Here is a 42293-nt window from a genome sequence, read left to right as displayed (position 1 = left end):
GTGGCGGCGGCCGTCCTCGTGTCGGCCCCGGTTCCCGCCACCGCCACCGCCTCCGCCACCGCCTCCGCCACCGCGTCCACCGCTCAGGAGCTCAAGTTCCGCGGTGCGACGCTCTACATCCCGATCGAATGGCGGGTCTACCGCATCAGCACCGACTGGGTGCGCGTCGTCACCGGCAAGTGCGCCAGGCCCAAGGGCTGGTACGGCGAATCCGAGTGCGACAGCTTCTGGCTGCTCGGCCCCAAGGCCATCAAGGAGGGCAACGAGCTGTTCAGCCCGTACACCGGCAGCCGGCCCTTCTACCCGGCCACCGACGTGCAGCCGTGCCCGCACAACCGCAAGTGGGGCCAGCTCGTCAGCACCAAGGGCGAGAAGGGCCTGCGCCAGTTCGGCGCCGGGCACAAGGCGAGCTACCGGGCCTGGAACGCCACCTGCATCTCCATGGACAACGGCACGGTGAAGTCCCGCTACGTGCAGCGCGAGTGGTTCCTGCCGACGAGCAAGATCCTGGTCGTCGACCAGTGGCGCACGCCCGGACTGGCCGACGCGGTCAAGTACGCCGACTGGAAGTGAGCAGCCCGCCGACGGCCAGGCACACGAGTACCGGGACCAGCACGAACGCGGTCCTGGTGCCGAAGCCGTCGGCGAGCGCGCCGAGCAGCAGCGGGCCCGCGGCCATGGCGGCGCCGCCCCAGATGGGCGAGGCGGCCGCGGCCCGGTCGGTCCTGGCTCCCGAGTGATCGATCAGCGCGGCCAGCGCCAGCGGGAAGTGCAGCGCCACGCCCAGCCCGCTGAGCACCAGCCCGGCGTACGACAACACGGGCTGGGCGCTGGCCCAGAACACCAGCCAGCCCGCGGCCGTCACGGCCAGCGCGCCGGCGAACAGCGGCACCGGCGGCAGGCGCAGCGCGAGTTGCGCGCCGCCGAACCTGCCGAGCGCCATCCCGGCCACGAACGCGGTCAGCGCGGTGGCCGCGGTCTCCGGGCTCAGCCCGGTACTGACCGAGAACAGCTCGGCCGCCCACAGGTTGAAGCAGAACTCCAGCGCCACGCAGCAGAACAGGACGAACCCGGCCACGTGGAAGCGCCAGCCGAGCGGCGCGACCGGCCGCTCGCCGGCCGCCCCGCCGTCCGTCGCGACGGTGTCGGGGGCCCACACCCGGCCCATGGTCAGCGCGAGCAGCACGCTCACGAGCGGCGTGATCAGCAGTGCGGCCCGCCAGCCGAGCGCGCTCTGGGCGACCTCGCTGAGCGCGAACGTCACCCCCATGCCGACCACCACGCCGACCGCGTTGGCCTCGCTGATCGCGGCAGGTCCTGCCGGGCCGTGGTGGTCGCTGAGCGCGGCCATGCCGGCGTAGAGCATCAGGCAGCCGAACGTGCTGCCGAGGAAGTACCCGAGCAGCGTGAGCGGCAGTGCGGAGGTGGCGGCGATCATGAGCACGCCCGCGTTGGTGCCGGCGACGCCGACCCAGCTCGCCGCGCGCCTGCCGAACCGCCTGGTGAGCAGGGGCAGCGAGAGCCCGGCCACGATGCTGCCCACGGCCATGGCACTGCCGTGCAGCCCGGCGACGGTGGCCGAGGTCTGCTGGTCGGCGCGCAGCAGTGGCAGCGCGGCGCTCAGGCCGTACAGGTAGGTGGCGAAGACGCCGAGTTGCAGGTAGATCAGCCAGGTGGGCCGGTCTCTGACCAGCCTGACGCGTGCTGCGACCGTGGACACCCGGCAACTCCCGCATAAAGGGTGAAAAGTATGCCTTTAATGCTAAACCAGGGCATCGAGCTGAGCCGCCAGCCACTTCTGCGGCGGCAGCGCGGTGGCCGCGGCGGCCAGCAGGTCGCGCCGGCGGCGGCGCTCGTCCTGCGGCATCATCAGCGCCCGGTGCAGGGCCGCGGCCGTGCCCGTCACGTCGTACGGGTTGACCATGAGCGCGTACGGCCCCAGCTCGGCCGCCGCTCCCGCCTCACGTGACAACACCAGCGCGCAGTGCTCCGACAGGATCGGGCCCTCCTTGGCCACCAGGTTCATGCCGTCGCGTATCGGGTTGACCAGCAGCACGTCGGCCAGCCGGTAGGCGGCCAGCGAGCGCGGGTAGTCGTCGTTGACGTTGAGAATCAGCGGGTCCCAGTCTTCCGTGGCGAATTCGTCCTCGATCGCCTTGGCGCAGCGCTGCACCGCTGCGGTGTACTCGCGGTATTCGGGCAGGTCGTGCCGGCTCGGGTAGGCGAAGGCCAGGTGCACCACGCGCCCGTGCCACTCCGGGTGCGCGGCCAGGAACTCGCGGTAGGCCAGCAGGCCGCGCACGATGTTCTTGGACAGCTCGGTGCGGTCGATGCGGACGATCAGCTTGCGGTCGCCGACCTGGTCCCTGAGCGCGGTCAGGTGCGAGATCACGTCGGGCTCGGCCGCGCGCTCCCACAGCGCGTCGCCGTCGACGCCGAGCGCGTGCACGCCGACGCGGGTCGTCTTGCCCTCGTGCGTCACGCTGCGCCCGTCGCGGTCGACCCGCGCGCCCAGCACCGCCTGGCAGCAGTCCATGAACGCCTGCGCCCACCGCTCGGTCAGGAACCCGGCGCGGTCGGCGCCCAGGATGCCTTCGAGCACCTCGCGGCCCACGTCGTCGGGCAGCAGCGAGTAGTACTCCGGCGGCGCCCACGGCGTGTGGCTGAAGTGCGCGATGCGCAGGTCGGGCCGCTCGGCGCGGAGCATGGCCGGGGTGAGCGTGAGATGGTAGTCCTGCACCATCACGCGCGCGCCGTGCCCGGCCTCCTCGGCCAGGGCCAGCGCGAACGCCCCGTTGTAGTCGCGGTACGACTCCCACTCGCGGCGGAACCTGGTGTCGAAGTTCGGCGCGTTCGGGATGTCGTAGAGCAGGTGGTTGACGAACCACAACGTCGAGTTGGCCACCGCGTTGTAGGCCCGGTGGAACGTCGCGGGCGGGATGTCCAGCATGCGCAGCGCGCCGGTGTCGTAGCCGGCCTGGTCGAGCCGGCCGCCGGGGGCCTGGCGCACGGCGCTGCGGTCGCCGTCGGACAACGCGGCGCACACCCACAGGACGCCCTCGTCCTTGGCCACGCCGGACAGCCCGGACACCAGGCCACCGCCGCCGCGCTTCATCGTCAGCACGCCGTCCTCGGGGACGGTGAAGGAGACCGGCCCGCGATTGGACGCCACCAGGACGCTGTTCATTGGAGCTCCTTTCGACCATAGGATCCCAGCTATGGCGCTTGATGAGCTAACCGAGGAACTGGCCCGCTCCGCCGCCGCCGGAGATCATCGCGCACTCGGCGAGCTCCTGCGGCGGATCGAGCCTGACGTGATGCGCCACTGCGCCCGGATCCTGCCGTATCACCAGGACGCGGAAGAAGCCTCTCAGGACACTTTGCTGGCCGTCGCGCGCAACATCGGGCGGTTCGAGGGCCGGGCCAGGTTCAGCACCTGGCTGCACATCGTGACGGCCAACTGCGCCCGTACGACGTACCGGTCGCTGAAGCGCAGGGCGGCCGAGCAGACCAGCGACGAGCTGCCGATGCAGAAGCCCGACGTGCGCCGGGTGAGCGTGATCGCGGGGTCGCGGCTCGACCTGCTCGACGCCATGGAGGCGCTGGAGGCCGACAAGCCCGACCTGGCGCAGGCGCTGGTGCTGCGCGACATCGTCCAGCTCGACTACAACGAGGTGGCCGAGCAGCTCGGCATCCCGCTCGGCACCGCGAAGTCCCGCATCCACCAGGCACGCAAGTACGTGCAGGGAGTGCTCGGCGAAGACTATCGCTGAGACTGTTTGTCTCGCCTGCTGAGACGGTTGGTCGTTTACGTCCCATTGGCGGGTAGCATCCTTCTCGACAACTACATATTGCTCATCCAGAGGGGTGGAGGGACCGGCCCTGCGAAGCCCCGGCAACCCTCCCGGCTTGTACTCGCGACCTGGCGAGGCCGACCGGGACAAGGTGCCAATTCCGGTCTGCGGTCAAGGTGGCCGCAGGCGAAGATGAGGGAAGGCCTCGCTTCATGTCGCTCGACTTTGGTCCTGCCGTCGCCCTGTCCTGCCGTGAGTGCGGCACGCGCTACCCCCTGGGTCCCAGCTTCGCCTGCCTCGAGTGTTTCGGGCCGCTTGAGGCGGCCTACTCCTTCGGCACGGTCACCAGGAAGGACATCGAGTCCGGTCCCGCCAACATCTGGCGCTACCGCTCGCTGCTGCCGGTTCCGGTCGACGTGGCGTCCAAGCCGAACATGAACCCGGGATGGACCAAGCTGGTCAAGGCCGGGAACCTCGGCCGGGCGCTCGGCATCAAGTCCCTGCATGTGAAGGACGACTCGGGCAACCCCACCCACTCCTTCAAGGACCGGGTGGTCGCCATCGCCGTCGAGGCGGCGCGCAACTTCGGCTTCCACACGCTGTCCTGCTCCTCCACCGGCAACCTGGCCGGCGCCGTCACGGCCGCGGCCGCCAGGGCCGGGCTCGACGCCTGCGTGTTCATCCCCGCCGGCCTGGAGCAGGCGAAGATCGCCATGGCCCGGGTCTTCGGCGGCAGCCTGATCGCGATCGACGGCAACTACGACGAGGTCAACCGGTTCTGCTCGGAGCTCATCGGCGACCCGCTGGGCGACAAGTGGGGCTTCGTCAACGTCAACCTGCGGCCGTACTACGCCGAGGGCTCCAAGACGCTGGCCTACGAGATCGCCGAGCAGCTCGGCTGGCGTCTGCCCGAGCAGATCATCATCCCGATCGCCTCCGGCTCGCAGCTCACCAAGATCGACAAGGGTTTCAAGGAACTGATCCAGCTGGGGCTGGTCGAGGACGCGCCGTACAAGATCTTCGGCGCGCAGGCGGCCGGCTGCTCGCCGGTCTCGTCGGCGTACAAGGCCGGGCACGACGTCGTCCAGCCGGTCAAGCCCGACACCATCGCCAAGTCGCTGGCCATCGGCAACCCCGCCGACGGGCCCTACGTGCTCGACATCGCCCGCCGCACCGGCGGGGCGGTCGAGGACGTCACCGACGCCGAGATCGTCGCCGCCATCAAGCTGCTGGCCTCGACGGAGGGCATCTTCGCCGAGACGGCGGGCGGCGTGACGGTCGGCGTGCTGAAGAAGCTCGTGGAGACCGGGCAGCTCGACCCGGAGGCGGAGACCGTCGTGCTCAACACCGGCGACGGGCTCAAGACGCTCGACGCGATCGCCGACGACGCCGTGCCCAGTGCGGTGATCCGGCCCTCTCTCGACGCGTTCCGCGAGTTCCACGCGGCTGTCTGACAATCAGGAAAGGCGAGGTAAATCATGAGCGTTTCTGTGCGGATTCCCACCATTCTGCGCACCTACACCGGCGGCAGTGCCGAAGTCAGTGGCGAGGGCGCGACGCTTCGCGACGTGCTCGCCAAGCTTGACTCCGACTACCCGGGGATCGGCGCGAGAATTCTGGATGAATCGGGCAAGATTCGTCGTTTTGTCAACGTTTACGTTGGGGAAGAGGACGTCCGTTTCGCCGAGGGTCTCGACACCGTGGCGCCGGAAGGCGTGCAGATCTCCATCATCCCGGCGGTCGCGGGCGGCTGATCCCGGCACCCCCTGACATGAAGGCGCCCCTAGTGGGCGCCTTCTTCTTTTCCCGGGGCAATTCAACGTTGAACGAGTTAGCTGCCAGTGAAATACGTAGTTTGTGGCTTGACTCTGTTGCCAAACGCCGTGCCACAGGTATGGTCGATGCGATCGTCTGACTGATTTCCCTATAAGTCATGACGATTACAGGTCTCGCGGAGGAATGGGCGAGATCTGAGAGCCCAGTAAGAGGAGTCGGAAGTGGCGCAGGGCACCGTCAAGTGGTTCAACGCGGACAAGGGCTACGGCTTCATCGCGGTAGACGGTGGTAAGGATGTATTCGTCCATTACTCAGCGATCATGATGGACGGGTACCGCTCTCTCGAACAGGGCCAGCGGGTCGAGTTCGAGATCACGCAGGGCCAGAAGGGACCGCAGGCGGAGGCTGTCCGCGCGGTCTGAATCATGTAGCTGGTATGCACCGGCCGGTTCGCGCGGCAGCGCAGTTCGCGCGAACCGGCCACACATCGTTCGCCGACTCGTGTGCGGCGAGCCGCTCGGTCGGCTCGCCGTATACGACGTTAACGGGACCTTCACCTACATACTGACCTGGGCAGGGACGCTCCGGGGTGACCGCTTCGCTTGCACTCGACCGGGTAGAGTGCTAAACAGTTCGTTGGCACTCTGTGTAGCAGAGTGCCAGCACTGGGATCGGGACGATGGGGTCTGCCGAAGGAGATGCGGACCCATGCCGTCGCGGGCGTCGGCTCGGTCCTCGACAAGCCACCCTGCAACTGGGAGGTCTAGCCTTATGGCAGCCAAGATGATCGCGTTTGACGAGGACGCCCGGCGCGGTCTCGAGCGCGGTATGAACCAGCTCGCCGACGCCGTCAAGGTGACCTTGGGTCCCAAGGGCCGCAACGTCGTGCTGGAGAAGAAGTGGGGCGCTCCCACGATCACCAACGACGGTGTCTCCATCGCCAAGGAGATCGAGCTCGAGGACCCGTGGGAGAAGATCGGCGCCGAGCTCGTCAAGGAAGTCGCGAAGAAGACTGACGACGTCGCGGGCGACGGCACCACCACCGCCACCGTGCTCGCCCAGGCGCTGGTGCGCGAGGGCCTGCGCAACGTGGCCGCCGGCGCCAACCCGATGGCTCTGAAGAAGGGCATCGAGGCCGCCGTCGAGCGCGTCAGCGAGGAGCTCTCCAAGCTGGCCAAGGACGTGGAGACCAAGGAGCAGATCGCCTCCACCGCCTCCATCTCCGCCGCCGACGCCGAGATCGGCTCGCTCATCGCCGAGGCGATGGACAAGGTGGGCAAGGAAGGCGTCATCACCGTCGAGGAGAGCAACACCTTCGGTCTCGAGCTCGAGCTCACCGAGGGCATGCGCTTCGACAAGGGCATGACGTCGATGTACTTCGTGACCGACTCCGACCGCATGGAGGCCGTGCTCGAAGACCCGTACATCCTGATCGTCAACAGCAAGGTCTCGGCCAACAAGGACCTGCTGCCGCTGCTCGACAAGGTCGTTCAGTCCGGCAAGCCGCTGCTGATCATCGCCGAGGACGTCGAGGGCGAGGCCCTGGCCACCCTGGTCGTCAACAAGATCCGCGGCCTGTTCCGCTCCGTGGCCGTCAAGGCCCCGGGCTTCGGTGACCGTCGCAAGGCCATGCTGGGCGACATCGCGATCCTGACCGGCGGTCAGGTCATCGCCGAGGAGGTCGGCCTCAAGCTCGAGTCCGCCACCCTCGACCTGCTCGGCCGCGCCCGCAAGGTCGTCGTCTCCAAGGACGAGACCACCATCGTCGACGGCGCCGGTGACGCCGAGGCGATCGCGGGCCGCGTCAACGAGATCCGCGCCGAGATCGAGCGCACGGACTCCGACTACGACCGTGAGAAGCTCCAGGAGCGCCTGGCCAAGCTCGCCGGTGGTGTCGCCGTCATCAAGGCCGGCGCCGCGACCGAGGTCGAGCTCAAGGAGCGCAAGCACCGCATCGAGGACGCCGTGCGCAACGCGAAGGCGGCCGTCGAGGAGGGCATCGTCCCCGGCGGTGGCGTGGCTCTGCTGCAGGCCGGCGCCAAGGCGTTCGACAAGCTCGAGCTGACCGGCGACGAGGCCACCGGTGCCGCGATCGTCAAGAAGGCGCTCGAGGAGCCGCTGAAGCAGATCGCGGTCAACGCCGGTCTCGAGGGCGGCGTCGTGGTCGAGAAGGTGCGCAACCTCACCCCGGGTGAGGGCCTCAACGCGGCCTCCGGCGAGTACGTCAACATGTTCGAGTCGGGCATCATCGACCCGGCCAAGGTGACGCGCTCCGCGCTGCAGAACGCCGCCTCCATCGCGGCGCTCTTCCTCACCACCGAGGCCGTCATCGCCGAGAAGCCCGAGAAGACCCCGGCCGCTCCCGCCATGCCCGGCGGCGGCGACATGGACTTCTAAGCTCTCTCGAAGCTGACGCAAAAGGCGGCCGGGATCTTCCCCGGCCGCCTTTCGCATTGTTCGGTTGTTGCGTTTCCGGACGAATATTCCGTGCTTTTCAGACGCCGAAATGCGGAATGAGATGGCCGCGCGCCACCGTGTTCGCGGTGATGTTGAATCCCACCACGGCCGGGCTCATGTCACTCCCGACCCCCAGCTTCTCCACGCTCAGCGCGTGCACCGTGAAGACATAGCGGTGCGGGTCGCCGGGAGGGGGCGCGGAGCCGCCGTAGTCCTTGCTGCCGAAGTCGTTGCGCGCGTGGACCGCGCCCTGCGGCAGGCCCTTGAAGTCGGGCGCGGTGCCGGCGCCGGTGGGCAGCTCGGTCACGTCGGCGGGAATGTCGAAGACGACCCAGTGCCAGAAGCCGCTGCCGGTGGGGGCGTCGGGGTCGTAGCAGGTCACGGCGTAGCTGCGGGTCTCGGCCGGCGCGCCCGACCAGTGCAGCTCGGGCGACAGGTTCTGGCCCGTCATGCCCCAGTCGTTGTAGACGTGCAGGTCGTTGAGCCGCTCGCCGTCCTGGATGTCGTTACTCTCGACCACGAGCGCGGGGACCGACGGCAGGTGTTCGTGTGGGAGCGGTGCTGGCACGGCATCCTCCTAGGTTGAGAGCTCTGTTGCGCCCAATCCTAGAAGCGGCCCGCCGCGCCCCGAGGAGGACGCGGCGGGGGAGCGGCATCAGACGGTGGCGAGCTGGGCCGGCAGCGGCTTGGCGTGCAGGATCGTCAGGGACGTCACCGCACGCGTCAGCACCACGTAGAGCCGCGCCAGCCCGCGCGGCTCGGCCTCGACGATGTCGGTCGGCTCCACCACGATGACGTGGTCGTACTCCAGACCCTTGGCCAGCGTGGCGGGCACCACCAGCAGCCGGTGCTCCTCGGTGGACTCTGGTGACAACACCGCGTGGGGCAGCCCGGCCAGCGACTCGGAGACCGCGGCCACCTCGGCGTCGGGGACGATGACCGCGATCGACCCCTCCTTGGCCAGCGCCTCGGCGGCGGCAACGGCCACGGGCCCGCCAGGAGTGATCGACAGCGAGCCCCGGCCCGGGCGCAGCGACCGGGGCGCGGCCAGGTGCGGCGCGATCGACGGGAGCAGCCTGGCGGCGTAGTCGAGGATCTCCCTGGGCACGCGGAAGCCCAGCGTCAGCTCCGTCACCTCGCCCTCCTGGCCCAGGTGCCTGAGCAACTGCTCCCACGACGTGGTCGACCAGGGCGTGGTGCCCTGGGCCAGGTCGCCGAGCACGGTCGCCGAGCCGTTGCGGCAGCGCCGGCCGAGCGCGCGCAGCTGCATCTCGGACAGGTCCTGGGCCTCGTCCACGACCAGGTGGCCGAGCGACGGGGTGCGTTCCATGTGGTCGCCCAGCTCGTCGAGGAGCGCGGCGTCGGCGGCGCTCCACTTGGCCGACTTCCAGCTCCGGTACGGCTTGGCCCACAGCAGCGCCCGCTGCTCGTCGGGCGTCAGGTCGGACTTGGCGGCCCGGGCCAGGAACTCCGCGTCGGACAGCAGCCGGTGCAGCACCTGCTCGGGGGTCAGCTTGGGCCAGACCGCGTCGACGAGCTGCTTGACCGGCTTCGAGCGGGCCACGGCGTCCTGGACCCGGTCGTCGGGCGACTCGCCGCGCTGCTCCATGCGGACCAGCACCAGGTGCGCCAGCCGCTGGGCCAGCGCGGCGCGGCCGGGCGTGTAGCGGGTGGTGCCGCGCAGCGAGGCGACGATCTCGCGGACCTCGTGGTCGGCCACCCGGTAGCGGTAGGCGCCCTTGGTGAACACCAGGCCGTCTTCGGGCTTGACGATGTGCAGCCACAACGCGCGTTCGAGCACCGCGGCCATCCTGGCGTCGCCCTTCACGGTGGAGACCGCCGGGTCCTCCGGGGCGGCGTGCTCGCCGAGCAGCCCGGCCACCGTGGTCTGGTCGACCTTGACCTCGCCGAGCGCGGGCAGGACGGAGGAGATGTAGGACAGGAACGCCCGGTTCGGCCCGACGATCATCACGCCGGCGCGGGCCAGCCGCTCGCGGTGGGTGAAGAGCAGGTAGGCCGCCCGGTGCAGCCCGACGGCGGTCTTCCCGGTGCCCGGCGCGCCCTGCACGCAGACGGTCTGGGCCACCGTGGAGCGGACGATCTCGTCCTGGTCGGGCTGGATGGTGGCCACGATGTCGCGCATGGGGCCGGTGCGCGGCCGTTCGATCTCCTCGGTGAGGATCTTCGACGGGCCGATGTCGGCGCTCTCGTCGCCCAGCGGCTCGTCCTCGAAGGCGGTCAGCGTGCCGCCGTGGTAGCCGAAGCGCCGCCGCAGCACGATGTTCATCGGGTCGGCCGGACTGGCCTGGTAGAACGCCCGCGACACCGGGGCGCGCCAGTCGATCACCAGCGGCTTGCTGTGACCGTCGTGGACGTGCCTGCGCCCGACGTAGATGGTGGCGGGCAGGTCGTCGCCGCCGCCGCGGTCGAGTCGGCCGAAGAACAGCGGGGTGTCCGGATGGTCGGCCAGGGCGGCCACCCGCTGGTCGAGCAGCGACTGCAGGATCTGCTGCGAGACCCAGTCGCTCGCGGCGTCGGCCGACAGGGACTGCGCGTGCGCGCGCATGGCGGTCAGCGCGGCTCTGGACTGCGCCAGGTGGGCCTGCTCGGCGGCGAGCACCTCGGAGGGCGCGTCGGCGGGTATGTCGGGGGCCAGTTGACGTGCGGGCATGCGAAAACGCCTCCCAGGCGGATGACGGAGGTGGTAAAGGCAGCGAATCGGCCAGTTTAGTCGCCGCTCGGGCGGGCTTCCAAAGCATTTACGGGCGGCCGTACGGGTAGGGATAGGAGGTGGCGCCGGTGCGATTCGGTATCTCGCCGATCATCCCCACGATCGCGAGCTTCCTGCTCGCGGCGCTCTGGGGCCTGTCGGTGTTCGCGGGCTGGGGGCTGGAGGCGTTCTGCGCCGGCGGCGAGTCCGCGCCGACGTGCTCGCAGCGCCTCGACTCGGTCTCCACGGTGTCGGGCCTGTTCGCCGCGCCGGCCGCGTGCTGCACCGCGGCCGCCTGGCTGCTCCCGAGGTCGCGGCACGACCCCCGGACGTTCGGCAGGCTCATGGCCGCCGGCGTGGCCGCATGGATCGTCGCGGAAGGCGTGTTGTTCCTCGGCGGCATGCTGGCGAGGTAGGACATCCACCTGGAAAAACCGAAAAGCCCGGGCATATCAGGTGGAATTCGCGGATCATGGGGGTATGTCGCAGAAGTCTTGAATGCGACTCTGAGTACGCAGGTGAGGGGGGTGGTTCGATTGTCGACGGCCCGCGGAGTCTCGTGGACGTGACGTGACGGCGAGGCCTGGCCGCTCGGTGGGCGAGCAGCCAGGCCTCCGCGACGCGTGAACCCCCTACACCCCGCCGAGCACGTCGTCGGCGTCGATGATCTGGTAGGCGTAGCCCTGCTCGGCCAGGAAGCGCTGCCGGTGCGCGGCGAACTCCTGGTCGACCGTGTCTCTGCTGACCACCGTGTAGAAGCGGGCGCCACCGCCGTCGGCCTTGGGCCGCAGCACCCGGCCGAGCCGCTGGGCCTCCTCCTGACGCGAGCCGAACGTGCCCGACACCTGGATGGCGACCGCCGCCTCCGGCAGGTCGATGGAGAAGTTGGCCACCTTCGACACCACCAGCACCTGGATCTCCTTGTCGCGGAAGGCCTGGTAGAGGCGTTCGCGCTCCTTGACCCTGGTCTCGCCCTTGATGACCGGCGCGTTCAGGTGCTCACCCAGTTCGTCGAGCTGGTCGATGTACTGGCCGATGACCAGCACCTGCTCGCCCAGATGGCGGCGCACCAGCGCCTCGGTCACCCGCGTCTTGGACGGCGTGGTGGCGCAGAACCGGTAGCGCTCCTCGGCCTCGGCCATCGCGTACGCCAGCCGTTCCTCGTCGGTCAGCGTGACCCGGACCTCGACGCAGTCGGCCGGTGCGATCCAGCCCTGGTTCTCCATCTCCTTCCACGGCGCGTCGTAGCGCTTGGGACCGATCAGCGAGAACACGTCGCCCTCGCGGCCGTCTTCGCGCACCAGCGTCGCGGTCAGCCCGATCCGCCTGCGGGCCTGCAGGTCGGCGGTCATCCTGAAGATCGGCGCGGGCAGCAGGTGCACCTCGTCGTAGACGATCAGGCCCCAGTCACGCGCGTCGAACAGCTCCAGGTGGCTGTAGACGCCCTTCCGCCTGGTGGTCATCACCTGGTAGGTGGCGATGGTGACCGGGCGGATCTCCTTCCTGGTTCCGGAGTATTCGCCGATCTCGTCCTCGGTCAGCGAGGTGCGCTTGATCAGCTCGGTCTTCCACTGGTGCGCCGAGACCGTGTTCGTGACCAGGATCAGCGTGGTGGCCTGGGCGTGCGCCATCGCGGCCGCGCCGACGATGGTCTTGCCCGCGCCGCACGGCAGCACGACCACGCCGGAGCCGCCGTGCCAGAACGCGTCGGCCGCCTCCTGCTGGTACGGCCGCAGCGACCAGCCGTCCTCGGCCAGCGTGATCGGGTGGGCCTCGCCGTCGACGTAGCCCGCCAGGTCTTCGGCCGGCCAGCCCAGCTTGAGCAGCGCCTGCTTGACGTTGCCGCGATCGCTGGGATGCACGACGACCGAGTCGGCGCCGACGCGCTCGCCCAGCATCGGCTGGATCTTCTTCGAGCGCAGCACCTCTTCGAGCACCGCGCGGTCGGTCGAGGTCAGGATCAGGCCGTGGACCGGGTCCTTCTCCAGCCGCAGCCGGCCGTAGCGCGCCATGGTCTCGGCGACGTCGACGAGCAGCGCGTGCGGGACCGGGTAGCGGCTGTAGTTGATCAGTGCGTCGATGACCTGCTCGGCGTCGTGGCCGGCCGCCCTGGCGTTCCACAGCGCCAGCGGCGTGACGCGATAGGTGTGGACGTGTTCCGGAGCTCGCTCGAGCTCGGCGAAAGGCGCGATCGCCTTGCGGCACTCGCCGGCCTTGGCGTGGTCGACCTCGAGCAGCAGAGTCTTGTCCGACTGGACGATGAGCGGGCCGTCGTTCACGGACATCCCTTCCTACGGTTGACCCTTATCCAACACGCACGACGGCGGGAACAGTCCCTGAACAGGGAATCAGCCGGGAACTCCGGCGGAACCGAGGGTCAGTCGAACGCGCCGAGCACGGCCACGGCCACCACCAGCGCGGCCATGATCGCGAAACCGAGCCCGAACAGCACCCAGCTCCACGTCACCAGGCTACGGGCCCGCGCGGGCCTGGCCGACGCCGTGGCCAGCGCCCGGCCGGCGAGAATCGCCCCGGGGATGCCCAGCAGGTTGCAGCACGACAGCACCGCGATGCAGTTGAGCACCAGCGAGATGATCGCGCTCGCGTCGGGCCCGGTGGCGGGCGGCGGGGGCGGCGCGTGCCAGCGGGTGAGCTCGGGGCGGTAGCCCGGCGGCGGCCGCTGCCCGTAGGGCTCGCCGTACCGCTGGTACGGGTATTCCCGGTGGTCGTCCTGGTTCATGGTCACCCCCCAACGCGTCAACAGATATCACGAAATGGCCGAGGGGCCGGACGATCGACCATCCCGGACTAGATCAACCTGGCCCGCAGGGCCTTGCGGTCGAGCTTGAGCACGCTGGTCACCGGGATCGAGTCGACGAACGTCACCTCGCGCGGGTACTTCACCCGGCCGACCCGGTCGCGCGCCCACTCGATCAGCTCGTCCCCGGTGACCTCGGCGCCCTGCCTGAGCTGGACGAACGCGACCACCTCCTCGCCCACGCGCGGATCCGGACGGCCGACCACGCCGGACATGACCACGTCGGGATGCAGGTTGAGCGCGTCCTCGACGTCACGCGGGAACACGTTGAAGCCGCCCCGGATGATCAGGTCCTTCTTCCTGTCCACGATGTAGAGGTAGCCGTCGTCGTCCAGGCAGCCGATGTCGCCGGTGCGCAGCTCCCCGCCGACCAGCGCGGTGCCCTCGGGGTCGGGCTCGTGCTCGCCCCAGTAGCCGAGCATCAGCGAGTCGCCCGCGACGCAGATCTCGCCCACGTCCCCGGTCTCGGCCTCCTCGCCGGAGGAGTCGCGGATGGTGATCCGGTACCCGGACAGGGGGATCCCGACGCTGCCCGCCTTGCGCCGGCCCGGCGGGTTGAACGTGGTGACCGCGCTGGTCTCGGTCATGCCGTAGCCCTCGAGGATCCGCACGCCGGGCATCCGGCGCTCGAACTCCGCCAGCACGTCCTTGCCGAGCGGGGCGGCGCCGCAGGTGAGGTAGGCCAGCTCGGGCAGCGGGTGCGATTCGAGCGGCTCGGCCAGCAGCAGTTGCAGCATGGCGGGCACCACCGCGCCGTACTGGACGTGCTGCTCGGCGGCCAGGGACAGGAACGCCTTCGGGTCGAACCAGCGCATCAGCACGGTCTGCTGCGGCTCGGTGGCCTGCATCCCGCCCACCGTGAGGATCAGGCCGTAGGCGTGGGAGAGCGGCACGGGGATGATCGCCCGGTTCAGTCCCCGCTGGTGCGAGAGTTCGTAGCCGTCCTTGGCCACCTGCCACAGGCCGCGGTGGCTCAGCATCACGCCCTTGGCCTTGCCGGTGGTGCCGCCGGTGTACATGAGCGCGGCCAGGTCGCCCGGGTCCCGTTCGACGGGCCCGTGTTCGGCGCCGCGCGCCAGCTCCAGCGTGTCCACATGCACGGGGACGTCGACGGCGGTGGCCCGGACGGTCTCCACCAGCTCGGGCGAGGTGACGACGGCGACCGCGCCGCTGTCGTCCAGGATGTGCCGCAGCTCCTCGGCCCCGACCAGGAACACCACGGGCGTCACCACCGCGCCGGCCGCCCACAGGGCCTGGTAGGTGAGCCCCACGTCGGGAGAGTTCGCCGCCATGACGACGACCCGGTCGCCGGGACGCACCCCGGCCTCGATGAATCCGCCGCACATCCGGCGCGCCCGCGCGGCGAGCGCGTGGCTGCGATGCCAGACGCCTTCGTAGAACACCGCGTCGTGGTCGTCGAACCGGTTCCACGACTCCTCGGCCAACCGGCCCAGCGTTTGCTCGCTCACATGCTCACGCTGATCCGAAGCCGTGCCCGCCGTCAACCCTCGGCCGCCTTGACTAGTCACTGTGGAGCAGTCGGGCGGCTCCGTAAATAGGTATTAATCCGTACCTAGTGGCATTCAGGTTTCTTTGTGGCCTGAGATCGTGTATTGGTGGGTGGTCGAGCAAGGGAGGACATGATCGAAATGGGCGCGCCTGCGGCCGATACCCCGAGATCCGCGAGAACTTCCTGGTCGATCCTGCCGGAAGGGAGCAGCGTGAGACCGTCCCATTACGCGGAGAAAGCGGATTTCCGACAAGTTTCAACAAAAATATTTTCTGTAGAAAACTTTCTTGTCAAGGACGAGGTGACTTCGTGACCGACAGTCCCGAGCGGGGCGAGATCGATCTCGACGACTTAACGCTCATCGAGAGCGTCACCACCGTCAACGACTACGTCAGGGCCGTCGCCGTCCCCCTGACGAGAGAGCTGAACCGGCGCGAGGCCGACGCTCTCCTGCGCTCCTACCTGGAGCCGGGCTGCTTTCCGCAGGCGGTGCGCAGGCTCGCGGAACGCCACCTGCTCGTCCTCGTCGGCGCCGAGGAGATCGGCAAGCGCCTGGGCGCCCTGGCCCTGCTCTCACGCATGTCGCTGGCCGAAAGCACGATCACGGTGCTGTCCCCGGCGACCGGCGCCCCCGAGCTGATCTCCGGGACCGAGTACCATCCCGGCCGCGCCTACCTGCTGCACGACTGGATCACCGCGAGCACCGACCGCGTCGAGCTCGCCAACCTGGCGCGCAAGCTGGCCGAGCTGGGCTCGTACCTGGTCATCACCAGGAACGGCGAACCGTCGCCGGCGACCGAGGTGGAGCACGCCTGGACGGCGCCGCCCGCGGGCGAGCTGTTCGACTTCTGCCTGCGCACGCTCGGCGGCGCGCCGGACGCCGGCCAGGACGCGCTCGCCGCGGCCAGGCGGCGGGCCAGGGCGCTGCCCACCCCCGGCGAGGTCACCGGCCTGGTCACCCGTATGGTGATGGCCGGCGAGCCCGCCTGCGACGAGGTCGCGGCCTGGTTCGACACCAAGCCGCCCATGCACCAGGTACGCGCGGTGGCCGCGCTCGTGTTCGCCCACCGCCTGCCCGAGCCGGACTTCCGCGCGCAACTGGCCAGGCTGGAGGAGATACACCAGAGCCACGAGCTGGGCCCGCGGCCGCCCATGGGCCCGCTCCCGCTGATCGCACACCGCGCCGGCCAGGTCGTCTTCCGCGTGCCGCGCCACCGCGCCCAGGTGCTGGCCGAGCTCGTCGCCAGATACGGCTTCTGGCTGTGGCAGCCGCTGCGCGAATGGATCCGCACGCTCGCCCGCCAGGGCCTCGACCTCCAGATCAGGGCCGCGGAAGGCGTGGCGCTCCTGGCCGGGCTCTCGCCCAAGGAGGCGTACGACCTGCTCGACGCCTGGGCGTCAGGGCGGCCCACCGAGCGGCTGGCCGCGGCCCACGCCCTGTCCTTCATGAGCGCCGAGGACACGCTCGCGCCGGAAGCGCTGCGGCTGGCGCTGAGCTGGGCCGGCGACGCCGATCGGGGCTCGACCTCGGCGGTGGCGCTGGGCGGCGGGCTGGCGATCAGGTACCCGGCGGACGCCGTGCGCACGCTGCGCGGGCTGGCCTCGTGCGAGCGGGCCGGCGTGGTGGCGCGTCAGTCGCTGGCCCTGATGGTCCAGCAGGCCGCCGGGCACGACGACGCCCAGTCACGCGTCGTCCGCCGCCTGGCCGCCGCCGCGGAGGAGGACTGAGCGGCTCAGAGCCCGGCCACGCCGGTGATGCGGTGCAGCGCGAAGCGGTGCACGGCGGCGCGCGTCTCGTCGTAGGCGGTCAGGTAGCCGCCTTCCATCCTGGCCGGCTCCAGGATGCGTGAGGTGGCGTTGCCCTGGGAGTCGAGGTAGCCGATCCACACCCGCACGCCCTGCTTGATCGCCTCCTGCAACGCCGTGATCGTGGCGGTGGCCGGGCCGCGCGGCAGCGTGCCGCCAGGGGCGTCGACGGGCTCGCGGCGCGACAGGTGGGCGGCGTCGCCGGCGCGCAACGCCCGCACCGCCGCCGCGGCCACCTCCGGGTCGAGCCCGTTGGCCGGCGCCGACATCCTGGCCGGGACCGGCGCCTCGGTACGCCGGCTGTCGAGCTGGGAGATGATCACGTCGCCGTCGAGCGACTCGGCGACCGGGGCGTAGCCCATGGCGCGCAGCGAGTCGACCAGCACCGCCCTGGACGAACGCGAGGCGATCACTGTCGGCGCCAGCCTGCGCAGCCGCAGCGCCGCCGAACGCCGGTCCGCGACGATCTGGTCGAGCAGCGCCGGGTCGTCGCAGCGCACGTACGCGCTCGCGGTGCCGATCCGGATCCGGCCGTGCCGCCTGGCGACGTCCGTGACCAGGTACGACAGCGCCTGCGGCACCGGCGTGGCCGAGTGGCGGGCGAGCATCGCCAGCAGCTCCTCCGCGCCGTGCCCGGCGTCCAGCGCCCGCCGCACCGACGCCTCGCCGAAGCGGTAGACCGTCGCGCCGCCCTTGGACTCCACGTCGGCGGTGAGCGTCATCCAGCGGTTCAGCTCGCTGGTGAGCGGCCCGGGCGCGACGGCGGTGAGATCGGCCTGCAGCAGCACATGATCGACGGGCTCGGGCAGCAGTGGCGCCAGCTTCGCCGCCGGGTCGTCGCCGCCGAGCAGCGCGCGCCCGTGCCCCGACAGCGCGCCGAGACCGGTCACGCCGATCTGCTCGGCCTCGCGCAGCGTGAACTCGGTGAGCTGGTCGCGCAGCGGGCCGCGGCGGCGCGGCTGCTCCCACCCCAACCGGCCGAGCACGGACTCACGGGTGGGCGCGAGGCCCGGAGCGGCCGCCAGCACGCCCAGCACGGCCAGACGCACCCCGGGAGCGGACGAGCGGCGCAGATCGGTGTGAAGCGCGTTGAGCGGCCTGTCGCGGTCGTCACGCTCGCCCGCCAGCCCCGGCACCCGGTCGGTGTGCAGCCAGGTGCCCGCCAGCGTCACCCACCGGTCGGCGGTGCTCCTGACCCGCCACAGGTCGTAGCCGGGGGTCGGCAGCCACTCGCCGTCGACCCCGCCGCCCGCCGCGATCAGCCCGGCCGCGTGCGCCACCTCGACGACCAGCGCCGTCACCCACTCGGGCAGGTCGAGCTCGTTCGCGGCGCGCTTGAGATCGCGGACGCCGAGCCCCCCGGTACGCAGCACGCCCGGCGGATCGATGCTCCACCGCTCGCACAGCTCCTCGACCGCCCGGACGAAGAAGAACGCCTGACCGGCCGCCGTACGGTCGGCCAAAGCCTGGTCGCGGGCGGCCCCGTCGAGCGCGGGCGGGACGGCCAGCAGGTCGCGGTGCACGCGTCCGCCACGCAGGTGCAGGCCCACCTCGCGCGGCAGCGTCACGCTCTCCTCGCCGGCCGCCGCGAGCAGGCCGCGCGCCAGCAGCTCCTCGATGGGCGAGCGGGCCGACTCCAGCCTGACCTCGCGCCTGGCGTTCGGCACCCGGCCGGTCGGCGGGCCCCAGGTGAGCTGGTCGAGCGCGCTCCTGGCCTCGGGCGAGACCGACTCGATCAGCCGGCCGGGCGCCGACAGCGCGGCGGCCAGCCGCTCCTTGCCCGAACCCGTGGTTCCCGGCGCGACGTCGTCGGCCATCTCCTCCAGCTGCTCCGGCGCGTGGTGCCGGAACGCGTCGATCGCGCGCGGGCCGAGCCCGGCCACGTCGTCGAGCACCTTGCGCACGCCGGGGCCCAGGTCGAGCGCCTCGTCGGGGCCGTAGACCAGCGCCAGGTCACGCAGCCTGCCGAGCGCCGCCGACAGCGCGGGCTCCACCTCGCCGGCCGCCAGCGCCGCGCCCACGAGCTCGCGCAGACGCTCTTTGGGCGCCGGTTCGTCCAGTACGGCCAGCGTCTCCACGACCGCCAGGGTGAACCTGTCGAGCCGGTCGAGCACCCGGCCGATCGCCGAGGGGCTGCCCGCCCGCGAGGCGAGGCCGTCGAGATGCGCGGGCACCGGAGTGATCAACTCAGGGCGCGCGGAGACGAGCGCCCGTAGCTGTTCGTCGGTGCGCCCCCTGATCCACTCCGTGAACTCCATCGTTGCCATGGTATGTCCCCCCTGATTAGGGCAGCATTGCTAGGCGTGATAGAGCGCGCGGACCAGCTCATACTCAACTACGTCAGCAAGGCCGCCGACGCGGCGCACGGCGTGTTGCGAGCCGACCAGCGCCTCGACTTCGCCAAGCGGCTGCGGGCCAGGATCGAGGTGGAGCGGCACGGCAGCCAGAGCGCGCGCGAGGTGGCCAAGGTGCTGGCCAGGTTCGGCGATCCGGTGGCGCTGGTCGAGCGCGAGGTGCGCAGGCTGGCCGAGGCGGAGCGCGGGCCGCGCGAGACCGCGCCGCGCCCGGCCGAGCCCCAGGTGACCACGTCGTTCCCCACCATCGTGGACGACTCCACAGCGCCGCCAGGGGTGCGCCGCAGCCGCGCGCTGGCCCAGGAACGGCTGAGCAGGCGGCCCGAGCGCGGGCTGCCGTTCGCCGCGCTGCGCCGGGCCGCCATGTCGAGCGCGAACCCGATGGCCACCGACGGCAGAGACGCCAGGACCATCGTCAAGCAGCACCCGCGCGAGACGGCCGCCATGGTGCTGCTGCTGGTCGCCGCGCTGCTGGTGCCGTTCGACCTGCCCGCCGTGGCCATCTTCCGCGTGCCCGTCCTGGTGTGGGCGGCCGGTGCGGTGCTGGTGCTGTTCAGCGAGACCTGGAAGCTGCGTGACAGGCTCATCGGCATCGGCGCGCCACTGGCCGGCTACACGGTGGGCGGCGTGCTCGTGGGCGGGCTGCGCGGCGGCAGCGAGAAGAGCGGCCTGCAGGCGTTCTACGAGCAGTTCTTCGACGCCAGCGGCACCATGTTCATGATCGGCGCGGCGCTGGGCGTGATCTGGCTGGCCTTCCGGCTGCTCGACCCGGACTGAGCGACCGGACTGAGCGGCCCGGACTGAGCGGCCCTGCTCTGGGGAGGCTCAGATCGCGGGTGCGGGCGCCGGGCTCTGGCTGGGCAGCAGGCCGACGGCCAGGCGCACCCAGGCGCCGACGAACCGGTCCTTGTCCGTGTGACCAGGCGACTCGCCCACCGTCTCCTGGAACAGCCGGTAGTGCACCACGGAGCCGCCGAGCACGGCGCCGATGCCCGCCCAGTCGACGTCGGCGTCGCGGTACTCGGGCTGGGCGCGGAACCAGGTGACGATCGCGTCGAACATGGGCTGCAGCAGCCCCTCCCGGACCACCGCCACCAGCTCGGGGAACTGGCTCAGGTCGCGGAAGAACACCCGGGTCAGCTCGGATTCCTCGCGCACCTTGGCCAGCCCGGCGCGGCAGACGTGGGCCAGGCGGATCTCCAGGTCCACCGAGCTCTCCATGTCGCCCAGCTCGCCCAGGCTCTCGGCGACCTGGGCCCGCGTACGGGTGGCATGCTCGTTGATCGCCGCGGCGAGCACCTCGTACTTCGACTTGAAGTGCCGGTAGAGCCCTCCCGCGCCGGGGGAGAGCCCGGAGGCGGCCTCGATCTCGGCCACGGAAGTGGCGGAGTAGCCCCGCTCGGCGAACAGCCGCAGGGCCTCATCGATGATCCGCTCGCGCGTCGATCTGGTCATATCTATCCTGTTACCTCCGTATGGAGACTAGCCGTTAGGGCGAGGCGCGGCGGATGAGGCTCGCGAGAGCCGAGCCGATGATGAGCCAGACGATCGCCGCAAGCGCGTGGTTGACCAGCGTCGTCCATCGCAGGTCGGCGAGCTGGAACAGGTTGGACAGGCCCAGGGACAGCCGGGCGGCCAGCGACTCGACGAACTGGTACCAGACGTTGGCCGGGTTGGCGCGGAACACCGCGAACACCGCGTGCAGCACCAGGACCAGGGCGGCCAGCCTGGAGGCGAGCCTGACCGCGTACGCCAGCGCGGACACGATCCGCTGCCGGACGCTGACCTGCCGCTCGGCGGGCCTGGCCGGCCTGGCGGGCCGGTGCGGCCGAGGCGGCGGCACGGGCGCAGGCGTTGCGGGGGACGGCGGCACCGGCGCGGGCGTTGCGGGGGACGGGGTCTCCGCCGGGCGGCCGGGGGGAGCGGAGGCGACGAGACGGTCGCCGGCCTCGGGCGGTTCTGGAGTCTGTGACACGGCCGCTCCTTCGGCTCCTCCGGCGATAAGTAATTCCTTTCTTCCATTCCTACGGTCCCACAACAAGCGCCGTTACGCGTCACGTCCAGGTGTTTGGCATCCTGCACATGTGGGGACTTCAGTAGGTTTCGACCTTGACATGACATTGGCTGACACGCGATCAGGCATCGCCGCCGCTTTCGACGAGCTGTCCGTGCGCCTGGGGGTGCCGTTCGACAGCGAGCTGATCACCAGCCGGCTGGGTCCGCCCCTGGAGTTCGAGCTGGCCAACTGGCTGCCCGCGGCGGACGTGCCCGCCGCGGCCGACCTGTACCGGGAGATCTATCCCGAGCTGGCGGTGCCCGCGCACACCGCCATGGCCGGCGCGTACGAGGCCGTCGAGGCCGTGCGGGCCGGCGGCGGCCGGATCATCGTGGTGACGGGAAAGAACGTCCGCGACGCCACCAGCACGGTCGAACTGCTCGGCCTGGCCGTCGACGAGATCGTCGGATCGGTTTTCGGCGCCGCCAAAGGTTCGGCGCTCGCGCGCTTCGGCGCGGCCGCTTATGTTGGTGACCATGTCGCGGACATCGAGGCCGCACGCGCGGGCGGGGCCGTGAGCGTGACGGTCGCGACCGGCCCTTACAGCGTGGGAGAACTTCGTGATCACGGAGCCGACGTGGCACTGGCGAACCTGACCGAATTCGCCACCTGGTTCGCCGGCTGGCGAGCGGGCGCACGACTCGGGTAATTACCTGGCATTTACCCGGTCGCCCAGCCGCCCGACTGGGCATAACCTACATCCATTGCCTTTGTCCTTTACGAGTGTTTGAACGAGGTCCTCCTGTGCCGAGTGGCAAGGTCAAGTGGTACGACGCCGACAAGGGGTTCGGCTTCCTCACCCGCGACGACGGCGGTGAGGTCTTCGTGCATTCCTCCGCGCTACCCACCGGCGCGGCCCCGCTCAAGCCCGGCCAGAAGGTCGAGTTCGGCGTGGCCGAAGGGCGCAGGGGTCAGCAGGCACTCTCGGTCAGAATCCTTGACCAGCCGCCGACGCTGGCCAAGCCCAAGCCCAAGGCCAAGCGCAAGAAGCCGGACGAGATGGTCGTCATCGTCGAAGACCTGATCAAGCTGCTCGACGACGTCTCGACCTCCTACCAGCGCGGCAAGCACCCCGACGCGGCGCACGCCAAGAAGATCGCCCAGGTGCTCCGGGCCGTCGCCGACGACCTGGACGCCTGACCCCGGGCCCTCGCCCGGCTAACCGTTCGGGTTGGTCAGCGGCTTGGTCGGGTCGACCGTCGAGTCGATCTTCGGCTCGGCGGGCCGGGTCCCGGCCGGCTCGCCGGCCGTGCCCTCAGCCGTGCCCCCCGCTGTGCCCGCGGCCTTCGCGGCGGCGCGCTGCCTGCGCAGCTCGGCCTTGGCGGCGCGCACCCGCCGCCGCCGATGGACGATCAGCCAGCAGAACGCCACCGTCAGGAACACGGCCAGCGTGATCAGCCCGGCCATGCTGCTCTCGGTCAGCGACAACACCAGCCCGACCAGGCCGCCGAACACCCAGGCGAGCTGCAGCACGGCCTCGACCACGCCGAACGTGGACGAGCGCACCTCCTCGCCGATCTCCCGCTGCACGATCGCGTCGAGCGCCAGCTTGCCCAGCTCCTGCGCGAACGCGGTGACCACCGAGATGCCCACCGCGGCCCACAGGCCGAAGAAGATCCCGGCGGTGATCGTGGCCGCCGCCGTCACCGCCAGCGTGACCAGCACGATGAGCTGCGGGGCGTGATTACGCGTCCAGTTCGCCACCATCGCGCCGATCAGGCCGCCCAGCCCGGCCGCCGCGGCGAGCACGGCGATCGTCTTGGGCCCGTCGAAGAACGGCGCGGGCGCCCCCGGGTACGGCTGGACCAGCCACGGCACCTGCTTGTCCTGCACCAGGAACAGCAGGAAGAACAGCAGGAAACCGGAGAACACCCGGATCGCCACGTTCGCCCAGACCGCCTCGGCCACCGTCGGGCCCACCTTGAGCAGCGTGCGCCAGCGGGGCGCCTCGCCCTCCTCCTCCAGCTCGGGCGAGTCGACGTGCCTGGGCAGGCGCACCCCGAAGACCCCGACCACCAGGAACAGCAGCATCGCCAGGCGCAACACGGTCGCGCTGCCCAGCCACGCCGTGAGACCGGCCCCGATCGGCACCATGATCCCGGCTGTGACCAGCGTGAACAGCGCCACTCTCGCGTTCGCGGAGACCAGCGTGATGTCGGCGGGCAGCACGCTCGGCATGATCGCCGCACGCGAGACGTTGAACGCCTTCGACAACACCAGCACGCCCAGCGCGCCGAGGAACAACGTGGGCAGGTCGCCCGGCCCGACGGCGGCGGCCATCGCGAAACACAGCAGCCCGCGGCCGAACAGCGTGCCCGCGATGACGTAGCGGCGGCCCGACCTGAACCGGTCGAGAATCGGCCCCACGAACGGCGCGAGCAGCGCGAACGGCAACATCGTGATGACCAGGTAGAGGGCCACCGACCCGCGGGCCTCGCCGAGCGGCACGCCGAAGAACACCGTGCTCGCCAGCGCCACCGTGACCAGCGCGTCGGCGGCGCTGTTGCCCGCGGACAGCTCGATGAGACGGCCGAGCCCGGTGCGTCCGGCGCCGTTGGCGTGTGTGAGCCTGCGCGTGGCCCTGCCGACCTTTTGCGCGCCCTTGGCCGTGGCGAGACCGGCCCGTTTGGTGCCGCTCGCCGTCGCCTTGCCGGCGCGCACGGTCACGCGGCCCGTGCCGGCGATTCCGCGCCCCACGCGCCGCGAAATATCGCGCGCTCGGTCCCAGCCTCCCTCCACGCCTACCAGTCTTACCCGATTCGCGTACCTTCTCTGCGCTGAACAGGGCCCTTAATCATCGAGTCGGTTCCGCACTTGTGGGCGTGCCACGTCCCCCCATAGGTGAGAATGAAGTGTGAGCGAACAGCACCTTTCGGCGGAGGCGGCCCGATGAGCCCCACCAGGACCCGCGTCTCCGCTCCCGACCAGGCCTGTGTCGCCGCGGTCGATCTGGCGCGCGCCGCCGCCGAGGAGCTCGCGCGGCCGGGTCAGCCCGGCGAGCACCTGGGCCACCAGAGCGAGGGCGACCGGATCGTCACCCATTTCTTCGCCTGCCTCGACCGGGCCTATCGCGGCTGGCGCTGGGCGGTCACCGTCACGCGCGCCTCGCGCGCGAAGAAGGTCACGGTCAGCGAGGCGGTGCTGCTGCCGGGTTCCGGCGCGCTGCTCGCGCCGGAATGGCTGCCGTGGAGCGAACGGCTGCGCCCCGGCGACCTGGGCGTGGGCGACCTGCTCCCCACCGCGGACGACGACGACAGGCTCGCGCCGGGCTTCACCGAGATCGACGACGACGCCGACCGCCAGATGATTTTCGAGTACGGCCTGGGCCGGGCACGTGTGCTCTCGGCCATCGGCAGGGACCGGGTTGCCAGGCGCTGGCGCTCGGGCGAGCACGGGCCGCATACGCCGATCGCACACGCCGCTCCCGCGCAGTGTTCCACCTGCGGCTTCTACTGGCTGCTCGCGGGTGAGCTGCGCCAGGAGTTCGGGGTCTGCACGAACGAGTACGCGCCCGACGACGGCAAGGTCGTCACGGCCGACCACGGGTGCGGCGCGCACTCCGAGGCCGCGATCCAGCCGCCGCCGGTCGAGCAGGCCACGCCCATCCTCGACGACCTGGGCTACGACCTGATCGAGGAGGAGTCCGGCTCGGTCGACGAGTCGGCCAGCGAAGAGCTCGGCCACTCCTGACCCGGTGCTTCCGGCCCCGCGCACGTGGGGCCGGCCGCGCCGTGCCCGCGGGCCGGTTCGAGTCGTCGGCGCGGGCCGCGTGTGAGATCCCCGACTGTCGGGGAAGGTCGCTAGCCTACGGAGGCCCGTACCCTCCAACCCTGGATTCGTGATCGATGACCGACACCTTTGGCACTGACCGGATGCGAGCCGCCGTCCTCTCGGCGTGGACGGCCTCGCCCGCCAGGTTCCGCGAAGACGCCAACGCGGAAGAGGATTTCGCGCTCGGCGGCTACCGCGACCGGCTGATCGTCGAGCTCGCGCAGAACGCCGCCGACGCGGCGCTGCGCGCGGGCGTGCCAGGGGTGTTGCGGCTGACACTGCGCGACGATGTGCTGACGGCGGCCAACACCGGCGCCCCGCTCGACGCCACCGGCGTGGAGGGCCTGGCCACGCTGCGCGTCTCCGGCAAGCGCGACGAGATCGGCGCGGCCGGCCGGTTCGGCGTGGGCTTCGCCGCCGTGGTCTCGGTGTGCGACGAGCCGTCGATCGGCTCGCGCGAGTCCGGGGCGGCGCGCTGGTCGCGGGCCGAGACCGCCGAGCTGGTGTCCGGCATCCCCGCCCTGGTGGGCGAGCTGGCCGACCGCTCCGGGCACGTGCCGCTGCTGCGCCTGCCGTTCGAGTGCGACCCGCTCGACGTGCCCGGCGGGTTCGACACGCTGGTCAGGCTGCCGCTGCGCGATCAGTCCGCGGTCGACGCGGTGCGCCGCATGCTGGCCGAGACCAGCCCGGCCCTGCTGCTCGGCATGCCCGCGCTGACCGCCATCGAGATCGAGCTCGACGGCGACACCCGCACCGTGGTGGCCGACGGCTGGCACGTGGTGTCCGAATCAGGCGAGTTCGGCCCCGCCGAGGTGGCCGAGCTGTTCGCCGACCGGCCCACCGAGGAGCGGGCCCGCCCGTACTGGTCGCTGCGCTGGGCGGTGCCGCTGACCGGCGTCGGCGAGCCCGGGCCGCTGCCCGCCGCCGTGCCGCCCGTGGTCCACGCGCCCACGCCCAGCGACGAGCCGCTCGACCTCAACGCGCTGCTCATCGCCTCGTTCCCGATGGCCACCGACCGCCGGCACGTGGCCACCGGGCCGCTGACCGAGTTCCTGGTCGAGCGGGTGGCCGACGCCTACGTCCGGCTGCTGCGCGAGCTGCCGCGCACGCCGCGGCTGCTCGATCTGGTCCCCGGCCTCATGGGCAAGGGCGAGCTCGACGCCAAGATCCGGCGGGCGATCCTGCGCCGGCTGCCCGGCACGCCGCTGCTGCCCGCGCTGTCCGCGCCCGCGCCGGCCGTCCAGACACCGTCGTTCGCCGACGCCGAGGTCTACGAGCCCGACGCCGAATGGCAGGTCGAGCACCCCGCGCGCGAGCCGGAAGGCGACGGCTGGGTGGTCACGGGGCGCGAGGCGGCCGTGGTGTCGGGGTCGGCCGAGCTGCTGGCCACCATCGCCGAGATCGTGCCCGGGTTGCTGCCCGCCGGCTGGCCGGCCAGGCACGCGGCCATGGCCGCGCTGGGCGTGCGCAGGGTGGAGCTGGCCGACGTGGTCGACCTGCTGTCCGGCGAGGCCGTGGAGGCGCGTGAGCCCGCCTGGTGGCGTTCGCTCTACCAGGTGCTGCCCGCCGACGATCCCGAGTCGCTGGGCGCGCTCCCGGTGCCGCTGACCGACGGCAGGATCGTCCGCGGCCCGCGTGGCACGCTCATCCTGTCCTCGTCGGGTGAGCTCGACCTGACGCCGCTCGGGCTGCGCATCGTGCACCCCGAGGCCGCGCACCCGGCGCTGCTGCGGCTGGGGGCCGCCGAGGCCACGCCGCGCACGATTCTCGAAGACCCGCTGACCAAGGCCGCGGTCGCTCAGTCGCTCGACAACCCCGACCCCGAGCCGGTGGCGCGGGCCGTGTTGTCGCTGGTCGAGGCGGCCGGGCTGGCCCCCGGCGAGGCTCCGTGGCTGGCCGAGCTGGCGCTGCGGAGCACCGACGGCGAGCTGTACCCGGCGGGCGAGCTGATGCTGGCCGACGGCGCCCTGGCCGGGCTGCTCGAACCCGACACCCACCTCGGCCTGGCCGCCCCCGAGCTGGTGGAGACCTACGGCTCGCGGGTGCTGGCCGCCGCGGGCGTGCTCGACGGGTTCGCCGTCGTTCACGACTCCGACGTGCTGCTCGACCACGACGACTGCGACCACGACCTCGACGGCGAGGACGACTGGCTCGACCACGTCCTCGACCTGCTGCCCGACCTCGACGTGCCGCCGGTGGTGCCGGAGTTCCTGGCCGTGCGCGACCTGGAGCTGGTCGCCGACTGGCCGGCCGCGCTCGAACTGCTCACCCGTCCGCCGCTGCGTGCCGCGCTCCACCCGCTGCGCATCGCCGGGGTCGAGGTGCCTTCGTACACCGCCTGGTGGCTGGCGCACCACGCGGTGCTCGGCGGTCGCAAGCCCACCGAGCTGCGCCTGCCCGGCGCCGACCCGCTGCTGCAGGGCCTCTACGCCGACGCGCCCGCCGGGCTCGACGACGTTGCGCTGGCCATGCTGGGCGTCCGCACGACGTTGCCGGAGCTGCTGGCACACCACGGCGGCCCGGAGGAACTGCTCGACCTGATGGCCGACGAGTCGATCGAGGTCGACCGGGCCCAGTTGCGTGCCCTGTGGATGGCGCTGGCGGCGGTCGAGCCGTCCAGGGTGGCGCCGCCGTCGCGGGTGCGCGCGGTGCTCGGCGGCGACATCGTGGTGGCCCAGGCCGACGACGTGGTCGTGGTCGAGGCTCCCGACCTGCTGCAACTGGTGACCGACCGGCCGCTGGTGCTGGCGCCCTACGACCTGGCCGAGTCGCTGTCGGAGCTGCTCGACCTGCCGCTGGCCGGCGAGGTGTCCACCGGTGAGGTGACGTCGCAGGGGGAGGTGCGGGAGGTGCCCGTCCAGGTGCGCTCGCTGCTGCCCGCCGCGCCGCAGACGTACGTGGAGCACGAGAAGCTGCTGGTGGACGGGGTCGCCTGCACGTGGCGCTTCTTCGAGGGCGCGGTGCACTGCACCGGCATCGAGGGGCTGGCGCGCGGGCTGGCCTGGGCCACGGGGCAGTGGAACGACCGGCTCGCGGTGGCGGCGCTGCTGCGTGACCCGGGGGCGGTGCCACTGCTGCTGGCCGAGGCCGACCTGTCCTGACCTGACCTGACCTGTCCTGAGTCAGGCGGGTTCGGGGCTCGCCAGGCCCAGGAGTTCGGGTTTGCCCGCCCTGATCCGCCATGCGCGGTCGGGGCGGGCGACCAGCCGTCGGGTGCCCAGGTCGAGCAGCCCGCTCACGTGCTCGACCTGCGCGGCGAGCGTGCCGTCCGGGAGCAGGAACCGGTGGCGCACCCGGTAGGTCTTGCCCGTGCCCCACTCCCAGGCGCAGGTGACGTCGACCTGGTCGCCGACGCGCAGCTCGCGGTGATACTTGATCACCGTCTCCAGGTTGACCGGGCCGAGGCCACCGGCCAGAAGATCCTCGACGGAGACACCCGCGGCGCGGACGCAGGCGAAGCGGGCATGGTCGGCGTACTGGACGTAGTAGCCGCCGTTGAGGTGGAGCTGCGGGTCGATCTCGTAACCACGCACCTCCAGCCGGACGCTGAACGGCTCGGGCGTGTGGTCGTCGGACGTCGAGGGGTCGGTGGCGGGTTCGGTCACGCGGTTGTCGGACGTCGAGCGGTCGCTGGATGGCTCGGTCATGCGATCGTCGGATGTCGAGCGGTCGCTGAACGGTTCGGTCACGCGGTCGTCAGGCATCGCGTGGTCGTTGAACGGTTCGCGCGTGTGGTCGTCAGCCATCGAGGGGCTCCTGTTCCGCCAGCCAGCGCAGCGAGCGCTCCGACAGGTAGCGTCGGCCGTCGTCGCGAACCTCCAGCCAGTCGCCACGCACCCACCCGCCGGCCGCCTGCGGGGAGAAGCCGTGCTTGCGGAACAACGCGCTCGCCTCGGACCTGGTCAGACCGCGCCGCCCCCACTCGGCGAGCAGCCGGTGGTGACGGGTCTCCTCCGGCGGTTCGGCGGGATCGGCGGACACTGCATCAGCCAGCGCCGCGAACCCGGCACTGATCTGACGCAGCGCGGCGGCGATCTGCTCCCGCTGAAACGGTTCCATGCTTCGCAAGCATAGCAATCGCTATCGATCGCAATGCAATCGGTTCGTTTCGCCCATGGCCGCGGGTAAGGTTCGTGGACCATGAAACGCGGCTGCCTGCTCACTGTCGTGCTCGCGGTGGGGCTGCCCATCGTCGGGCTGTTCCTGCTGATCAACATCCCGATGTGGCTGAACGATCGGAAGCTGGACGACTTCGAGTCGGGCCTTCGGAGCTATCCGCGTCCGCCGCAGACGTACGTGGTCGACAACACCACCGAGAAGTCCATCGCTCTGCGCGGCAACGGTAACCACTGCGACTACCTGGTCCGGATGGCGTTCAGCAGCAGTCTGTCGGAGGACGAGATCGTCGCGTACTACGATGCGGCGAAGATCGCGGGCGTGGACGGCGACGGGCGCGCGTCCGTCACGGTCTACTTCCCGAGGAAGCGGGCGGCGGCGGCCACCGGGCCGTCCCGTACCTTTCTGGTGGAGATCGCGGACGGCACGGAGGCCGGGCTCGACTTCCGCTGCCACTGAGCGGGCGGGCCACCGCCACGGAGGATCCGGAAAGGGTGCCGATGCCGCCGAACACCGGCGAGGGGGACCACCCGGCGGACGGGGATCACCCGGCCGATGGGGATCGCCCGGCGGACGGGGATCGTCCGGCTGCCGGTGAGGGTGATGTGCTGGTCGCCGCCGAGCCGGAGGTGGCTTCGCGGGTGCGCCGCCTGGTCGCCTGCCTGATCGACCTCGCGCTCTGCGCGGCGCTGACGGTGACCGTCGACGCGGCGGCGGACTCGCTGGACGCGGACGAACTGCTCGCCGCCCTGACCGGTTTCCTCTACTTCTGGCTGCTGCACGCCCGTTACGGCCGAACCCTCGGCAAGCGGCTGACCGGCATCAAGGTGCTCTCCCTCGCCACCGGCCGCCCACCGACACTCCAGGACGCGGCCTATCGGGCGGGCTTCTATGTGGTGATGCCGCTGATGCCGTCCATCGGGTGGATCATCGCCGCGCAGGACGGCCTGCAGATCTTCCGCGACGCCGGAAACCGCTGCCTGCACGACCGGCTGGCCGGGACCGTCGTCGTCAGAGAGAGCTAGGCCGGGCTTCTCGGGACGGCGATGCCAATGGCCGAGCCCACTTAGGGGCTGGGGGACGATCCGATGAGCGTTGAATGGGACGCTCTCCGGCATAGGGGCTGGTAGACCCGGAGCACGAAACCGAAGTCGCCCGCTGCGGGAGCCGGATACTGGCCGTAGAGCGAGCCCGCTCCCGTCCATCCACAAGGAACCGTCGGGGCCGCTCCATCGAACGCACGCGCACGCAGGTCGGACGGCCGGGCGGTGGGGGTTCACCTTCGACCACACCATGGAGGCCGACCGTTGGACGTGGCGGCGACACCACCTGACGCGCTGCTCGCCGACCGGCCGGAACCGCGCGCCCATCCTGCTGTCGCGGCCGGACGCCGCCGCGTGCGGCATGTACTTGGGGTGGCGATGGTGAGTGCCGCGCCCGAGCCTGCCTCGGCGGCGACGGATGTGCCGGAGATCGAGTGCTGGACGATCAAGTCCTACGCCTGCGAGTGGGGTGGCTCGGAGTGTCTGATCACCTCGAACAGGCACTGAGATCCGGCACTGAGATCCGGCAACCCATCAAGCCGTGTCACGGGGCCGGGGTGTCCTGTGCCTTCGCGGAGACGCGGGCCCGGGCTCGTTCGATCTCGTTGATGTGGGTTTCCGTCCATTGCCGGAGTGCGCTGATCGGCCCGGCGAGGCTTCGCCCCAGCGGCGTCAGGTCGTACTCGACCTTGGGCGGGATGGTCGGGTGCACGGTGCGGGTGATGAACCCGTCAGCCTCGAGGCTGCGCAGGCTCTGGGTGAGCATCTTCTGCGAGACGCCCTCGATGCGTCGGCTCAGGTCGGTGTAGCGCATGGTGCCTTCGAGGAGGGCGTCCACGATCAGGATCGTCCACTTGCCGGCGATGTGGTCGAGGACCTGGCGAGTCGGGCACTTCGCGGAGTAGGCGTCGGCCGGCAGCCCGGAGGATTCCACCACAGTCTTCATGCGAGGAGAGTAACGCACTAATTAGTGCCTTCTTCCTATTGGGAAGTGACTCTCCAATAGTTGGCGGTATGACGATCCACACGCTTTCTGTCGCGGACGCGATCCGCACCCGCCGTACGGTGCGCCACTACCGGCCCGATCCGGTCCCCGAGGACGCACTCGCCTCGCTGCTCGAACTCGCCATCGAGGCGCCCACCAGTTGGAATCTGCAGGACCGATCGATCGTCGTGGTCACCGACGACGAAGGCCGCGACGGACTGACCTGGGCCAGCGGCGGCCAGCCCCAGCCGCAGGAAGCCCCCGTGGTCCTGGTCTTCGTTGCCGAGCCGCAGTCCTGGCGTGACGACCACAGTGACGTCTACGACCAGGCACGCCGCAACGGCGCCTGGAACGACGAGTTCATCGCCATGTTCTCCGCCGCATCGAGGGCGTTCCAGGAAGACCTCGACCAGCGTGGCCTGCTGCGGGAGTACGCCGTGAAGGACGCCATGATCGCGGCCTCCTTCCTGATGCTCGCCGCCACGGAGATGGGCCTGGCCACCTCTCCGATGAACGGTTGGGACGAGGCCAAGGTGAAGAAGGTGATCGGGATCGAAGACCGCGACGACCTGGCCATCGCCCTGCTCATGTCGGTCGGCTACCCGGCGGAAGAGCGGCGCCATCCCGGTCGGCGGGCCGTGGAGCGCAACGTTTTCTACGAACGGCACGCCGCCCAGGAGCGTGCCGCCCATCGGAAATAGCGTTCTTCTGTTTCCCTGCTCGCCTGTGACGCCCCTTCATTCCCTCCCAGTTGGTCGGGACCGGGGAGCGCGAGGGGCCGGCAGGTCCCTCGCCTGGGGGTGTGGGGGGAACCCCCACAAGACGCAGCCTGAGCTCCCGTCGCGCGAAGCGCGCCTCTGGGCGAAGCCCATGCCTTTGGGGGGCGAGGGGGCGGAGCCCCCTGGGGGCGCTGTCCGTAGCTCCTGACGCGCGAAGCGCGCCCCCGCGAAGGGCCTTGCCTTTAAGGGGCGAAGGGTCTTAGCAGGTGGTGCCGGTGGAAGGGAGCTTGCCGTTGAGTAGGTAGCCGTCGACCGTGCGCATGATGCACGAGTCGCCCGACAAGTACGCCCCGTGCCCCTCCCCCTGGTACGTCACCAGAACCCCCGTCTTGAGCTGCTCGTTGAGGCTGGTGGCCCACTGGTACGGAGTGGCCGGGTCGCCCTTGCCGCCGATGACCAGGATCGGGGCCGAGCCGGTGGCGTCGATGCGCTTGGCGTCGTTGCTGCCGGGGACCGGCCAGTGGCCGCAGATGGAGCCGGTGCCGTCGGTGGCCAGGATCGGGAAGACCGCCTTGATGCGGTCGTTGATGTTGGCGGCCTCGGCCTGGCTGGGACGTTCGGAGTTGTCGGCGCAGGTGATGGCCTGGAGGCTGGTCATCATGGTGTTGTACGTGCCGTCGGGACGGCGGCCGGTGTACAGGTCGGCCAGGGTGAGGAGGGTGCTCCCGTCGCCCTTGATCGCCGCCGAGACGCCCTGTTCCAGCGCCGGCCAGGTGGCCTTGGCGTACAGCGGGGTGATGACGGCGAGCTGGGCCAGGCCGTAGGTGAGGTCGCGGTCGCCGACCTTGAGCGGCTTGCTCTTGAGTCCGTCCAGGAAGGTCTCGACGGTGCCCTCCACGGCGGCCGGGTTCGCGCCGAGGTCGCAGCCCTGGTCCACGCAGTCCTTGGCGAACGCGGCGAACGCCTGGTCGAAGCCGGTGGCCTGGGTGACGGCCCGCTCCTCGAAGGTGACGTTCGGGTCGAAGGCGCTGTCCAGGACGAAGCGGCCGACATTCTTGGGGAACTGGGTGGCGTACACGGCGCCCAGGTGGGTGCCGTAGGAGAAGCCGATGTAGTTGAGCTTCTCGTCGCCGACGGCGGCGCGGATCAGGTCGAGGTCCTTGGCCGCGCTCACGGTGCCCACGTACGGCAGGACCTTGCCTGAGTCCTTGCTGCACGCGGCGGCGAACTCCTTGGCCATCCGGTCACCGTCGGTGGCGGAGGTGGTGGCGGCCAGCAGCTTGTCCAGTTGCCCGCCGCACTTGACGCCGGAGCTGCGGTCCACGCCGCGCGGGTCGAAGCTGACCAGGTCGTAGCGGGTGCCAAGGCTGGCGAAGGCCCGCGCGGACAGCGGCAGCATGTCCACGCCGGACGCGCCGGGGCCGCCGAAGTTGAAGACCAGCGAGCCGAGCTTGTCGCCGGTGGCCTTGATGCGGATCAGCGCCAGGTCGATCTTCTCGCCGCCGGGCTTGGCGTGGTCGAGCGGCACGGAGAGCTTGCCGCATTCGACGGACGGGTCCGGCTTGGTCGGCTTGCCGTCGAAGCCGACCAGGTCGGTGCACATGCTCCAGGTGACCTGGCCGGCGTCCTTGGCGGCGGCTCGGCTCGCCGACGAGCCGGGCGACTCGGCCGAGCTGGGCGACTCGGCTGACCCGGGTGACTCGGCTGACCCGGGCGAACCAGACGAACCGGTCGAGCCGCACCCGGCCAGGGCGATCGCGCTCACGAGTGCTGCCAACAAGGTCTTCTTCATGCTGTTAAGCATGGTTGACCGAATTTTGCCCTAGGTAGTGGGCGAAGACACCAGTTCGGGATGACTTACGGGATCGGCCGGATGTGACGAATGTCAAGTACGCCCGGGACGCCGGACGAACCAGATGCCGAAGAACCCGAAGCCGACCCCGGTCGCGCACGTCCAGATCCACCAGGTGTTCTCCGGCGCCGGACGGAAGATCAGCAGGACGACCAGAGCGACGGCCCACAAGGCGGTGCCGACGGCGACGGCCGCGGTGTCATTGGTCTTGATCGGCTCCGGGTCGGGGTGCCACTGCTGCTTCACGCGTCCAGCCTAGCTTCCAATCCAGTCTCGATCCGATTACCGACACTTTTCGCAGATCACCACAACTGTCACTCTTCGCGCGTGAGTGACACTCGTAACGCACTAGACAGTTTCTTCTCCATCTCCGCACGAGGCTCGACGATCGGCCGTGAGATCCGCGGCGGCCTGGCCACGTTCCTGACCATGGCCTACATCGTCGTGCTGAACCCGTTCATTATCGGCAACAAGCCGGACGTCGAAGGCCAGTTCATCGGCGACGGCTCGGCGGCCAACCTCACCCTGGTGGCCGCGGGCACGGCGTTCGTGGCCGGCGTCCTGACGATCCTCATGGGCCTGGTGGCCAGGGTGCCGTTCGCCATGGCGGCCGGCCTGGGGCTCAACGCCTTCGTCACCTTCAACATCGCCACGGTGATGAGCTGGGAGGAGGCGATGGGACTGGTCTTCCTCGAAGGCGTCATCATCGCCGTCCTGGTGCTCACCGGCCTGCGCACGGCGGTGTTCCACGCGATCCCGGCCCAGTTGAAGACCGCGATCAGCGTCGGCATCGGCCTGTTCATCGCGCTGATCGGGTTCGTGGACGCGGGCTTCGTCCGGCGGGTGGCCGCGGGTCCGCCGCTGGAGCTGGGGATCGGGGGCGCGCTCACGTCCTGGCCGATCTTCGTGTTCGTGATCGGCCTGCTGGTCACCGTGGTCCTGGTGGCCAGGAAGGTGAAGGGCGCGATCCTGCTCGGCATCGTGGGCTCCACCGTGCTGGCCCTGATCGTGGACTTCGTCGCCAAGCCCGGGCTCTTCGGCCCGGACAACCCCGGCGGCTTCCAGCTCAACCAGCCGAGCCAGCCGGGCCCGCTGGCCATGGAGAACCCGCTGTCGCTGTTCACCGAGTTCGACCCGTTCGGGGCGTTCGGCCGGGTCCAGGTGCTGCTCGTGGCGCTGCTCATCTTCACGCTGCTCATCACGGACTTCTTCGACACGATGGGCACGATCGTGGGCGTCGGCAAGCAGGCCGACCTGGTGGCCGAGGACGGCACGCTGCCGCGTACCAGGGAGATCCTGCTCGTCGACTCGATCGGCGCCGCCGCCGGCGGCGCGGGCTCGGTGTCGTCGAACACCACCTACGTGGAGTCGGCGGCCGGCGTCGGTGAGGGCGCGCGCACCGGCCTGGCAAGCGTGGTCACCGGTCTGCTCTTCCTGGTCGCCGTCTTCTTCGCGCCGCTGGTCAAGATCGTGCCGTACGAGGCCGCCGCGCCCGCCCTGGTCGTGGTCGGCTTCCTGATGATGACCTCGATCAGGAACATCGACTGGGACGACTACGAGGTGGCCATCCCGGCCTTCCTCACCATCGTGATCATGCCGTTCACGTACTCGATCTCCAACGGCATCGGCGCCGGGTTCATCAGCTACGTGCTGATCAAGGCGGTGCGCGGGAAGTCGCGCGAGGTGCACCCGCTGATGTGGGGCGTCGCCGGGGCGTTCCTGTTCTTCTACGCGATCGGCCCGGTCAAGATCCTGCTCGGACTCTGACCCGATCGCCTGCCGAAGCCGCTCCGGTGTACCTGCCGGGGCGGCTTCGGGGTATCAAGGAGTGAGACAAGTCTGACCTGGGGAAATATCTTGCGTGCGCGTATAGTTAGCAAAGGTAATGACTCATGCTAACCAACCCCAAGCCCAAGATGGAGCTGCGCAGCGACGCAGGCCTGGCTTCAGCCCTGCGCGTGTCGCTGGCAAGGCTGACCAGGCGCCTACGACGACAGGCGGCGGCGCACTCGCTGACGCCCACCCAGTTCGCGACGCTCGCCGCGGTGGAACGGCATTCCGGGATAACCCCCGGCGAATTGGCCGAGCTCGAGAAGGTGCAACCGCCCTCGATGACCCGCGTGATCGCCGCACTCGAGGAACGCGGCCTCATCGCCCGCTCGCCCCATCCGACCGACCGGCGTCAGGTGACCGTGACCGTGACCGAGGCCGCGCAGAAGCTGCTGAAGGAGGAGCGCCGCCGCAAGGAGGCGTGGCTGACGCAGCGGCTGAAGGAGTTGACACCCGAGGAGCGGTCGATACTCCGGCAGGCGGCGCCGATTCTGGAGAAGCTCAGCAAGATATAGAACCTGAGCAACCCAAGACCGGGATGTTCCGGTCGCTCAGAATTCGCAACTATCGCATGTTCGCGGCCGGGGGCGCGGTGTCCAACACCGGCACCTGGCTGCAGCGCACCGCCCAAGACTGGCTGGTGCTCGACCTGACCGACGTGCCCGGCGGCTCCGGGATGGGCAGCGCGGCGGCCCTCGGCACCGCGACTGCGCTGCAGTTCCTGCCTATGCTGCTGTTCGGCCTGTTCGGCGGGGTGCTCGCGGACCGTTACCCCAAGCGCCCGATCCTGGTGACGGCACAGTCGCTGATGGCCGCGCTGGCGCTCACCATCGGCGTGCTGACGATGACCGGCACCGCCCAGGTCTGGCACGTGTTCGTGATGGCGTTCCTGCTCGGGCTGATCTCCTGCGTCGAGGTGCCGACGCGGCAGGCGTTCGTGGTCGAGATGGTCGGCCGCCGCGACCTGCCGAACGCGATCGCGCTGAACAGCTCCATCTTCAACCTGGCCCGCGTGGTCGGACCGGCGCTCGCCGGGCTGCTGATCTCCATGCTGGGCGGGACCGGGCCGATCTTCCTGATCAACGCGCTGACCTTCGGCGGCGTGATCGCGAGCCTGATCTTCATGCGCAAGGCCGAGCTGCACACGGTCGAACCGCTGCCCAGGGCCAAGGGCCAGCTGCGCGAAGGGCTGCGGTACGTGCTGGAGCGCGAAGAGCTGCTCATGCCGATACTGCTGATCGCGTTCGTGTCGATGTTCGCCCAGTCGTTCTCGATGTCGATCGCGCTGATGGCCCGTGACGAGTTCGGCGCGGGGGCGTCCTCGTTCGGGCTGGCCTCCAGCACGTTCGCGGTGGGCGCGCTCGTCGGGGCGTTGCTGGCCGCGCGGCGGGTACGGCTGTCGCGCAAGGTGCTGTTCGCCGGGGCGCTCGGGTTCGGGCTGTTCCAGGCCGCCACCGGGCTCGCCCCGTTCTACCCGGCGTACCTGCTGCTGCTGATCCCCACCGGCATCGCGCTGATCACCATCAACACCGCGGCGAACGCCAGCGTCCAGCTCGCCACCTCGCCCGAGATGCGCGGTCGCGTCATGGGCATCTACATGCTGGTCTTCACCGGGGGCGCGCCGCTCGGGGCGCCGCTGATCGGCTGGCTGTCGGAGCTGGGCGGGCCGCGCACCGGCGTGGTCGTCTCCGGCGTGCTCGTGATCGTGGGCACCGGGCTCGCCGTCCTGCTCACCAGGCTGATCGCCGGACGAGCGCGGCGGACGCACCCCGTCACGGCGCGCGTGCGCCACGCGGTGACATGAGCCGGGCGCGGCGCGCGTGCGTGACGCGGTGACGTGAAGCCGGGGCGCGGCACTGGGAGAATCGGCGGGCATGAGGCTCTTCGCCGCCCTGGTGCCGCCAGCCGAGATCCTGGACGAGGTCGAGCGGGCCATCGCGCCCCACGCCGGGCAGGTGCCCGGGCTGCGCTGGTCCGACCGCGCCACCTGGCACATCACGCTGGCCTTCTACGGCGAGGTGCCCGAGGGCGCGCTGCCGGAGATGGAGGTGCGGCTGGGCCGGGCGGTACGCCGGCACACCACGCTCGACCTGGCCTTCACCGGCTTCGGCGGCTTCTCGTCGCTCCGCCGGGCCCGCTTGTTCTGGGCCGGGGTCACGGGCGACTCCATGACCCGGCTCGTCGGCTCCGTCCGCGCGGGCGGACGGCGGGCCGGGGCGGTGCAGACCGACGAGAAGAAGTTCCACCCGCACCTCACCCTGGCCCGCGCCAGGACCGACCTCGACCTGCGGGAGCTGGCCGAGTCGCTGGACGGCTTCACCGGCTCGCCGTGGCGGGCCGAGACGGTCCGGCTGTATCGCAGCCACACCGGGCCGCAGGTGAGGTACGAGTCACTCGCCGAATGGGCACTGGCACCTGTCCGGCAGGGCTAGGCTCCAGGTCGTGGACCGTCCTCGCTCCTGGTTGCTGCCCGTCGTGCTCGGCGTTCTGTTCCTGATCGTCATCGTCGGGGCCCTGCTGTCCTGACGCCGGGCCCCGAGCCCGCTCACCAGGCGTAGTCCTCCGGGGCCGTGCGGTGGCCGGGGAAGATCTCGTCGATACGGGCCAGCGCGGCCGCGTCCAGCTCGACCTCCAGGGCCCGCATCGAGCCGTCCAGCTGCTCCAGCGTGCGCGGGCCGATGATCGGCGCCGTCACCGCGGGCCGGCTCAGCAGCCAGGCCAGGGCCACGTGCGCCGGGTCCTCGCCCAGCTCGTCGCAGAACTTCTCGTACGCCTCGATCTTGTCGCGGTGCTTGTCCAGCTCCCTGACGATGTGGTCGGCGGCCGAGCGGTTCTTGTCCAGCTTGCGCAGCACGCCGCCGAGCAGGCCGCTGGCCAGCGGGCTCCACGGGATCACGCCGAGGCCGTAGTCCTCGCAGGCGGGCAGCACTTCGAGCTCGGCCGTCCGGGTCAGCAGGTTGTAGTGGCTCTGCTCGGCGACCAGGCCGAAGAAGTTCCGCCGCGCGGCGCTCTCCTGGGCCTTGGCGATGTGCCAGCCGGCGAAGTTGGACGAGCCCACGTACAGGATCTTGCCCTGCAGCCGCAGGACCTCCATGGCCTCCCAGAACTCCTCGAACGGGGTGTTCCTGTCGATGTGGTGTGCCTGGTAGACGTCGATGTAGTCGGTCTGCATGCGCTTCAGCGAGGCGTCGCAGGCGCGGCGGATGTTCAGCGCCGACAGCTTGCCCTCGTTGGGCCAGTCGCCCATCGAGCCGTAGAGCTTGGTCGCGATGACCGTCTTCTCCCGGCGTCCGCCGCCTTGGGCGAACCAGCGGCCGATGATGTTCTCCGTGACCCCCTCGCCGGTCTTCCACCCGTACACGTTTGCCGTGTCGAAGAAGTTCAGCCCCAGTTCGTGGGCCCGATCCATGATCGCGAAGGAGTCCTCCTCCGAGGTCTGCGGGCCGAAGTTCATGGTGCCGAGGCAGAGCGGACTGACCTGGAGCCCGCTGCGTCCGAGGTTGACGTAATCCATGACGTCAACCCTAAGGACCTGGAGTGCACTCCAGGCTATAGCGAAGTTCGGGAGTGGGGCATGATGGCGGCGTGGGGGAAGCAGCGGGGGGCCGGCCAGTGGCGGTGGCCGTGACTGGGGCCGTGGCTGGGGCCGTGACTGGGGCGATCGTGGTTCTGGCGGTGGGCGCGGGGCCCGCGCGGGCCGACGACGGCGGGGAGAAGCTGTTCACCTTCCGCGACTCGCGGATCACCGAGTCCAGCGGGCTGGCGGTGTCGCCGGGCCATCAGGGGGTCTACTACACGCACAACGACAGCGCCGCGGCGGCGGTCTTCTACGCGGTCGGCGGCGACGGACGAACCAGGGCGACCTTCCACGTACGCGGCGCGCAGGCCCGCGACTGGGAGGCCATGGCGGCCACCAAGGACCCGGAGACCGGGCGCGGCGTGCTCTGGTTCGCCGACATCGGTGACAACCTCGACGGCGCCTGGCCGGACATCTCCGTCTACCGGGTGGACGAGCCCGAGACGCTGCGCGACGCCACTCTGTCCGCCACCCGCTACCGCTTCAAGTACGCCGACGGCGGTCGCAACGCCGAAGGCGTCATGATCAACCCGCGGACCGGGCGGCTCTACGTGGTGTCCAAGGAGTTCGCCGGATCGGTGTACGCCGCGCCGAAGAAGCTGCGGGCCGACCGGGTGAACGTGCTGCGCAAGGTGGCCGGCGCGCCGGTCATGGCGACGGACGCGGCCTACGCCCCCGACGGCTCCTCCTACGTCATCAGGACGTACTTCTCCGCGACCCTCTACCGGCCGTCGGGCGAGACGATCAGCCGGGTGACCATGCCCGAGCTGCGGCAGGCGGAGTCGATCGCGTACACGGCGGACGGGAAGTCCCTGCTCACCGGCAGCGAGGGGGCCGGCAGCCCGGTGTACCGGGTGCCGATCCCCGACCGCGCCCGCGAGGCCGCCACGCCGAGCCCGGCGGCGGCCGCGCCCAGCGAGGACCCACCGGGCCGGGCTGCGGAGACCGCCGCCGACACGGCCTCCGGCGGTTCCGGGCTGACCGCGAAGGACGTGCTCATCTGGCTCGCGGCCGCGCTGGGCGCCACGGGTGTCATCACGTTCATCGCACGCAAGACCCGCTGACGCCCAGGCGACCGGACTCCCGGACTCCCGGGTAGGTACGCAGCCGTCAGCGGCTCACCACGGTCTCCTGCTCCACGCGCGACAGCTTCTCCGGGTTGCGCACGTAGTAGAGCCCGGCGATCAGCCCGTTCTCGACCCGCACCGCCATCACGCCGTCGAGCTCGCCGTCGAGCCGGACGATCAGCGCGGGAGCGCCGTTGACCTGCACGGGCTCCAGCGACGTCACCGCGCCGACCTTGTTCCAGCCGGCCACGAACACCCGGGCCACCCGGTCGGCCCCGACGACGGGACGCGGCAGGGCCTGCTTGACGCCGCCGCCGTCGCTCAGGGCGACGACGTCCGGGGCCAGGATGTCCAGCAGGCTCTGCAGGTCGCCGGTCTCGATCGCGCGCTGGAAGGCCGCCATCGCGCCCCGGGTCTCGGCCGCGGAGACGGCGCCGCGCGGCCGGCGGGCGGCGACGTGGGACCGCGCCCGGTGGGCGATCTGGCGCACCGCGGCCGCGTTCTTGCCGACGGCGTCGGCGATCTCGTCGTAGCCGAGGTCGAACACCTCGCGCAGCACGAACACCGCCCGCTCGGTCGGCGTGAGCGTCTCCAGAACCAGCAGCATCGCCATCGAGACGCTGTCGGCCAGCTCGACGTCCTCGGCCACGTCCGGGGTTGTCAGCAGCGGCTCGGGCAGCCAGGGCCCGACGTAGGACTCCCGGCGCCGGCCGAGCGTGCGCAGCCGGGTGAGCGCCTGCCTGGTGGTGATCTTGACCAGGTAGGCGCGGTGGTCGTGCACCGCGCCGAGGTCGACGCCCGACCACTTCAACCAGGTCTCCTGCAGCACGTCCTCGGCGTCGGCGGCCGAGCCGAGCATCTCGTAGGCGACCGTGAAGAGCAGGTTGCGGTGGGTGACGAACGCCTCGGTGGCGAGGTCGGGGCGGACGTTCTCGTCCGCGTTCCCGCCGCCGGCGTGGTCCGCAACGCCTGCCATGAGGGGCTCCTGTCTGTTCGCTCACGCACTAGAAGTGCGCTGAAGATGTTGGGCGTGGGTTCCGCTGTGGCGGTGCTGGGTTCAGACTCGATGGTATGCAGGGTAGGGCGGCCGGTGAGCCGGTCGGGCCGGATGTGTGGCAGATCTGCCGGGAGTTGATCCCCCAGGGCAGTGTGTTCGCTTTCTTGGCCGAGCACCGGCAGGCGTTGTTCCCCGAGGCGATGTTCGCCGACATGTATCCCTCGTCGAATGGGCGGCCTAGCATGCCGCCGCAGGTGCTGGCCTGCGCGGTGGTGTTGCAGGCCTTGTTCGGGGTGTCGGACTTCGAAGCGGCTCAGGAGTTGCGGTGTGACCTGCGGTGGAAGGCCGCGTGCGGGCTGGGCCTGCATGATCGGGCGTTCCATCCGTCGCTGCTGACCTACTTCCGGCGGCGGCTGGCGCGCTCGGCTGAGCCGCATCGGCTGTTCGGCCGGATGCGGGAGGTGGTGGCGGCCACCGGGGCACTGCAGGGCCGGCAGCGGCGGGCGCTGGATTCGACCGTGCTGGAAGACGCGGTGGCCACCCAGGACACGGTCACTCAGCTGATCGCTGCGATCCGGCGGGTGATCCGGGAGGTGCCCGGCGCGCAGGCGGTGGCGGCGGACTGCTGCACCGCTCACGATTACAGCGATCCGGGTAAGCCCAAGATCGCGTGGGACGATGCGCAAGCACGCGAGGATCTCGTGGATGCGCTGGTGGGTGACGCGCTGCGGCTGCTGGCCGGCCTGCCCGAGCAGGCGCTGGCCGAGCGGGCCGCCACCGCGGTCGGCCTGCTGGCTCTGGTCGCCTACCAGGACGTCGAGCCGGCACCCGGCAGTGACGGCCGGGACGGCCGCTGGCGGATCGCGCGCCGCACCGCCCACGATCGGGTGATCTCCACCATCGATCCCGAGGCCCGCCACATCCACAAGAACCGCACCCAGCACCGCGACGGCTACAAAGCGCAAGTGTCCACCGAGCCCGAGACCGGCCTGTTCACCGCCGTCGCCTTGACCCTGGGGACCGGCGCCGATCAGCACGAGGCCGTCATCGCCGAG

At 70.6% G+C, this 42293-nt stretch carries 41 protein-coding genes and 1 riboswitch; of the genes, 23 read left to right on the top strand and 18 right to left on the bottom strand.

Annotated elements, in window-relative coordinates:
* Window positions 1-573, top strand: a 573-nt coding sequence (locus tag HII36_RS25405; RefSeq protein WP_217369940.1) for a hypothetical protein, incomplete at its 5' end; no start/stop codon positions are given.
* Here HII36_RS25405 and HII36_RS25400 read toward each other — a convergent pair.
* Both HII36_RS25400 and HII36_RS25395 read right to left on the bottom strand, forming a co-directional pair.
* Window positions 551-1720, bottom strand: coding sequence for an MFS transporter (locus tag HII36_RS25400; protein WP_173525748.1), 1170 nt, complete (start codon window positions 1718-1720; stop codon window positions 551-553). The genes HII36_RS25405 and HII36_RS25400 overlap by 23 nt on opposite strands.
* 42 nt (window positions 1721-1762) lie before the next feature.
* Window positions 1763-3187 (bottom strand): alpha,alpha-trehalose-phosphate synthase (UDP-forming), encoded by a 1425-nt coding sequence (locus HII36_RS25395; protein ID WP_173525747.1) that lies wholly within the window; start codon window positions 3185-3187, stop codon window positions 1763-1765.
* 31 nt (window positions 3188-3218) lie between these two features.
* Between HII36_RS25395 and HII36_RS25390 the strand changes: the two genes are divergently transcribed.
* The 5 genes from HII36_RS25390 (at window position 3219) to groL (ending at window position 7967) form a co-directional block, all read left to right on the top strand.
* A complete protein-coding gene (locus HII36_RS25390; protein ID WP_173525746.1) occupies window positions 3219-3773 on the top strand; it encodes an RNA polymerase sigma factor in 555 nt (184 codons plus the stop codon).
* Between the two features lie 79 nt (window positions 3774-3852).
* Window positions 3853-3993: riboswitch (SAM riboswitch) on the top strand.
* Window positions 3994-4006: 13 nt separating this feature from the next.
* Window positions 4007-5248, top strand: coding sequence for a threonine synthase (gene thrC / locus HII36_RS25385; protein WP_173525745.1), 1242 nt, complete (start codon window positions 4007-4009; stop codon window positions 5246-5248).
* 24 nt (window positions 5249-5272) lie between these two features.
* Window positions 5273-5548 carry a MoaD/ThiS family protein gene (locus HII36_RS25380; protein ID WP_173525744.1) on the top strand — a complete coding sequence of 92 codons (276 nt, stop codon included), beginning with the start codon at window positions 5273-5275 and terminating at the stop codon, window positions 5546-5548.
* A 243-nt stretch (window positions 5549-5791) separates the two neighbouring features.
* Entirely contained in the window at window positions 5792-5992 is a 201-nt protein-coding gene (locus HII36_RS25375) for a cold-shock protein (RefSeq protein WP_173525743.1), read from the top strand.
* 349 nt (window positions 5993-6341) lie between these two features.
* Window positions 6342-7967, top strand: coding sequence for a chaperonin GroEL (gene groL, locus HII36_RS25370; protein WP_173525742.1), 1626 nt, complete (start codon window positions 6342-6344; stop codon window positions 7965-7967).
* A 97-nt stretch (window positions 7968-8064) separates the two neighbouring features.
* On the opposite strand, the gene HII36_RS25365 is transcribed toward groL, so the two are convergent.
* Both HII36_RS25365 and HII36_RS25360 read right to left on the bottom strand, forming a co-directional pair.
* Window positions 8065-8595 (bottom strand): YbhB/YbcL family Raf kinase inhibitor-like protein, encoded by a 531-nt coding sequence (locus tag HII36_RS25365; RefSeq protein WP_328807881.1) that lies wholly within the window; start codon window positions 8593-8595, stop codon window positions 8065-8067.
* Between the two features lie 87 nt (window positions 8596-8682).
* Window positions 8683-10698: a HelD family protein gene (locus HII36_RS25360; RefSeq protein WP_173525741.1), complete on the bottom strand. Its 2016-nt coding sequence runs from the start codon at window positions 10696-10698 to the stop codon at window positions 8683-8685.
* 128 nt (window positions 10699-10826) lie between these two features.
* Here HII36_RS25360 and HII36_RS25355 point away from each other — a divergent pair, with 128 nt between their 5' ends.
* A complete protein-coding gene (locus HII36_RS25355) occupies window positions 10827-11153 on the top strand; it encodes a hypothetical protein (protein WP_173525740.1) in 327 nt (108 codons plus the stop codon).
* A 216-nt stretch (window positions 11154-11369) separates the two neighbouring features.
* On the opposite strand, the gene HII36_RS25350 is transcribed toward HII36_RS25355, so the two are convergent.
* From HII36_RS25350 to HII36_RS25340, 3 genes are all read right to left on the bottom strand, one after another.
* On the bottom strand, window positions 11370-13022 hold the full coding sequence (locus tag HII36_RS25350) for a DNA repair helicase XPB (protein ID WP_173525739.1): 1653 nt from the start codon (window positions 13020-13022) through the stop codon (window positions 11370-11372).
* Between the two features lie 92 nt (window positions 13023-13114).
* Window positions 13115-13477, bottom strand: coding sequence for a hypothetical protein (locus HII36_RS25345; RefSeq protein ID WP_173525738.1), 363 nt, complete (start codon window positions 13475-13477; stop codon window positions 13115-13117).
* Between the two features lie 68 nt (window positions 13478-13545).
* Window positions 13546-15024, bottom strand: a complete 1479-nt coding sequence (locus HII36_RS25340; protein ID WP_173525737.1) for an AMP-binding protein — start codon at window positions 15022-15024, stop codon at window positions 13546-13548.
* A gap of 350 nt (window positions 15025-15374) precedes the next feature.
* Between HII36_RS25340 and HII36_RS25335 the strand changes: the two genes are divergently transcribed.
* Window positions 15375-16793 carry a hypothetical protein gene (locus HII36_RS25335; protein ID WP_173525736.1) on the top strand — a complete coding sequence of 473 codons (1419 nt, stop codon included), beginning with the start codon at window positions 15375-15377 and terminating at the stop codon, window positions 16791-16793.
* Window positions 16794-16798: 5 nt separating this feature from the next.
* On the opposite strand, the gene HII36_RS25330 is transcribed toward HII36_RS25335, so the two are convergent.
* Entirely contained in the window at window positions 16799-19129 is a 2331-nt protein-coding gene (locus tag HII36_RS25330; protein ID WP_173525735.1) for a helicase C-terminal domain-containing protein, read from the bottom strand.
* A 45-nt stretch (window positions 19130-19174) separates the two neighbouring features.
* On the opposite strand from HII36_RS25330, the gene HII36_RS25325 reads away from it, so the two are divergent.
* Window positions 19175-20002, top strand: coding sequence for a hypothetical protein (locus tag HII36_RS25325; RefSeq protein WP_173525734.1), 828 nt, complete (start codon window positions 19175-19177; stop codon window positions 20000-20002).
* A gap of 48 nt (window positions 20003-20050) precedes the next feature.
* On the opposite strand, the gene HII36_RS25320 is transcribed toward HII36_RS25325, so the two are convergent.
* Both HII36_RS25320 and HII36_RS58765 read right to left on the bottom strand, forming a co-directional pair.
* Window positions 20051-20680, bottom strand: a complete 630-nt coding sequence (locus HII36_RS25320; RefSeq protein ID WP_173525733.1) for a TetR/AcrR family transcriptional regulator — start codon at window positions 20678-20680, stop codon at window positions 20051-20053.
* 34 nt (window positions 20681-20714) lie between these two features.
* A complete protein-coding gene (locus HII36_RS58765) occupies window positions 20715-21200 on the bottom strand; it encodes a hypothetical protein (protein ID WP_173525732.1) in 486 nt (161 codons plus the stop codon).
* A gap of 109 nt (window positions 21201-21309) precedes the next feature.
* On the opposite strand from HII36_RS58765, the gene HII36_RS58760 reads away from it, so the two are divergent.
* Window positions 21310-21930: an HAD family hydrolase gene (locus tag HII36_RS58760; protein ID WP_328807880.1), complete on the top strand. Its 621-nt coding sequence runs from the start codon at window positions 21310-21312 to the stop codon at window positions 21928-21930.
* Between the two features lie 95 nt (window positions 21931-22025).
* On the top strand, window positions 22026-22421 hold the full coding sequence (locus HII36_RS25305; protein ID WP_173525730.1) for a cold-shock protein: 396 nt from the start codon (window positions 22026-22028) through the stop codon (window positions 22419-22421).
* An 18-nt stretch (window positions 22422-22439) separates the two neighbouring features.
* Here the strand turns inward: HII36_RS25305 and HII36_RS25300 are convergent, their stop codons facing one another.
* Entirely contained in the window at window positions 22440-23978 is a 1539-nt protein-coding gene (locus tag HII36_RS25300) for an MFS transporter (protein WP_328807879.1), read from the bottom strand.
* 192 nt (window positions 23979-24170) lie between these two features.
* Here HII36_RS25300 and HII36_RS25295 point away from each other — a divergent pair, with 192 nt between their 5' ends.
* Together HII36_RS25295 and HII36_RS25290 are read left to right on the top strand one after the other, a co-directional pair.
* Entirely contained in the window at window positions 24171-24971 is an 801-nt protein-coding gene (locus tag HII36_RS25295) for a DUF3027 domain-containing protein (protein WP_173525728.1), read from the top strand.
* 155 nt (window positions 24972-25126) lie between these two features.
* Window positions 25127-28153, top strand: a complete 3027-nt coding sequence (locus tag HII36_RS25290) for a sacsin N-terminal ATP-binding-like domain-containing protein (RefSeq protein WP_173525727.1) — start codon at window positions 25127-25129, stop codon at window positions 28151-28153.
* Between the two features lie 21 nt (window positions 28154-28174).
* On the opposite strand, the gene HII36_RS25285 is transcribed toward HII36_RS25290, so the two are convergent.
* Both HII36_RS25285 and HII36_RS25280 read right to left on the bottom strand, forming a co-directional pair.
* The gene (locus tag HII36_RS25285) at window positions 28175-28798 is read right to left on the bottom strand and encodes an acyl-CoA thioesterase (RefSeq protein ID WP_236003853.1); all 624 of its coding nucleotides are present in this window, start codon (window positions 28796-28798) and stop codon (window positions 28175-28177) included.
* On the bottom strand, window positions 28791-29111 hold the full coding sequence (locus HII36_RS25280; RefSeq protein WP_173525726.1) for a hypothetical protein: 321 nt from the start codon (window positions 29109-29111) through the stop codon (window positions 28791-28793). Before HII36_RS25280 ends, HII36_RS25285 begins: the two co-directional genes overlap by 8 nt.
* An 81-nt stretch (window positions 29112-29192) precedes the next feature.
* Between HII36_RS25280 and HII36_RS25275 the strand changes: the two genes are divergently transcribed.
* From HII36_RS25275 to HII36_RS25265, 3 genes are all read left to right on the top strand, one after another.
* Complete coding sequence (locus HII36_RS25275) at window positions 29193-29627, top strand: hypothetical protein (protein ID WP_173525725.1); 435 nt, start codon at window positions 29193-29195, stop codon at window positions 29625-29627.
* 146 nt (window positions 29628-29773) lie between these two features.
* On the top strand, window positions 29774-30193 hold the full coding sequence (locus HII36_RS25270; RefSeq protein WP_173525724.1) for an RDD family protein: 420 nt from the start codon (window positions 29774-29776) through the stop codon (window positions 30191-30193).
* Window positions 30194-30475: 282 nt separating this feature from the next.
* Window positions 30476-30718: a hypothetical protein gene (locus HII36_RS25265; protein ID WP_173525723.1), complete on the top strand. Its 243-nt coding sequence runs from the start codon at window positions 30476-30478 to the stop codon at window positions 30716-30718.
* A gap of 37 nt (window positions 30719-30755) precedes the next feature.
* Here the strand turns inward: HII36_RS25265 and HII36_RS25260 are convergent, their stop codons facing one another.
* Complete coding sequence (locus tag HII36_RS25260; protein WP_173525722.1) at window positions 30756-31157, bottom strand: winged helix-turn-helix transcriptional regulator; 402 nt, start codon at window positions 31155-31157, stop codon at window positions 30756-30758.
* A gap of 68 nt (window positions 31158-31225) precedes the next feature.
* Between HII36_RS25260 and HII36_RS25255 the strand changes: the two genes are divergently transcribed.
* Window positions 31226-31897: a nitroreductase family protein gene (locus tag HII36_RS25255; RefSeq protein WP_173525721.1), complete on the top strand. Its 672-nt coding sequence runs from the start codon at window positions 31226-31228 to the stop codon at window positions 31895-31897.
* Between the two features lie 277 nt (window positions 31898-32174).
* On the opposite strand, the gene HII36_RS25250 is transcribed toward HII36_RS25255, so the two are convergent.
* The gene (locus HII36_RS25250; RefSeq protein ID WP_173525720.1) at window positions 32175-33707 is read right to left on the bottom strand and encodes an alpha/beta hydrolase; all 1533 of its coding nucleotides are present in this window, start codon (window positions 33705-33707) and stop codon (window positions 32175-32177) included.
* A gap of 93 nt (window positions 33708-33800) precedes the next feature.
* Complete coding sequence (locus tag HII36_RS55865) at window positions 33801-34013, bottom strand: DUF2530 domain-containing protein (protein WP_173525719.1); 213 nt, start codon at window positions 34011-34013, stop codon at window positions 33801-33803.
* An 81-nt stretch (window positions 34014-34094) separates the two neighbouring features.
* On the opposite strand from HII36_RS55865, the gene HII36_RS25240 reads away from it, so the two are divergent.
* From HII36_RS25240 to thpR, 4 genes are all read left to right on the top strand, one after another.
* The gene (locus HII36_RS25240; protein WP_173525718.1) at window positions 34095-35534 is read left to right on the top strand and encodes an NCS2 family permease; all 1440 of its coding nucleotides are present in this window, start codon (window positions 34095-34097) and stop codon (window positions 35532-35534) included.
* A 125-nt stretch (window positions 35535-35659) separates the two neighbouring features.
* Entirely contained in the window at window positions 35660-36112 is a 453-nt protein-coding gene (locus tag HII36_RS25235) for a MarR family winged helix-turn-helix transcriptional regulator (protein WP_173525717.1), read from the top strand.
* 23 nt (window positions 36113-36135) lie between these two features.
* Complete coding sequence (locus tag HII36_RS25230; protein WP_173525716.1) at window positions 36136-37401, top strand: MFS transporter; 1266 nt, start codon at window positions 36136-36138, stop codon at window positions 37399-37401.
* Between the two features lie 70 nt (window positions 37402-37471).
* On the top strand, window positions 37472-38029 hold the full coding sequence (gene thpR / locus HII36_RS25225; RefSeq protein ID WP_173525715.1) for an RNA 2',3'-cyclic phosphodiesterase: 558 nt from the start codon (window positions 37472-37474) through the stop codon (window positions 38027-38029).
* Window positions 38030-38142: 113 nt separating this feature from the next.
* Here the strand turns inward: thpR and HII36_RS25220 are convergent, their stop codons facing one another.
* Complete coding sequence (locus tag HII36_RS25220) at window positions 38143-39111, bottom strand: aldo/keto reductase (RefSeq protein ID WP_173525714.1); 969 nt, start codon at window positions 39109-39111, stop codon at window positions 38143-38145.
* Window positions 39112-39245: 134 nt separating this feature from the next.
* On the opposite strand from HII36_RS25220, the gene HII36_RS25215 reads away from it, so the two are divergent.
* Window positions 39246-40238 carry a hypothetical protein gene (locus HII36_RS25215; RefSeq protein WP_328807878.1) on the top strand — a complete coding sequence of 331 codons (993 nt, stop codon included), beginning with the start codon at window positions 39246-39248 and terminating at the stop codon, window positions 40236-40238.
* A gap of 46 nt (window positions 40239-40284) precedes the next feature.
* Here the strand turns inward: HII36_RS25215 and HII36_RS25210 are convergent, their stop codons facing one another.
* Window positions 40285-41217, bottom strand: a complete 933-nt coding sequence (locus HII36_RS25210; RefSeq protein ID WP_173525713.1) for an RNA polymerase sigma-70 factor — start codon at window positions 41215-41217, stop codon at window positions 40285-40287.
* Between the two features lie 95 nt (window positions 41218-41312).
* Between HII36_RS25210 and HII36_RS25205 the strand changes: the two genes are divergently transcribed.
* A partial coding sequence (locus tag HII36_RS25205; protein WP_173525712.1) for a transposase occupies window positions 41313-42293 on the top strand: 981 nt, incomplete at its 3' end.

Source organism: Nonomuraea antri, from assembly GCF_013283785.1.
GTDB lineage: Bacteria > Actinomycetota > Actinomycetes > Streptosporangiales > Streptosporangiaceae > Nonomuraea > Nonomuraea antri.
Note: the sequence above shows the minus strand (reverse complement) of the source record. Positions and strands in the feature narration are given on the sequence as shown.

What these genes read in the sequence shown, in the direction of transcription:
- HII36_RS25260 (WP_173525722.1), bottom strand. Translation starts at nt 31,157, where the DNA reads ATGAAGACTGTGGTGGAATCCTCCGGGCTGCCGGCCGACGCCTACTCC.
- HII36_RS25295 (WP_173525728.1), top strand. Translation starts at nt 24,171, where the DNA reads ATGAGCCCCACCAGGACCCGCGTCTCCGCTCCCGACCAGGCCTGTGTC.
- HII36_RS25280 (WP_173525726.1), bottom strand. Translation starts at nt 29,111, where the DNA reads ATGGAACCGTTTCAGCGGGAGCAGATCGCCGCCGCGCTGCGTCAGATC.
- thpR (WP_173525715.1), top strand. Translation starts at nt 37,472, where the DNA reads ATGAGGCTCTTCGCCGCCCTGGTGCCGCCAGCCGAGATCCTGGACGAG.
- HII36_RS25290 (WP_173525727.1), top strand. Translation starts at nt 25,127, where the DNA reads ATGACCGACACCTTTGGCACTGACCGGATGCGAGCCGCCGTCCTCTCG.
- HII36_RS25220 (WP_173525714.1), bottom strand. Translation starts at nt 39,111, where the DNA reads ATGGATTACGTCAACCTCGGACGCAGCGGGCTCCAGGTCAGTCCGCTC.
- HII36_RS25345 (WP_173525738.1), bottom strand. Translation starts at nt 13,477, where the DNA reads ATGAACCAGGACGACCACCGGGAATACCCGTACCAGCGGTACGGCGAG.
- HII36_RS25275 (WP_173525725.1), top strand. Translation starts at nt 29,193, where the DNA reads ATGAAACGCGGCTGCCTGCTCACTGTCGTGCTCGCGGTGGGGCTGCCC.
- HII36_RS25380 (WP_173525744.1), top strand. Translation starts at nt 5,273, where the DNA reads ATGAGCGTTTCTGTGCGGATTCCCACCATTCTGCGCACCTACACCGGC.
- HII36_RS25350 (WP_173525739.1), bottom strand. Translation starts at nt 13,022, where the DNA reads ATGTCCGTGAACGACGGCCCGCTCATCGTCCAGTCGGACAAGACTCTG.
- HII36_RS25250 (WP_173525720.1), bottom strand. Translation starts at nt 33,707, where the DNA reads ATGAAGAAGACCTTGTTGGCAGCACTCGTGAGCGCGATCGCCCTGGCC.
- HII36_RS25210 (WP_173525713.1), bottom strand. Translation starts at nt 41,217, where the DNA reads ATGGCAGGCGTTGCGGACCACGCCGGCGGCGGGAACGCGGACGAGAAC.
- HII36_RS25390 (WP_173525746.1), top strand. Translation starts at nt 3,219, where the DNA reads ATGGCGCTTGATGAGCTAACCGAGGAACTGGCCCGCTCCGCCGCCGCC.
- HII36_RS25285 (WP_236003853.1), bottom strand. Translation starts at nt 28,798, where the DNA reads ATGGCTGACGACCACACGCGCGAACCGTTCAACGACCACGCGATGCCT.
- HII36_RS25395 (WP_173525747.1), bottom strand. Translation starts at nt 3,187, where the DNA reads ATGAACAGCGTCCTGGTGGCGTCCAATCGCGGGCCGGTCTCCTTCACC.
- HII36_RS25255 (WP_173525721.1), top strand. Translation starts at nt 31,226, where the DNA reads ATGACGATCCACACGCTTTCTGTCGCGGACGCGATCCGCACCCGCCGT.
- groL (WP_173525742.1), top strand. Translation starts at nt 6,342, where the DNA reads ATGGCAGCCAAGATGATCGCGTTTGACGAGGACGCCCGGCGCGGTCTC.
- HII36_RS25235 (WP_173525717.1), top strand. Translation starts at nt 35,660, where the DNA reads ATGCTAACCAACCCCAAGCCCAAGATGGAGCTGCGCAGCGACGCAGGC.
- HII36_RS25330 (WP_173525735.1), bottom strand. Translation starts at nt 19,129, where the DNA reads ATGGAGTTCACGGAGTGGATCAGGGGGCGCACCGACGAACAGCTACGG.
- HII36_RS25230 (WP_173525716.1), top strand. Translation starts at nt 36,136, where the DNA reads ATGTTCCGGTCGCTCAGAATTCGCAACTATCGCATGTTCGCGGCCGGG.
- thrC (WP_173525745.1), top strand. Translation starts at nt 4,007, where the DNA reads ATGTCGCTCGACTTTGGTCCTGCCGTCGCCCTGTCCTGCCGTGAGTGC.
- HII36_RS25360 (WP_173525741.1), bottom strand. Translation starts at nt 10,698, where the DNA reads ATGCCCGCACGTCAACTGGCCCCCGACATACCCGCCGACGCGCCCTCC.
- HII36_RS25320 (WP_173525733.1), bottom strand. Translation starts at nt 20,680, where the DNA reads ATGACCAGATCGACGCGCGAGCGGATCATCGATGAGGCCCTGCGGCTG.